The 56204-nt window shown below is 65.7% G+C and carries 49 protein-coding genes and 1 pseudogene (1 of these 50 running past the window's edge); 26 read left to right on the top strand and 24 right to left on the bottom strand.

Annotation, left to right across the window (positions count from 1 at the left end; genetic code table 11):
* The 5 genes from A9513_RS28240 to A9513_RS28220 all read right to left on the bottom strand — a co-directional run.
* Positions 1-372 carry the 5' portion of an organic hydroperoxide resistance protein gene (locus A9513_RS28240; RefSeq protein ID WP_065086161.1) on the bottom strand. It extends 51 nt beyond the left edge of the window, so the window shows 372 of its 423 coding nt (coding positions 1-372); the start codon lies at positions 370-372; its stop codon lies beyond the left edge, outside the window.
* Positions 369-1157: a DUF2063 domain-containing protein gene (locus A9513_RS28235; protein ID WP_024767558.1), complete on the bottom strand. Its 789-nt coding sequence runs from the start codon at positions 1155-1157 to the stop codon at positions 369-371. The genes A9513_RS28240 and A9513_RS28235 overlap by 4 nt, the downstream gene beginning before the upstream one ends.
* Entirely contained in the window at positions 1150-1989 is an 840-nt protein-coding gene (locus tag A9513_RS28230; RefSeq protein WP_065086160.1) for a DUF692 domain-containing protein, read from the bottom strand. Before A9513_RS28230 ends, A9513_RS28235 begins: the two co-directional genes overlap by 8 nt.
* 60 nt (positions 1990-2049) lie before the next feature.
* On the bottom strand, positions 2050-2565 hold the full coding sequence (locus A9513_RS28225; RefSeq protein ID WP_024767556.1) for a hypothetical protein: 516 nt from the start codon (positions 2563-2565) through the stop codon (positions 2050-2052).
* A 389-nt stretch (positions 2566-2954) separates the two neighbouring features.
* Complete coding sequence (locus A9513_RS28220; protein ID WP_065086159.1) at positions 2955-3332, bottom strand: RidA family protein; 378 nt, start codon at positions 3330-3332, stop codon at positions 2955-2957.
* 450 nt (positions 3333-3782) lie between these two features.
* Here A9513_RS28220 and A9513_RS28215 point away from each other — a divergent pair, with 450 nt between their 5' ends.
* The 5 genes from A9513_RS28215 (at position 3783) to A9513_RS28195 (ending at position 9939) form a co-directional block, all read left to right on the top strand.
* Positions 3783-5114, top strand: a complete 1332-nt coding sequence (locus A9513_RS28215) for an OprD family porin (RefSeq protein WP_065086158.1) — start codon at positions 3783-3785, stop codon at positions 5112-5114.
* 379 nt (positions 5115-5493) lie between these two features.
* Entirely contained in the window at positions 5494-5838 is a 345-nt protein-coding gene (locus tag A9513_RS28210) for a hypothetical protein (RefSeq protein WP_037008260.1), read from the top strand.
* Between the two features lie 182 nt (positions 5839-6020).
* Positions 6021-7691 carry a sensor domain-containing diguanylate cyclase gene (locus tag A9513_RS28205; RefSeq protein ID WP_065086157.1) on the top strand — a complete coding sequence of 557 codons (1671 nt, stop codon included), beginning with the start codon at positions 6021-6023 and terminating at the stop codon, positions 7689-7691.
* A gap of 384 nt (positions 7692-8075) precedes the next feature.
* Complete coding sequence (locus A9513_RS28200) at positions 8076-8879, top strand: gamma-glutamyl-gamma-aminobutyrate hydrolase family protein (RefSeq protein ID WP_024767552.1); 804 nt, start codon at positions 8076-8078, stop codon at positions 8877-8879.
* A 286-nt stretch (positions 8880-9165) separates the two neighbouring features.
* Entirely contained in the window at positions 9166-9939 is a 774-nt protein-coding gene (locus A9513_RS28195; RefSeq protein WP_037011110.1) for an SDR family NAD(P)-dependent oxidoreductase, read from the top strand.
* Here A9513_RS28195 and A9513_RS28190 read toward each other — a convergent pair whose 3' ends face one another.
* Positions 9940-11193, bottom strand: a complete 1254-nt coding sequence (locus A9513_RS28190) for an RNA polymerase sigma factor (RefSeq protein WP_065086156.1) — start codon at positions 11191-11193, stop codon at positions 9940-9942.
* Positions 11194-11472: 279 nt separating this feature from the next.
* On the opposite strand from A9513_RS28190, the gene A9513_RS28185 reads away from it, so the two are divergent.
* From A9513_RS28185 to A9513_RS28170, 4 genes are read left to right on the top strand one after another with little or no spacing between them, the layout of a single operon-like run.
* Complete coding sequence (locus tag A9513_RS28185; RefSeq protein ID WP_083196244.1) at positions 11473-12090, top strand: DUF4388 domain-containing protein; 618 nt, start codon at positions 11473-11475, stop codon at positions 12088-12090.
* A gap of 8 nt (positions 12091-12098) precedes the next feature.
* A complete protein-coding gene (locus A9513_RS28180; protein ID WP_024767549.1) occupies positions 12099-12599 on the top strand; it encodes an ATP/GTP-binding protein in 501 nt (166 codons plus the stop codon).
* A gap of 34 nt (positions 12600-12633) precedes the next feature.
* Positions 12634-13002: a roadblock/LC7 domain-containing protein gene (locus A9513_RS28175; protein WP_024767548.1), complete on the top strand. Its 369-nt coding sequence runs from the start codon at positions 12634-12636 to the stop codon at positions 13000-13002.
* Positions 13003-13014: 12 nt separating this feature from the next.
* Complete coding sequence (locus A9513_RS28170) at positions 13015-13551, top strand: protoglobin domain-containing protein (RefSeq protein WP_024767547.1); 537 nt, start codon at positions 13015-13017, stop codon at positions 13549-13551.
* A gap of 191 nt (positions 13552-13742) precedes the next feature.
* Here A9513_RS28170 and A9513_RS28165 read toward each other — a convergent pair whose 3' ends face one another.
* Genes A9513_RS28165 through A9513_RS28150 form a run of 5 tightly spaced genes read right to left on the bottom strand, consistent with a single transcriptional unit; the run spans position 13743 to position 16117 of the window.
* The gene (locus A9513_RS28165) at positions 13743-14183 is read right to left on the bottom strand and encodes a nuclear transport factor 2 family protein (protein ID WP_231387545.1); all 441 of its coding nucleotides are present in this window, start codon (positions 14181-14183) and stop codon (positions 13743-13745) included.
* Positions 14184-14204: 21 nt separating this feature from the next.
* The gene (locus A9513_RS28160) at positions 14205-14987 is read right to left on the bottom strand and encodes a DUF899 domain-containing protein (protein WP_065086154.1); all 783 of its coding nucleotides are present in this window, start codon (positions 14985-14987) and stop codon (positions 14205-14207) included.
* Positions 14984-15148 (bottom strand): hypothetical protein, encoded by a 165-nt coding sequence (locus tag A9513_RS36240; protein WP_169888104.1) that lies wholly within the window; start codon positions 15146-15148, stop codon positions 14984-14986. The genes A9513_RS28160 and A9513_RS36240 overlap by 4 nt, the downstream gene beginning before the upstream one ends.
* 29 nt (positions 15149-15177) lie before the next feature.
* Positions 15178-15708, bottom strand: coding sequence for an SRPBCC family protein (locus A9513_RS28155; protein WP_024767544.1), 531 nt, complete (start codon positions 15706-15708; stop codon positions 15178-15180).
* A gap of 40 nt (positions 15709-15748) precedes the next feature.
* Positions 15749-16117, bottom strand: a complete 369-nt coding sequence (locus tag A9513_RS28150; RefSeq protein WP_037011118.1) for a YciI family protein — start codon at positions 16115-16117, stop codon at positions 15749-15751.
* Between the two features lie 263 nt (positions 16118-16380).
* On the opposite strand from A9513_RS28150, the gene A9513_RS28145 reads away from it, so the two are divergent.
* The 5 genes from A9513_RS28145 (at position 16381) to A9513_RS28125 (ending at position 22423) form a co-directional block, all read left to right on the top strand.
* On the top strand, positions 16381-16926 hold the full coding sequence (locus A9513_RS28145) for a fimbrial protein (RefSeq protein ID WP_065086153.1): 546 nt from the start codon (positions 16381-16383) through the stop codon (positions 16924-16926).
* Between the two features lie 99 nt (positions 16927-17025).
* On the top strand, positions 17026-17769 hold the full coding sequence (locus A9513_RS28140; protein ID WP_037008249.1) for a molecular chaperone: 744 nt from the start codon (positions 17026-17028) through the stop codon (positions 17767-17769).
* A complete protein-coding gene (locus A9513_RS28135) occupies positions 17753-20344 on the top strand; it encodes a fimbria/pilus outer membrane usher protein (RefSeq protein ID WP_065086152.1) in 2592 nt (863 codons plus the stop codon). The genes A9513_RS28140 and A9513_RS28135 overlap by 17 nt, the downstream gene beginning before the upstream one ends.
* Positions 20341-21714: a fimbrial protein gene (locus tag A9513_RS28130; RefSeq protein WP_024767539.1), complete on the top strand. Its 1374-nt coding sequence runs from the start codon at positions 20341-20343 to the stop codon at positions 21712-21714. Before A9513_RS28135 ends, A9513_RS28130 begins: the two co-directional genes overlap by 4 nt.
* Positions 21704-22423: a molecular chaperone gene (locus A9513_RS28125; RefSeq protein ID WP_083196243.1), complete on the top strand. Its 720-nt coding sequence runs from the start codon at positions 21704-21706 to the stop codon at positions 22421-22423. The genes A9513_RS28130 and A9513_RS28125 overlap by 11 nt, the downstream gene beginning before the upstream one ends.
* Positions 22424-22633: 210 nt before the next feature.
* On the opposite strand, the gene A9513_RS28120 is transcribed toward A9513_RS28125, so the two are convergent.
* From A9513_RS28120 to A9513_RS28105, 4 genes are all read right to left on the bottom strand, one after another.
* On the bottom strand, positions 22634-23284 hold the full coding sequence (locus tag A9513_RS28120) for a response regulator (protein WP_024767537.1): 651 nt from the start codon (positions 23282-23284) through the stop codon (positions 22634-22636).
* An 89-nt stretch (positions 23285-23373) separates the two neighbouring features.
* On the bottom strand, positions 23374-26607 hold the full coding sequence (locus A9513_RS28115; RefSeq protein ID WP_065086151.1) for a hybrid sensor histidine kinase/response regulator: 3234 nt from the start codon (positions 26605-26607) through the stop codon (positions 23374-23376).
* A gap of 144 nt (positions 26608-26751) precedes the next feature.
* Complete coding sequence (locus A9513_RS28110; RefSeq protein WP_024767535.1) at positions 26752-27948, bottom strand: EAL domain-containing protein; 1197 nt, start codon at positions 27946-27948, stop codon at positions 26752-26754.
* Entirely contained in the window at positions 27927-30773 is a 2847-nt protein-coding gene (locus A9513_RS28105) for an ATP-binding protein (protein ID WP_065086150.1), read from the bottom strand. The genes A9513_RS28110 and A9513_RS28105 overlap by 22 nt, the downstream gene beginning before the upstream one ends.
* Positions 30774-30930: 157 nt before the next feature.
* Between A9513_RS28105 and vapB the strand changes: the two genes are divergently transcribed.
* Together vapB and A9513_RS28095 are read left to right on the top strand one after the other, a co-directional pair.
* Positions 30931-31179 carry a type II toxin-antitoxin system VapB family antitoxin gene (vapB, locus tag A9513_RS28100; protein ID WP_065086189.1) on the top strand — a complete coding sequence of 83 codons (249 nt, stop codon included), beginning with the start codon at positions 30931-30933 and terminating at the stop codon, positions 31177-31179.
* Positions 31180-31204: 25 nt separating this feature from the next.
* Positions 31205-31619: pseudogene (locus A9513_RS28095) on the top strand (type II toxin-antitoxin system VapC family toxin).
* 37 nt (positions 31620-31656) lie between these two features.
* Here the strand turns inward: A9513_RS28095 and recD are convergent.
* From recD to recC, 3 genes are read right to left on the bottom strand one after another with little or no spacing between them, the layout of a single operon-like run.
* Positions 31657-33699, bottom strand: coding sequence for an exodeoxyribonuclease V subunit alpha (gene recD, locus A9513_RS28090; protein WP_065086149.1), 2043 nt, complete (start codon positions 33697-33699; stop codon positions 31657-31659).
* The gene (gene recB / locus A9513_RS28085) at positions 33696-37370 is read right to left on the bottom strand and encodes an exodeoxyribonuclease V subunit beta (RefSeq protein ID WP_065086148.1); all 3675 of its coding nucleotides are present in this window, start codon (positions 37368-37370) and stop codon (positions 33696-33698) included. The genes recD and recB overlap by 4 nt, the downstream gene beginning before the upstream one ends.
* Positions 37367-40834 carry an exodeoxyribonuclease V subunit gamma gene (gene recC, locus A9513_RS28080; RefSeq protein ID WP_083196242.1) on the bottom strand — a complete coding sequence of 1156 codons (3468 nt, stop codon included), beginning with the start codon at positions 40832-40834 and terminating at the stop codon, positions 37367-37369. Before recC ends, recB begins: the two co-directional genes overlap by 4 nt.
* A gap of 266 nt (positions 40835-41100) precedes the next feature.
* Here recC and ppk2 point away from each other — a divergent pair, with 266 nt between their 5' ends.
* Complete coding sequence (gene ppk2 / locus A9513_RS28075) at positions 41101-41919, top strand: polyphosphate kinase 2 (protein ID WP_024764120.1); 819 nt, start codon at positions 41101-41103, stop codon at positions 41917-41919.
* Between the two features lie 71 nt (positions 41920-41990).
* Here ppk2 and A9513_RS28070 read toward each other — a convergent pair whose 3' ends face one another.
* Positions 41991-42881, bottom strand: coding sequence for a LysR substrate-binding domain-containing protein (locus A9513_RS28070; protein WP_024764119.1), 891 nt, complete (start codon positions 42879-42881; stop codon positions 41991-41993).
* 128 nt (positions 42882-43009) lie between these two features.
* Here A9513_RS28070 and A9513_RS28065 point away from each other — a divergent pair, with 128 nt between their 5' ends.
* Positions 43010-43627, top strand: coding sequence for a glutathione S-transferase family protein (locus A9513_RS28065; protein WP_037006967.1), 618 nt, complete (start codon positions 43010-43012; stop codon positions 43625-43627).
* A 116-nt stretch (positions 43628-43743) separates the two neighbouring features.
* Here the strand turns inward: A9513_RS28065 and A9513_RS28060 are convergent, their stop codons facing one another.
* On the bottom strand, positions 43744-44946 hold the full coding sequence (locus A9513_RS28060; protein ID WP_038803246.1) for an MFS transporter: 1203 nt from the start codon (positions 44944-44946) through the stop codon (positions 43744-43746).
* A 169-nt stretch (positions 44947-45115) separates the two neighbouring features.
* On the opposite strand from A9513_RS28060, the gene A9513_RS28055 reads away from it, so the two are divergent.
* A complete protein-coding gene (locus A9513_RS28055) occupies positions 45116-45346 on the top strand; it encodes a DUF2789 domain-containing protein (RefSeq protein WP_024764117.1) in 231 nt (76 codons plus the stop codon).
* Positions 45347-45358: 12 nt separating this feature from the next.
* Here A9513_RS28055 and A9513_RS28050 read toward each other — a convergent pair whose 3' ends face one another.
* On the bottom strand, positions 45359-45634 hold the full coding sequence (locus A9513_RS28050) for a metal/formaldehyde-sensitive transcriptional repressor (protein ID WP_024764116.1): 276 nt from the start codon (positions 45632-45634) through the stop codon (positions 45359-45361).
* Positions 45635-45695: 61 nt separating this feature from the next.
* Between A9513_RS28050 and dmeF the strand changes: the two genes are divergently transcribed.
* The 3 genes from dmeF (at position 45696) to A9513_RS36660 (ending at position 47880) form a co-directional block, all read left to right on the top strand.
* Complete coding sequence (gene dmeF, locus A9513_RS28045; RefSeq protein ID WP_065086147.1) at positions 45696-46652, top strand: CDF family Co(II)/Ni(II) efflux transporter DmeF; 957 nt, start codon at positions 45696-45698, stop codon at positions 46650-46652.
* Positions 46653-46737: 85 nt separating this feature from the next.
* Positions 46738-47667, top strand: coding sequence for a pseudouridine synthase (locus A9513_RS28040; RefSeq protein WP_065086146.1), 930 nt, complete (start codon positions 46738-46740; stop codon positions 47665-47667).
* A 78-nt stretch (positions 47668-47745) separates the two neighbouring features.
* Positions 47746-47880, top strand: a complete 135-nt coding sequence (locus tag A9513_RS36660; protein WP_255302904.1) for a hypothetical protein — start codon at positions 47746-47748, stop codon at positions 47878-47880.
* A gap of 228 nt (positions 47881-48108) precedes the next feature.
* On the opposite strand, the gene A9513_RS28035 is transcribed toward A9513_RS36660, so the two are convergent.
* Positions 48109-48414 (bottom strand): PsiF family protein, encoded by a 306-nt coding sequence (locus A9513_RS28035; RefSeq protein ID WP_024764113.1) that lies wholly within the window; start codon positions 48412-48414, stop codon positions 48109-48111.
* Between the two features lie 223 nt (positions 48415-48637).
* Between A9513_RS28035 and A9513_RS28030 the strand changes: the two genes are divergently transcribed.
* The 3 genes from A9513_RS28030 (at position 48638) to A9513_RS28020 (ending at position 51910) form a co-directional block, all read left to right on the top strand.
* A complete protein-coding gene (locus tag A9513_RS28030; protein ID WP_024764112.1) occupies positions 48638-49714 on the top strand; it encodes a sigma-54-dependent Fis family transcriptional regulator in 1077 nt (358 codons plus the stop codon).
* A 221-nt stretch (positions 49715-49935) separates the two neighbouring features.
* Entirely contained in the window at positions 49936-50151 is a 216-nt protein-coding gene (locus A9513_RS28025) for a hypothetical protein (RefSeq protein ID WP_024764111.1), read from the top strand.
* Positions 50152-50437: 286 nt separating this feature from the next.
* Entirely contained in the window at positions 50438-51910 is a 1473-nt protein-coding gene (locus A9513_RS28020) for an inorganic phosphate transporter (RefSeq protein ID WP_037009147.1), read from the top strand.
* Between the two features lie 61 nt (positions 51911-51971).
* Here the strand turns inward: A9513_RS28020 and A9513_RS28015 are convergent, their stop codons facing one another.
* Together A9513_RS28015 and A9513_RS28010 are read right to left on the bottom strand one after the other, a co-directional pair.
* Positions 51972-54752, bottom strand: coding sequence for a PAS domain-containing sensor histidine kinase (locus A9513_RS28015; RefSeq protein WP_081753991.1), 2781 nt, complete (start codon positions 54750-54752; stop codon positions 51972-51974).
* An 8-nt stretch (positions 54753-54760) separates the two neighbouring features.
* Entirely contained in the window at positions 54761-55231 is a 471-nt protein-coding gene (locus A9513_RS28010) for a TadE/TadG family type IV pilus assembly protein (protein WP_024764108.1), read from the bottom strand.
* Positions 55232-55505: 274 nt separating this feature from the next.
* On the opposite strand from A9513_RS28010, the gene A9513_RS28005 reads away from it, so the two are divergent.
* A complete protein-coding gene (locus tag A9513_RS28005; RefSeq protein ID WP_083196241.1) occupies positions 55506-55985 on the top strand; it encodes a prepilin peptidase in 480 nt (159 codons plus the stop codon).
* Positions 55986-56204 lie beyond the last annotated feature (219 nt).

Raw genomic sequence — 56204 nt, 5'->3', positions numbered from 1 at the left:
TGGGCAGATCTGGTGAGCCTCATCGACCAGCTTCGCCTTGTCCTCGGCCTGCAGCCCCGGCAGGTGCACGGTGAGCTGGGCAGCCAGGGCGAAACCGCCGTCGGCGGTGTTGCCCAGGGAGACTTCGGCGTCCACCGCCACATCGGCTGGCAGGCGCACGTTCAGTTTCTGCCCGGCGCGGCGCAGGGCACCGATGAAGCAGGCGGACCAGCCAATGGCGAACAGCTGCTCGGGGTTGGTGCCGGGGCGGCCGGAACCAGGCGGGCTCAGGGGCAGATCCAGGTCAGCGTCGACAGTCTGGCCGCGACCGTCGCGACCTCCGGTAGTGTGGGTGTGGGCGGTGTAGATCACGCTTGCCAGGGTATCGGTCATGACGCTTCTCCTTCAGGGCGGGCCAAGTGGGGACGACGCGGTGTGGTGCAGTTAGGGCGGGTGCCGATCACCACGCCTTGCTCTTTCAGGCTGCGCAGCAGGGCGATGCCCTGCTCTTCGATGGCGGCCAGTTCGATGCCGGCGATTTCCGCCAGCGCCTTCAGGTGTTCGCGACCGGTCAGTTGCCATTGCTGCAGCGACACCAGCAGCGCATGGGCCAGCGGGGCCAGGCGCGAGAAGTGCACCTTCAGGTCCGCGCCGCGGCGTGCCAGCAGCAGTGTCGGCTCGGTCGGGGCTTGCAGCGGGATATGCTCCGGGCCGATATGGCTGACCGGCCAGACGTAGGCCAGCGGCAGCGCGAGGCTGGAGAGCTGCGGTACGCCATCGAGCAGGTCGCCGTCCGGATCGTGGGCCGGTTCGGCCTTGTCGCTGAGCAGCAGCGCGGTCTCGATCCATTCGTAGTGAGCCAGCTCGGCCACCCAGCCGGGCTGCTCGCCGCGGCTTTCGAGGTAGTCGACGAACTCGCCGGCAACCTCCGTGAAGAGCGGCGTCTGGCAACGGAAGCCGGCGTAGAAATCCTCGGTCAGCGCTTGCCAATGCTCGTGCGCGAGGCTGGCCTGCAGCACCGGGAAATTGCCGGCCAGCAGCGATTGCAGGTTGCCGAAGAACAGTTGCCGGTACACCGCCAGGCGCCGCGCCTCGATGCCGGGCGGCGGTTCATTGGCCTGCGGGTCGCGGATGAAGCGGGTCATGCGCAACTGCTGTTCGCGCAGGGACTCAGCCATGGCGCACCTCCGGCTGGCGAACGGTGCTTTGCAGGCGGCGGATGTAGTCCACCTCGCCGAGCAATCCGGCGAGCGGCGGCAGGTTGAAGTCTCGTTCCAGCAGGGTCGGGACGGTGCCCAGATACTGGTAGGCGCTGGCCAGCAAGTTCCAGACATCGTCCTTCACCGCTGCGCCGTGGGTGTCGACCTTAAGGTCCGGCGCCTCGTCGTAATGCCCGGCGACGTGTAGGCAGACGACACGATCCGCCGGCACGCGGGCCAGGAAGCTGGCGGCGTCGTAGCCGTGGTTGTGGGCATTGACGTAGAGGTTGTTGACGTCCAGCAGCAGGTCGCAGTCGGCCTCGCTCAGCACGGCGCGCAGGAAGTCGATTTCGCTCAGCGCCTGGTAGGGCGCGGCGTAGTAGGAGATGTTTTCCACGGCGATGCGACGGCCAAGGATGTCCTGCACTTCACGGATGCGCCCGGCGATGTGCTGCACCGCTTCGTCGGTGAAGGGCATCGGAATCAGGTCGTAGAGGTGGCCGTCGTCGGAGCAGTAGCTCAGGTGTTCGCTGAACAGCGGCACATGGTGCTGGTCGAGGAACTCGCGGACACGGCGCAGGAACACGTGGTCCAGAGGCTCCGGGCCGCCGAGAGACAGCGACAGGCCGTGGCAGGACAGCGGGAAGCGTTCGGCCAGGCGCGCCAGGCCTTCGCCATAGGTGCCGCCGACACCGATCCAGTTGTCCGGGGCGACTTCGAGGAAATCCACGGCGCGGTCGTCCATTGTCAGCAGGTCGGGCAGCAGGGCGCGGCGCAGGCCTAGGCCGGCTCCATTGAGAGAAGTGGTCATGGCGGTCTCCTGGGCGAAGTGCCCTCCCCGGCCTGGGGCGCGGGGAGGTCTGCGGGAATGTCAGTTCCTGGCCTGGCTCAGCTTGCTGTAAAGGTCGGCCGGGAACGGCTTGCCGTTGGAGTCGAACTGGTTCTTGCGGAACTGGTAGACCTCGGCTTCGGAGAGGTAGCCGTCGTGGTTGGCATCGATGGCATCGAACTCGGCGTTGGCCTTGGGCGCCACGGCCAGCAATTCGGCGCGGGAGACGCGGCCGTCGTGGTCGGCATCGGTACGGGCGAACGAGGCGTCACCACACTTGCCCTCACCGCACTTGCCCTCGGCGCCAGTAGCCTTGGCCTGGGCGCCGTCGGCACCGCATTTGCCTTCGCCGCACTTGCCTTCAGTCTGGCTGGCCTTGGTTTGCTTGGCGGCGCCGCACTTGCCCTCGCCACACTTGCCCTCCCCGGCCTTGGCGGCGGAGGCCAGCTGGTAGCCCTGCGGCAGGGCTTCGACGGCGAAGGCGGAGGACGCCATGTTCAGGCCGCCGGCCAGGGCAACGGCGATCAGGCCAAGCTGGGATTTCGAGAGTCGAGTCATGGTGCTTCTCCAGATGCAATGGCGCGCTGGGCGCCGGGTCATGCCGCAAGGGCGAATCCCTGGAACGATGCTCTGGAGGGTTTTCCCTGCCGTCGCGGTGTGTCGTTCGGGTAGGGCTATTTCGCCGCAACGATGTATCGCGGGCGTATCGGCGACTGGAGGCTTTTGTATGCGTGTGTCCGCTCAGCGAGCGGCAGATACAAAGCAATACAAGCGGCGGGCATCTGGAGCGGGGAGGTTCGCGAGCAAGCTCGCTACTGCAGGCAATCGGTCAGCCTGCAAGGCTCTTTGCAGGAGCGAGCCTGCTCGCGAACCAGCATGGCCACGTCGTAGAGGCGGCAGAAAAAGAAAGGGCCGCAGAGCGGCCCGATCCTACAAAGGCAGGAAGATCAGCCCGCGCGCTTGGCGGCGATGGCGGTGACTTCCACCTTCATGCCTTCGACCGCCAGCTCGGAAATGCCGACGGCGGCGCGCACCGGATAGGGCTTGGCGAAGAAGCTGCAATACACCTCGTTGAACGCGGCGCGGTCGGCCATGCTGGTGAGGTAGATGGTCAGGTGCAGGACGTAGTCCAGGCCGCTGCCGGCCTTTTCCAGGGCGAGTTGCAGGCTGCGCAGGGTGGCTTCGCTCTGGGCCTTGATGTCGCCCAGTTCCAGGCTGCCGTCCTCAAGGGTGGGGATCTGCGTGGAAACCAGCAGGCCGCCGAAGCCGGCGACGTCGGAGGAGATGGATTCGGGGTCCGCGTCGGGGATGAAGGTAGGCGTCATGGGACAAATCTCTGCTGTCGATGAATGGGGCACGTCGCCGCACCAGGTGTGGCGGCCGGGTCGCGCAGCTTAGCCGTATCGCCCCGCCACGCGCCATGTCACCGTGCCCGCAGCCCCCGGAAACAGTGACATGCCCAGTCCCGATAAAACTTGCGAAGCTGTTGTGTCAACTCGACAAAAGTTTTGATTATTACAATTCAGGATATAGACCTTCTCATAATCCGTGATTTAAACGGCGAACTCTTTCGGCATTATGACGTCGGCTCTTCCGCGTCTGGAGCAATTCGCGGGGGAATTAAAAGCCAGTTAACTGCAACAATGCCAACGCAACTTCCTGCGATTTTCCGCCGTGGTCCATCCATGTTCGGATTCATTGTGCCTGCCTATAAAAACGTCCGGCTCTCACGCTATTAATCGAACCGGTCCTCCAAGACTCTAGGGGCAATATCCATGAAGCACCTCAAACGCAGCGCCATCGTGCTCGCTGTTTCCGCCGCCGCCAGCCAGTTCGCCAGCGCCGAATCCTTCGTCACCGATCAGGCCGATGCCAAGGGCTTCGTCGAGGACGCCAAGTTCGACGTCCTGCTGCGCAACCAGTACTACGACCACGACGGCAAGAACGGTGGGGCCGACAACCGCGACTGGACTCAGGGCTTCCTGGCCAACTTCTCCTCCGGCTACACCCAGGGTACCGTCGGCTTCGGCGTGGATGCCTTCGGCTACCTGGGCATCAAGCTCGACGCCGGCCGCGGCCGCGCGGGCACCGGCAACCTGCCGGTAGGCAACGACGGCAAGCCGGACGACGACTACGGCAAGGCCGGCGGCGCGCTGAAGGTGCGCATCTCCAAGACCGAGCTGAAATTCGGTGACATGCAGCCGACCGCTCCGGTGTTCGCCGCCGGCGGCACCCGCCTGATCCCGCAGACCGCTTCGGGCTTCAACCTGCTGAGCAGCGAGATCGAAGGCCTGGACCTGGAAGCCGGCCACTTCACTTCCGGCACCAGCCCGGTCACCACGGCTCGCGATGGTGGCATCTACGCCACTTACGCCGACGTCGAGGCCAACAGCGCCGACTTCATCGGCGGCAAGTACGCCATTACCGACAACCTGAGCGTGTCGCTGTATGGCTCGGAACTCGAAGACGTCTGGCGCCAGTACTACGGCAACGCCAACTGGCTGCTGCCGGTAGCCGATGACCAGTCGCTGGGCTTCGACTTCAACATCTACCGCACCAACGACTATGGCCAGGCCAAGGCCGGTGAAATCAGCAACACCACCTGGTCGCTGGCTGCCGCTTACTCCTTCCTGCAGGCGCACACCGTCACCCTGGCCTACCAGAAGGTCCACGGTGATACTCCGTTCGACTATGTCGGCTTCGGCGACAACGGCGCAGGCGCTGGCGGCGACTCGATCTTCCTCGCCAACTCCGTGCAGTACTCCGACTTCAACGGTCCGGGCGAGCGCTCCTGGCAGGTCCGCTACGATCTGGCGATGGACACCTTCGGCGTGCCAGGCCTGAGCTTCATGGCCCGCTACATCAACGGCACCGGCATCGACGGCAGCCACATGGACTCCGACAGCCAGTATCTGGGCTACGGCTACGGCGACGATGGCAGCCACCACGAGACCGACCTGGAAGCCAAGTATGTGGTGCAATCCGGCCCGGCCAAGGACCTGTCCTTCCGCCTGCGCCAGGCCTTCCACCGCTCCAACGGCGACCAGGCCGAGGACGACAACAACGAGATGCGCCTGATCGTCGAATATCCGCTGTCGATCCTGTAATCGCCCCGGATATTTGCCACGATAATTGCGCGGGGCAACTTTCGGATTCGTCTGAATGTTCGCCCCGTGTTCGGGTGAGATTATTACGCCCGAACAGAAAGTCTCTTCCCGGAATGACGGTTTATCCCGCGGCTACAACTTTCTAGAATGACCCCATCTTCCTGCTTCCGCACTTTCCCTGCGGAAGACAACTCCTGACGTTGATATTGTGATTGCTCCTTCGACGTCCTTCGAGCCGCTCCTCTGGAGCGGCTTTTTTTATGCCCGTTAATATCGCTCGGCAAACCGCCTGAACAAAAAGTGATCGAATCCAACGGCGCGGCGGTCCAACTCTCCGACAGCGTGGTAATCCTCACGCGAACCCCGGAGGCACCTCACCATGAGCGCAATGACCCTCGAAGGCTGGTGCAAGACCACCGCCGAGCAGAAACCCACGCCGCTGGAAGACATCCGCTTCTACCTGACCGACCAGGACCGCCTGCACCTCGAACAGGCCGAGGTCTACCTGCAGGAGAACGGCCAGCGGGAAATGATGGTCGATGCCGACCTCGACACCCTCGATCTGCACATGCCCGAAGGCTATGGGCCACTGGCGGACTGCATGTTCCGCGTGTACCTGGGCGGGGTGGAACACCGTGGGCAATTCCACCTGGTGGGCCACCGGGCCAGTGATGGCAGCCTGATCTACACCAACGCCGTGCTGATCGACCAGTTGATCAACTGACACCGCCCCTCGCCCGCCGCAGGCCCGGCGGGCGAGCGCGTTCGTCGCTCTTGTCGCCAGCGGACATTGTGGCCGCTCAACTGCCGTGATTTCATAAAGCCACCTGCGTCCGCGTGCCGCATGTCCGGCACGCGACTCAATCCAGAACCACGCCCATCCTCCGTTGAAGAAGCTGCTATCGGATGCGAACTTCCAGTAAACCTGGGGTAAAGGAGCACGGGCGATACGACGGTCTGCTACGTCTCGCCCGCCACGCGGGTGGCGATTGCGCCGTCCTGCTCATCGACATGCACGGCCAGTTGCTCGGCCACCTCGGCATCGAGAGCGCCGTTGCCCTCTCCCTGACCACCCTACTTTCCCTCGATGCCGTCGCTACTCCCCTGCACCAGCACGGCCGCGAGCTGCACCTGCTCTCCAGCGAAACACTGCGCGACGAGGAAGGCTTTCCACGGGCCCGACTGCTGCTGCTTGGCAATGGCGACAGAGCGCTCAGCCAGGACCAGCAAGCCCTGCTGGCGGACGTGCTGGAACTGGGCGAAGCCCTGCTCGGACGTGCCGGCGCGCCGCAGCGGGAAAGCGAGCGGCGCATGGCCCTGGCGATTGACGGCAGCGGCACCGGGATCTGGGACCGCCACGTAACCACCGGCCAGATACATTACTCCAGCGCCTGGAAATCACTGCTGGGCTACGCCGACGACGAAATCGGCAGTTGCATAGAGGATGCCTATACCCGCATCCACCCGGACGACCTCGACTATGTACAAAGCGCCATGCGCGACCACTTCGAGGGCCGTACCGAATCCTATGAAGTGGAACACCGGCTGCAGCACAAGGACGGCCACTACCTCTGGGTCTGCAGCCGCGGCAAGGTGGTGGAGCGCGATGCCGCCGGCAATGCCCTGCGCATGCTCGGCACCACCACCGACATCACCGCCCTGCGCGAGGTCGCCGAACAACTGCGCGAAAGCGTGCAATTGCTCACCGACCTGACCAACGAAATCCCCGGCATGGTCTTCCAGTTCCGTCGTTTGCCTGACGGCACCGGCACCTTCCCCTACGTCAGCGCCGGCGTGCTGGACATCTATGGTGTATTGCCCGAAGAGGTTCGCAGTGACTCCAGCTTCCTGCGCCAGGTGATCCACCCGGAAGACCTGGACGCCTGCCTGGCATCCCTGGAGACCTCCGCCCTCCAGATGCAGCCCTGGCGCCACGAGTACCGCGTGATGATTCCCGAACGCGGAGTGTTCTGGCGGCAAGGCAATGCACACCCCAAGCGGATAGAGGATGGCAGCCTGATCTGGCACGGCTTCATCACCGACATCACCGAACGCAAGCGCATCGAAGCCGAGCTGCAACTGCTGGCGACGACCGACTACCTCACCCAGTTGCCCAACCGTGGCCACTTCATGCACCTGATCGAGGCCGAACTGGGCCGCGTGCAGCGAAGCGTGGAACGCAGCGCGGCGATCCTGATGTGCGACATCGACCACTTCAAGGCGATCAACGACCGTTGGGGCCATGCCGTGGGTGATGAAGCGCTGCGCCACTTCGCCGGCATCCTGGCCCGGGCCATCCGTCGCGTCGACTTCGCCGGCCGCATGGGCGGGGAAGAATTCGCCGTGGTGCTGGGCGACGCCGACCTCGGCAGTGCCGAGGTGTTCGCCCAGCGCCTGCAGCAGCAACTCGCCGACCAGCCGCTGATGCACGCAGGCCAGCGCATACCGCTGACCATCAGCATCGGCGTCGCCGTCCTGGAATCCGGCGACAGTTCCGCCGAGGTCGCCCTCTCCCGCAGTGACAGCGCCTTGTACCGGGCCAAGCAAAACGGCCGTAACCGCGTCGAATGCCACTGACGGCAAACCCGCGAGGCAGAGCGCGCCGCCCGGCGCGCCTGTGGATGATCCCGCACAGCGCCATGAAAAAATGTGCAGAATTTTTCACCATTAGCGCCGAACGTTTTAAATAATGGACTTTTCAGCACGCACAGCTATTTGAAAATATCCTTCAAATACAATCACTTAAAATAATTGTCAGACAAGATATCGGCCATTATTTTTGACGCCCTCCGTCGAATTCGTTTGACATATTTAACGGCTCTGGCAGGCTGGTAGGCAGGTTTCGACCGGGAAACTTCGCCTTCTGTGCGCTCCCGGCAGTGCTCGAGGCCTCAGGTAGCGCGCCTTTCCGCTGCGCGCCTGCACAAAAACGATGGGCTGCAGCCCGTCCAAAGGTGACATATGTCCAACAGCAACATTGGCAACAAGAAACAGACCCTCCGAAAACCCGTCGTCCTGATGTCCATGGGCAGCCAAGAGCGCAAAGGCCACGACTATCAGGTAATGACCCACAAATACATCGTGCCCCTGGTCGAACAGTCCGATTGCGTGCCGGTACTGGTACCGACCTGCTGCGGCATCGAAGACCTCGAGCAATACCTGGACATGGCTGACGGCGTGTACCTGACCGGTGCCGGCAGCAACATCGATCCGACCCTGTATGGCCAGGAGAACGAGACTCCCGGCAAGGGCCAGGACAAGGACCGCGACAACTTCGACATCCCCCTGATCAAGGCCGCCATCGCGCGTGGCCTGCCGATCTTCGGCATCTGCCGCGGCATGCAGGAAATCAACGTGGCCCTGGGCGGCGACATCTACCAGAAGGTCTACGCAGAACCCGGCTTCAATGACCATCGCGAGAATCCCGAAGATCCGGTCGACGTGCAGTACAGCCCGGCCCACGGCGTTCGCCCGAAAGCGGGCAGCTGGTTGCAGCAGCTGCTGGGTGACGAGATCCGCGTCAACTCGCTGCATGGCCAGGGCCTGAAGAACCTCGGCAAGGGCATCGAAGCCATCGCCCACGCCGAAGACGGCCTGGTCGAGGCGATCCATGCGCCGACCCTTTCCTCCTTCCTCTTCGCGGTGCAGTGGCACCCGGAATGGCAGGCGGCGAAGAACCCCGACTCGGTGAAGATCTTCCAGGCTTTCGGCGATGCTTGCCGTCAGCAGGTGAAGAAGAAGCAGGCGCGCCAGCTGGCTGCCTGATTCGCTTTCCGCGTCATGAAAAAGCCCGGCCTTGTGCCGGGCTTTTTCTTTGGCAATCCCAACTGCGGCATACCCGCTCATCGATGGGTATCGCGTCGCTCCACACCATCCTGCGTCCGGTTCCACCGGCCATGATGGAGCGAGGTCGCAGGATGGGTGGAGCCTGGGCGATACCCATGCGGAAAACGTCATTAGCCGCGCGAATGGCGCACCCTGCACGCCCTTGAGGGCGCATCGGGCTAACCTTGGCGGTCAGCGATTACGCTTGACCGACCAAGGAACTGCCATGAGCAACGATCTTTTCTCCCTCGCCGGCAAGACCGTGCTGGTCACCGGCGCCTCCAGCGGTATCGGCGCCCATCTGGCCCGCGTGGCTGCGCAGGCTGGCGCCCGCGTAGTGCTCGCGGCGCGGCGCACCGAGCGGTTGGCGCAGCTTGCACAAGCCATTCAAGCCGAGGGCGGCGAGGCACACGCCGTGGTACTGGACGTGACCGATCGTGCCAGTGTCGAGGCAGCGTTCGACAGCGCCGAGGCGCAGTTCGGCGTGGTCGACGTGGTGCTGAACAATGCCGGCATCGGCAACGGCCAGCGCGCTCTGGAAGTCAGCGAGGAAGACTGGCGCGCCATGCTCTCCACCAACCTCGACGGCGTCTGGCGCGTCGCCCAGTGCGCAGCGCAACGCCTGGCCAAGGCCGGGCGCGGCGGCAGCATCGTCAACATCGCCTCGATCCTCGGCCTGCGCGTGGGCGGCGGCTACAGCCACTACTGTGCGGCCAAGGCCGGCGTGGTGCAGCTGAGCAAATCCCTGGCGCTGGAACTGGCGCGCTTCAACGTGCGGGTCAACGCCATCGCACCAGGTTACTTCAAGACCGAGATGAACGACGCCTACTTCGACAGCGACAAGGGCCAGGCGTATATCCGCGACACCGTCCCGATGCGCCGCCTCGGCCAGCTCAAGGAACTGGAAGGCCCCTTCCTGCTGCTGGCCAGCGAGGCCGGCGCCTTCATGACCGGTGCCGTGCTGGCGGTGGACGGCGGGCACCTGGTGAGCAGCCTCTAGCTACTCGCCCAACTCGAGAATCCGCTGTTCGAGGAAGCGCCGTTCCGGCTCCAGCCTGGCCAGCGTCAGTGCGCGCTGATAGGCCTCGCGCGCCTCGGCGCGCCGCTCGAGCCGGCGACAGAAGTCAGCGCGGGCGGCGTAGGCCAGGTGGTAATCCTGCAAATCGCCACGGGCGAGGATCGCATCCACCTGCGCCAGCCCGGCTGCCGGCCCGTCACGCATGGAAAGCGCCACAGCGCGGTTGAGCTCGATCACCGGCGAGGGTTGCATCGCCAACAGGATGTCATAGAGGCCGACGATTTCCGCCCAGTCGGTACTGGCCATGTCCGGCGCGGCGGCATGTACCGCCGAGATCGCCGCCTGCAAGGTGTAAGGGCCGGCGCGCCGGGTCGCCAACGCCGAGCTGATGAGCTGCTGGCCCTCGGCAATCAGCGCACGGTTCCACCCCGTGCGGTCCTGGTTTTCCAGGAGCACCAGCTCACCCTCATCGCCCGTGCGCGTTTCGCGTCGCGATTCATGCAGCAGCATCAGCGCCAGCAAGCCCATCACTTCGGCTTCGGGTAGCAGTTCGAGCAGTTGCCGGCCAAGACGTATGGCTTCAGCCGACAAGTCGGTACGGGTCAACGAGTCGCCGGCGGAGGCCGAGTAACCCTCGTTGAACACCAGGTAAATGACCCGAAGCACGCTGGCAAGACGCTCGGGCAGCTCCGCCGCTTCCGGAACCTGATAAGGAATCTGCGCATCGCGAATCTTCGCCTTGGCGCGCACGATGCGCTGGGCGATGGTCGAAGGCGTCGCGAGGTACGCGCGGGCGATCTCTTCGGTCTTCAGGTCGCAGACCTCGCGCAGGGTCAACGGCACCTGGGCGTCTGCCGGCAAGGCCGGGTGGCAGCAGGTGAAGATCAGGCGCAGACGATCATCCTGAACGCTCTCGTCCGCCAGCTCCTCCACCGATTGAGCGTCGACTTCCAACTGCTCGGCGATCTGCACCAGGGAGGCATCGAAACGCGAGCGCCGACGCAAGCCGTCGATGGCCTTGAAACGCCCAGCGGAGACCAGCCAGGCGCGCGGGTTGGCCGGCACGCCGTCGCGCCGCCACTGGTCCACGGCGGCGACGAAGGCTTCATGCAGGGCTTCCTCGGCCAGGTCGAAATCCCCCAGCAGACGGATCAGCGTCGCTAGCACGCGGCGGGATTCGCGGCGGTAGATATCGTCGACGACATCGCGCAAGGCCTGAGGGGCGTATTCATGCATGGGAAGCGTCGGTCCGTGGGCAGCAAAGGTACGCCTATCCTGCACGGATTTTCGGCCAATCAGGAACAGTTCGGACAGAGAGCTCGTTGCATGGCGTTGGGTCGGACATTGTGCGTTTCACCTTCCCAGGTTCCATTCACCACACCGCGAGGAGAACGCGACGTAGCGTGGCGAATGGCGAGTTTCAGAAACGTCTTAACGCGTGTACCGACAGACGGCGGCTCTAATAACCGAAAGCTCCAGTTCGAGAGCTTTTCAAGATCCAGCGAGTAACGTGCCTTGGCCATCTTTGGAAAACTAGCAGACTTCTCTGTCAGGGAAATCCTCTCCGTCATCGGTGGGCGGTCCGGCAATCTCTTGATCGAAAACGACGGGGGCCATCGCCTGCGCGTGCACCTGTCCGGTGGACGCATCACCCATGTCAGCTTTGAGCGCACGCTCGAGTCTTCCCACGAAATCTCACTGCTGCTCAAGCGCCTGGGCGAAGCACAGGGCTCCTTCCACTTCGACAACCATCCGGACGATTCCGCCCCCTGCGGTTCGCTGTCACTTAACTGGGAAGAACTGCTGCTGCCCGCGGAAAGCGAGCGGCCGACCGACGAGCTGCCGCATCCGCAGACCCGCTTCATGCTGATCAAGGGGCGAAACGTGAAACTGCCCCACGCCCTCAACGAGTTCCTCGTGCGCAGCAGTCACTTGCTGGAGCGCGGCACCAGCGCCGAGCATCTGAGCGGCAAGCTGGGCATGCCGCTGGAAACCGTGCAGCTGCACCTCAAGCAGTTGCGCGAGGTGAAGAAGATCTGGCCCGTCCGCGCTTACTCGGAACACCAGCATGCCCCTCAAACCCAAGAAAAAAACTCCCTCGCCAAACGCCTGCTGGGACGCTTTCTGAAATGAAATCGATCGTGAAAATCCTGGTTTCGGGCCCGGTTGGCGCCGGGAAAACCACCCTGATCCGCACCCTCTCGACCATCCCTGTGGTCAATACCGACGAGCTCAGCAGCGAGCAGATCGGCAAGAGCCAGACGACCGTGGCCCTGGACTTCGGCCAGATGGACCTGGGCGACATCAGCCTGCACCTGTTCGGCACGCCCGGCCAAAGCCGCTTCGACTTCATGTGGGAAGTCCTCAGCGAAGGCGCATTCGGCATGCTCCTGCTGGTCGCCTGCAACCGCCCGGGAGACTTCCCCAACGCCCGGCGCATTCTCGAATTCGTCACCAGCCGCCACCCCATTCCCTTCCTCATTGCCCTGACACACGGCGATGTCGCCACCGACGCATGGATGCCGGAAGACATCGCCGCCTACTTCGGCATACCCGCCGGGCAGGTCGTCTCGATCAATCCCGAAGTCCGGGAGAGTGCCGAACTTGCCCTCATTCAGCTGGTACGCCAGCTGTGCATCTAACGACAGAAAACGCTTCTCGGGAGGAGGTTTCACCATGAGTAAACAATCGGAGTTACTGGCGGCGCTCGATCGCCTGAACAAAGCGATTCCCTCGATCAAGGGCAGCCTGCTGAGCACGCTGGATGGCATTTCCATCGTTCAGGTCATCAATGATCAGGCAGTCGACCCCGCTCGCGTCGCCGCCATGTCCGCCACCGCCATCGGCGTCGGCAAGCGCATCAGCGAATCGCTGAAAGTCGGCAGCACCCGGGAGATCAGCCTGCAGGCCAGCGAAGGCCGAGTGTTCATCTACCTGGTGGGCAACAAGGCCTGCCTGTCGCTGGTCACGCTGCCCGACAGCAATACCGGCCTCATTCAGCTCGAAGTGTCCGACACCATCGAGCAGCTGAACGCAATTCTTTAAAAAGAGCAGACCATGAGCGAAGACCGCAAGAGCTGGGAGACCAAGAACGAGTTCATCGTCAAGGAGCTTCTGCAACTGATCGATATCTCACCGGAAGAGTGCGCCGTGCTGGCCAGCCTGCAGCCGCAGGCGAAAGCAGCTGCCGAGCAGTTGGTGGTGGATTTCTATGACCGCCTGCTCAAGCACGAGGCGACCCGCGAGTTCATCACCGACAGCAAACGACTGGGCACGACGCTGGCGGCCTGGTTCACCGAACTGTTCGGCGGCCAGTACGACGACGCCTACGCACTCAAGCGCCTGAACATCGGCATGGTCCATGTCCGGATCGGCCTGCCGGTGCGCTACCCGCTGGCGATGCTCGACGTCATCGCGCTGCATGGCGAAAAGGTTGCCGCCAGCAAGGGGCCGGGGGCCATCGCCGCCTTCCGCAAGATCCTTGCACTGGACGTGGCCACCTTCAACCAGTCCTACGAAAGCAACCAGCTCAGCCACCTGGCGGAACTGACCGGCAGCGAGCGCCTGGCCCGCCGCCTGCTCGCCGGCATGTAACGAGCCGAGCCGGCCAGCATCGCCGGCGAGGCGGTCGAAGCGATGGATCGCTTCACCCGCAGGAAGAGGAGACCGGGCCAGCACCGCCTCAACCGGCTTGCTCCAAGCCCTCCCCGGGAAGGAGAGGGCTACGGAGAAGGCGCGTTTTTGCAGGAACGCGCCGGCTCCTGCCGATACCGGTTCGGCCAACCTCAAGGCTTGGCATCGAACAACAGTTTCCCCGTCGCTGGGTCGAACGGAATGGAGAAGTGCTCGTGGGCGATCTTCCACTGCCCCGCCTCGCGCCGCAGGCCCACCGTCACCCGCGCCCAGGAGGCGTTGTGCTGGCCCTTGTCGTCGGTGCCGCCACAGTAGGCGAGGTAATGCCCGAAGGCCGTCTCGCTACCCCTCTCGAAGCTCAGCTGGTGAATCTCGAAGGTGGTTTCCTTGCACATCTGCGTGCAGTCGCGCCAGTGGCTGGCATAGGCCTCGACGCCCTGGAATTGCAGTTGCTTCACCGCATCGAAGGCGAGGATGTCTCGGGTGTAGTGGCGGGTGATGCCTTCCACGTCGCAGGCGCGCACGGCCTGCAGCCAGCTCTCCAGCAGCGCGTGAAGCTCGGCGTGGCCAGCGTTCATTTCAGCGGCAGTCATGGGATCTCTCCTGCTCAGGCTTCAGGAACCGCAGCAGTTGGGCGACTGCGGGGCTTCGTCGTATTCGTCATGGAAGCGCGTCCAGTTCATGCCCTTGCCCTGGTAGTCGGGCATGCCGCCCCAGCCTTCGCCACGCCCCAGCGGGGTGAGGTCGAGCAGGTGGTAGGTGAGCAGCGGCGCTTCCAGCCCGCGACCGTAGGTCGAGTAGCTGTGGAAAACCTGGTCGCCGTCGCGCAGGAACACGCTCATGCCTGGCTGCTCGCCGCGCACATGGTAATCCTGGCCCAGGCTCTCCAGCTCCGCCTTGTCGCGATAGTTGTATTCGACCGGCGCGACGGACTCGTCGACGCTGACGTGGAAGTCATAGTTGAAGTCGCTGCCAAAGGACGAATACCAGGGGAACTGCCAACCCATGCGGGCACGGAATGGCGCTATCTCTTCCAGCGGTGCGCGGGACACCATGGCGAAGGTGGTGCCACGGGCGTGCAGGTGCTCCAGGCGGCCAAGATTGTCGATCAGGTAGGAGCAGCCCTCGCAGCCCAGTCCCGTGTCGCGATGGAACATGAAGTGATAGACGATCAGCTGCGGCCTGCCCTCGAACAGGTCGAGCAGGCGCAGCGGGCCGTGTGCGCCTTCGAAGCGGTAGTCCCTGTCGATACGCACCACCGGCAGCTCGCGGCGCTGAGCGTTGAGCGCGTCGCGGGCCTGAGTGGCGGCCTTTTCCTGTTCCAGCAGGCGAACCCGCGCCTGGCGCCAGGCAGCCTGGGAAACAACGCGGGGAAAATCTTGATTGGCCAGTTTCATGTTGCACGCTCCTGGGGACGCTCCTGAGAAAGCCCCCGTTGCTCGTTGGGCCGGGCGCGGCGCTTGCCGCGCAGACGGGTGACGGCGAAGGCACTGACGCCGCCGGCGGAAAGGACACTGGTCACGGCCAGCGTCAGGGTCGATACGCACAGAGGGCACATGGCTCGCCTCCTTCAGGTTGCCGCTTGCATCAGCCCTTCTCGGCCAGCACCTTGAGGTTGGCCAGGCCCGCCTCGAAGTCCTTGCCGACCATGCGGTCCACATCGATGAACAGGTGCATGATCTTCGCCACGAAGGGCACCGGGCCGAACATCGCCCAGGTCACCTCGGTGCCGCCCTCGCGCGCTACCAGGGTGAACTCGGCGGTGTTGCTGGCCTTGAATGGTTTGAGGAAATCCAGGGCGATGGTGGTGCGGCGGCCAGGGTCGTTCTCGACGATCTCCATCCGCCCTGAGCCGGCCTTGCCGTTGCCGTCCCAGGCATAGACCGCGCCGCGGCCTTTCTCGGCGCCGGAAAGGGTGCGCTGCATACCCGGATCGAGTGCTTCGTAGGGCGACCATTGCCGCCACCGGTGGAAGTCCTCGATATAACCCTGGACCTTTTCCGGCGGCGCCTGGATGCGCAGGCTGCGCTCCACGCGGAAGGTGTCCGGGCGATTCGCCGCCAGCACCAGGACCGCCGACACGGCCAGTACCACCACCAACGCCATCCACTTGAGCATTCCATTCTCCCGCTGTTGCTTTCATAGGAAACGCCGGGCCTCAGCGCCCGGCGAAGTGACGGTCCCAGTCGCGCACCGGGCGGATTTCCACGGCGCCGAGGCGGCCGCTGGGAATCCTCTGCGCGACCTGCAACGCCTCGTTGAGGTCGCGGGCATCGATCAGCACGAAGCCACCGAGGTACTCGCGGGTCTCGGCGAACGGTCCGTCGGTGATCGACAGCCCCTGATCCCCGTGGCGCAACGTGGTCGCGCGCGCCACCGTCTCCAGCGCCTCGGAGGCGAGCACCCGGCCGGCACGACGCTGGTATTCGTCATTGGCGAAACACTCGTCCATCAACCGCCGGTATTCGGGGCCGGACAGGCTGGAGAGGCGCTGGTCGTCCACGTAGATCAGGCAGAGGTACTTCATGGTCGTCTCCCCACGCAGTGCGCTGGCTGTTACCCCATAGTCGAAGCGCGCAGGCGGGAATCGACAAGCGGGAAAAAGTTTTTTCGTGCGACAGGTGACCATGCTCCGCTGAACCGCACCCAAGCGCTCTGCCTCGGGCTTGAGCACCGCTCGTCAGGCAACGGACCCGCGCCTGCTTGCGCTTTCAGATTCGTCTCAGAGCGTTTCTGACACCGCACAGGGAAGATTGACGCGGGAAAAACCTGACCATGGAGCTCAAGAGAATGAAACTTCACGCAACCGCCCTGGCAATCGCAGCGACCCTCGCTGTGCCGGGACTTGCCTTCGCCGCCAACACCATCAACTTCAGTGGTGAAGTGACCGACCAGACCTGCTCGGCCGTCGTCGATGGCAACACCGATCCCACCGTCATCCTCGACAGCGTGCCGGTCAGCGCCCTGAACGGTGCCGTCGGCCAGACCACCGGCGAGACCAGCTTCACCCTGCAACTGACCGATTGCGCCGCCCCCAGCGGCGCCGACGAGCACTTCACCACCCTGTTCCAGGCCACCAACGCCACCGCCTCGGGCAACCTGACCAACACCGCTTCCAGCGGTGCGACCGGTGTAGCCCTGCAACTGCTCGACGGCCCGGCCGGCACTCCGGTGAACCTGGCGGGCGGCGCTGCCGTGGCGGCCGGTGACATCGTCCTGGCCGACGGTGAAACCAGCGCCAGCTACGACTATGCGGTGCAGTACATCTCCGAAGCGACCACTGTGACCCCTGGTCCGGTACTCGGCTCGGTGACCTACACCCTGCGCTACGAGTGATACCCCGCGGCACCGCCCCCCGGTGCCGCTTCCCCCCATTGCGCCGCGTCGTTCAGGGGTGACCGCCCGCGGAACGATCCGGCAAGACAGGTGAACCGGATGAACGCCCTCCCACTTCGCGCGGCGACGCTCGCCCTCGCCCTGCTGGCATCCTTCACCGCCACGCTCGCCCAGGCCAGCGTGGTGATCACCGGCACCCGTGTCATCTACCCCGGCGACGCTCGGGAAAAGACCGTGCAGATGACCAACAAGGATGGTTTCCCCAACGTCATCCAGGCCTGGATCGACGTCAACGATCCCGCCTCCACGCCGGACACTGCCAAGGCGCCATTCGTGGTGAACCCCTCGGTGTCGCGCCTGGCGCCCGGCAGCGGCCAGTCCCTGCGCATCCTCTACACCGGCTCCGGTCTGCCCCAGGACCGCGAATCGCTGTTCCACCTCAACGTGCTGCAGATTCCGCCGCGCAACGCCGCCAAGGCCGACCAGAACCAGATGCTGCTGATGCTGCGCAACCGCCTGAAACTGTTCTATCGCCCGGCGGGTATCGCCGGCAGCCCGGAGCAGTTGCCCGAGAAGCTGCGATTTTCGCTGGTGCAGAACGCTGGCAACTGGAGCGTGAAGGTCGAGAACCCCACCGGCTACCACGCCTCCTTCGGCGGCGCGACGCTCAGCGTCGGCGAGCGCCAATGGCAGCTGCAACCGAGCATGATCGCTCCCATGGGCCAGGCCCAATGGCAGGCGCAGAAGCCCTCGGCATTGCCCGCCGGCCCTGCGCGACTGTCCGCCCTGCTGATCAACGATTACGGCGCAAGAGTGGAACTTCGCCATGATCTGCCGCGTTGACCTCGGCCTTGGACCGCGGCTGCCCTTCGCCCTCGGATCACTCGCCATGGTGGCCGCTGGCCTGGCCCAGGGCGATGCGGACTACCGCTTCGACGACAACCTGCTGATGGGCTCGGGCCTCGCCGGCGGCAGCCTCGAGCGCTTCAACCGCGCCGACCAGGTGGACCCCGGCACCTATCACGTCGATCTCTACCTCAATGGCCAGTACGCCACCCGTGCCGAAGTGGAAATGCGCCAGCGCGGCGAGCGGACCGAGCCCTGCTTCAGCGAACGCTTCCTGCGCCAGAGCCTGGGTACGCGTCCCGACCCGAAGGCCGGCAAGGACGACCAGGGCATCTGCCTCTGGCTCACCGAGCGCCTGCCCGACTCGACCTGGAACCTCGACACCGCGCGCCTGCGCCTGGACCTCTCGGTGCCCCAGGCGCTGCTCGACATCAAGCCGCGCGGCTACGTCAGCCCGGACGAGTGGGACGCCGGCAGCACCATGGGCTTCGTCAACTACGACGCCAACCTCTACCGTTCGAGCTTCGAAGGCTCCAGCAGCGGCGGCGATTCGGACTACGGCTACCTCGGCCTGAACGGCGGTGTGAACCTCGGCCTGTGGCGCCTGCGCCACCAGTCCAACTACACCTACTCCAGCTACGCGGGGAATACCCGCAGCGACTGGAACAGCATTCGCACCTACGCTCAGCGCGCGCTCCCCGGCCTGCGCAGCGAACTGACCCTGGGCGACAGCTACACCGAGGGCAATCTGTTTGGCAGCCTGGGCTACCGCGGCGTACGCGTGGCCACCGACGACCGCATGCTGCCCGACTCACAGCGCCAGTACGCGCCCCAGGTGCGCGGCACCGCGAACAGCAATGCGCGGGTGGTCATCAGCCAGAACGGCCGGAAGATCCACGAAACCACCGTGGCGCCGGGCCCCTTCGTCATCGACGACCTCTACGGCACCGCCTACGACGGTGATCTGGACGTCCAGGTGATCGAGGCCGACGGCAGCGTCTCGCGCTTCTCCGTGCCCTTCTCCGCCGTGCCAGAATCCATGCGCCCCGGCCTCTCGCGCTACAGCGCCACGGTCGGGCAGGCGCGCCAGTATGGCGACGGCAACGACCTGTTCGGCGACCTGACCTACCAGCGCGGCCTGACCAACGCCCTCACCGCCAACCTCGGCGCGCGCGTCGCCGAGGACTACCTGGCGCTGCTCGGCGGCGGCGTGCTGGCGACGCCCTACGGCGCCTTCGGCATGAACACCACCTTCTCCAGCGCCACCGTGGAGAACAACCAGCGCAAGCAGGGCTGGCGCGTCGGCCTGAACTACAGCCGGACCTTCCAGCCGACCCAGACCACCCTGACCCTGGCCGGCTACCGCTACTCCACCGAAGGCTACCGCGACCTCGGCGATGCCCTCTCGGCACGCGATGCCAGCGACCATGGCGACACCTGGGACTCGAGCAGCTACAAGCAACGCAACCAGTTCACCCTGCTGGTCAACCAGGGCCTGGGGCAGTACGGCAACCTCTACCTGTCCGGCTCCACCGCCGACTACTACGACGGCAAGAGCCGCGACAGCCAGCTGCAGGTCGGCTACTCCAACACCTGGCGCCAGCTCAGCTACAACCTCGCCTACTCGCGCCAGCAGACCACCTGGTACCGCGACGTGAATGACGACTACGACCCGTCGCAGCCGCCGCAGTACAACCTGCAGCACGGCAGCAACCGCAACAACACCCTGACCCTGAGCGTATCGATGCCGCTGGGCTCCACCAGCCGTGCGCCGAACTTCAGCGCCATGGCCTCGCGGCGCTCCGGCGACACCAGCGGCAGCACCTACCAGACCGGCCTCAACGGCACCCTGGGCGAAGACCGTACGCTGAGCTATTCGCTCTCCGCCGGGCGCGACAGCGAAGGCCAGGGCACCGACTTCAACGGCAGCCTGCAGCAGCAGACCTCAGTCGCCACGCTCAACGCCGGCTATGCCGAAAGCGCCAGCTACCGCCAGGTCAACGGCGGTATGCGCGGCGCGGCGGTGCTGCACAGCGGCGGCCTGACCCTGGGCCCTTACGTTGGCGATACCTTCGCCCTGGTGGAAGCCAAGGGCGCCAGCGGTGCCGGTGTGCGCGGCGGCCAGGGCGCACGGGTCGACAGCAATGGCTACGCCGTGGTGCCGTCGCTTTCGCCCTACCGCTACAACCCCATCGGCCTCGACCCGCAAGGTATCGACGAGAACGCCGAGCTGGTGGAGACCGAACGCAAGATCGCGCCCTACGCCGGCGCTGCCGTGCGCGTCGAGTTCAAGACCCTCACCGGCCACCCGCTGCTGATCCAGGCCAAGCTGCCCGATGGCCAGCCGCTGCCGCTGGGCGCCGATGTGCTCGACGGCAACGGCGTGAACATCGGCATGGTCGGCCAGGGCGGGCAGGTCTATGCCCGCGCCGAAGGTGAGCAAGGCCGCCTGCGCGTGCAATGGGGCGAGCGGGCCGAAGACAGCTGCCTGCTCCCGTATGACCTGAAAGGCGCCGACCTCGACCAGGTGCTGGTGCGCCTGCAGGCAACCTGCCTACCGGAGGCTTCATGAACCCCATCCTGCGCAGCCTGCCGCTGCTCGCCCTGCTGCTTGCGCCAACGGCCTGGGCCACCTGCTACAAGGTCACCAGCGTGGGCACAGCCACTACCACGCTGACCTACCAGATCCGCCCAGGCGAAGGCGTCGCCGGTGCCTGGCCGGGCGACGGCGCCTGCGATACCTGCAATGGCTCCCTCGGCCTGCCCAGCGTGATCAACGTCAGCGATGCCAGCTTCCAGCCCGACGGCACCCTGATCGCCAGCGCCGTGTCACCCATCACCCAGTACGGCAACTCCGCCGGCTACGACGCCGAGCGCGTGTTTTTCCGCTGCGCACCGGGAGACGCGGTCTACGAGATGTTCTCCACCAATGCCGACGACCTCTACAGCGGTTGGTACCAGGGCGGCGACAGCGTGGGCAACTCCATCGGCCTGCAATCCGCCTACCGCACCGCGTGGCCCAATGTGCTGCTGCGCCTGACCCACGTGGAAACCGGCCAGTACTTCACCGATGTCTGGCGCGAGCGTCAGCTCAGCGGGCTGGACATCGACTCGCGCGGTTTCCAGCTGGTCAAGGCGAAGAACCTCAGTGCAGTGCGCGCCGAACTCTTCAGGGCGCCGCTGGAGACCACCCAGGGTTATTCGCCGAATACGAAATCGCAGCTGTATGGCCGCACCCAGCCCGCCGGCTACATCGCCATCAAGGGGCCGGGTCTGAACTACCCCAACGTCGGCCAGACCCACTACGCCAACTACAGCGGCTGGCATTACAACTGGCCGGGGGCCATCGGCCTGTACGGTGACGTGACACTCAAGCGCTACCCGACCTGCGCCGTCACCAATGTCACGCCGCACGTGGTGTTTCCATCGATCTCCATCGGCGAGATCAACGCCGGAGCCAACCGCGAAATGCCCTTCCAGGTCGACTTCAAATGCCAGAGCGGCGTGCTCAGCAGCACCACCCCCAGCACCAGCCAATCGGGCACCAGTGGCACCGCGCTGGGCATCAAGGTCTCCGCCGGCGCGCTGGCCGCCTCCTCCGGGCTCGGGTTGGTCAATGCCAGCGGCGGACTGTCCTATCTGGTTTCCGACCGCTACGGCGAACCGGGCATGGCCCAGGGCGTCGGCATCCGCCTGCTGCGCAACGGCAGCGCGATGAACCTGCTGGCCAGCGAGGATTCCGCCAACGGCAGCAACGCCGAAGCGCGTGGCTGGTACCCGGTAATCGGCAACGCCTCGAACAAGACCGGCGAAGTGGGCGGCATCTCCCAGTACAGCGAAACGTTCCGCGCCCGCCTGGAAAAGCTCAGCCTCGGCAGCAAGCCCACCGTCACCCCTGGCCGCGTGGAGGCCACCGCGCAGGTGGTGATCCGTGTCCAGTAGCTGGCTGCGCGCCGCCCTGCTCGGCCTGGCGATAGTGGCAGGGACCAGTGCCCATGCCGGCGTCACCGCCGAACGCACGCGGGTCATCTTCGAGCAAGGCAAGCGCGAGACCTCGCTGGCACTGGTGAACCAGAACAGCTACCCGGTCATCGTGCAGACCTGGATCGACGACGGCGACCTCGACAGTGCACCGCAGACCGCCCAGGCGCCGATCATGCCGCTGCCGCCGGTGTTCCGCCTGAACCCCGGCCAGCAGCGCAGCCTGCGCCTGCTCCATACCGGGGAAAAACTGCCCACTGACCGCGAATCGCTGTACTGGCTCAACCTCTACGAGATTCCACCGCAATCCAACGAGCCCCTGGCCGAAGGGCAGTCGCGCCTCACCGTCACGCTGCGCACCCAGATGAAGGTCATCTCCCGGCCGCACTCGCTGGCGAAAGACGCTGAAGAGGCTCCGCGCCAGCTGGTTTTCCGGCGGGCCGGCAATTCCGTGCAGGTGGAAAATCCCACCGCCTACTTCATCACCCTCGCCGGCGCCGAAGTGCGCCAGGGCAACACAGGTTCACTGCTGCCGGCCGAACTGCTCCCGCCATTTTCGCAGCGCATGTTGACGCCCGCGCAGGGCTTGCCGGCGAACGCTGGAGAGGTGCGTTACCTGTGGATCGACGATGGCGGGAACAGCCAGCAGGGCGAGGCCGAGCTGCGCTGAGAGAGAGGCACCCGTCCGTGCCAGCTGACGCCATCGTTTGTTTCTGCACCGAACAGTCCCCTCTCCCGCTTGCGGGAGAGGGTTAGGGTGAGGGGCTCTTGATCTGGCAGGTGCGGAGCCTCAGGAAGAGGACAGTTGGCCTACCATGGACTTCAGCATCGGGGCAGTTCGCGAGCAAGCTCGCTCCTACAGGCGCATCCTGGGCCCGGCTTACTGGAACAGATTGGCCATCACGCAGAACGTCAGCAGTGCCTGGTCGGTGTCCACGTCCAGCTTGCGCATGGCGGAGATCTTCTGCGCGCTCACGGTTTTCACGCTGCGGTTGAGGAGCAGGGCGATATCGCGCACGCTCATCCCCGATACGAAATGGCGCAGCACCTCGTACTCCTTCACCGACAGGCTGGCGATGCGTCCCTCCACGTCGTCCCCGCTGGCCATCACGCTGTTCGAGGACTGCATGCCCGGCCCACGATAGATGCGGTCCTGGGTTAACGCCTTGAGCGCCACCAGGATCTCGTTGAGGTCACCGTTCTTCAGGATCACCCCCGAGACCCCCAGGTCGTAGAGGCTGGAAAGGATCAGCGGGTTGGACAGCATGGTGAGAATCAGGATGCGCGTGTCGGGGAAGTTGCGCAGCAGGTACTCGATCAGCTTGATCCCGTCGCCATAGGTCTGGTCGCCCGGCATGTTGTAGTCGGTGATGACGATGGCCGGGCGCTGCTCGCGGTACAGGGCCACCAGCTCGCTGGAGTTGTGCGCCTCGCCGATCACCTCGAAGCGATCGTCCCTCTCGATCACCTCGCGAACGCCCATCAGGACGATGGGATGGTCGTCCGCTAGTGCCACTCTGACTTTTTCCATGAGTTTCTTGAGTCCCAACGTTTGCGATCGTCGGTCGGCCACAGGGCACGACCACTATTCCAGAGTAGCCCCGGTTTCCGGACAGGCTCTCAGAGGCTGGCCAGGGCCGCCTCGATTCGTCCCAACAGTATGGTCACCGCCGCGGACAGTTCCGGCCCGGCGGGCTGCGCAATCAGCGCCTCCTCCACCGCACCGCAGGCATCACTGAGACCATGGGCCTGGACCACAGCCAGCGCGCCGCGCAGGCGGTGCACCTGCTGACGGACGGTGGCCAGGTCACCGGCCTGCAAGGCATCGGTTACGCCCTGCATATCCTGGCGCATGGTACGCAGGAACAGGTCGTGCATCTTTGCCGAGACCTGAATGCGGTCCTGTGCCGGCGCCACGGGCGTCTCTTGGCTTTCCGGCGGTTCGACCGCAGCATGGCCGCAAACCTTGAGCAGCCCGTCATGCAGCGTACGCAGGCTCATCGGCTTGACCAGCCAGGCATTCATGCCCACCGCCATGCAGCGCTCGCCCTCCTCGCGCAGGGCGTTGGCAGTGACGCCGATGATCGGCAGCCAGCTATCTTGCCGGCGCAGTTCCCCCACCAGTTCATAGCCATTCATCACCGGCATGTTCACATCGGTCAGCAGCGCATCAAAGGCGCCCGGCGCCCAGCGCTGCAAGGCCTCGCGGCCGTTGCTGGTGAGCGTGACGCGGCACCCCAGCTCTTCCAGCTGTTCCTTGAGCAGCGCCTGGTTGATCGGGTTGTCCTCGGCCACCAGTACCCGCAGGCCCAGCTTGCCCAGCCGGGCAACGCGCGGCGTCTGTCGGACCTCGCCGTCCCCTCCCTGTTGCGCCAGGCGCAAGGCCTGGGCAATGCCGGCGAGGTGATAGAGACTGACCTCCCAGCCCTGCGCCGAGGCCTGTGGCTGCGCACCGGCCTCGGTCAGTGCGCAGACCCGCGCCCCGTTCCATAGTGGCTCATCTTCGGCACTCAGCAGGTCCAGCAGCACCGCGCCGGGCGGAACGGCCGGCGGCAGTTCGTCCTGAACCAGCGCCGAGCCTCCCCAGCACTCGATCCACGCCGCCAGACTCTGTGCCAGCTCCTTCACCGGTGCCCGCACGTAGATCGGTTGCGGCAACAGGGATGAGCCATCGACCAGCGGTTGCACGCGCTCCAGAGTCGGCAGTGCGAGGGTGAAGGTGAAGCTGCTGCCCAGCCCGGTTTCGCTCACCACACGCAGTTGGCCGCCCATCAACTGGCTGAGCCGCGCGCAGATCGACAGCCCCAGGCCGGTGCCGCTGACAGTGTGCTCATGGCCATGGGCCTGGTAGAAGGGCTCGAACAGACGCTGCTGCTGGGCGTCGGACATGCCGATGCCGGTATCCGTCACCTGCCACTGCAGGCTTGTTTCGCCAGCCTCACCGATGACGGTACGCAAGCGCAGCACCACACGGCCGATGTCGGTGAACTTCAGCGCATTGCTCAGCAGGTTGGCGAGAATCTGCCGGATGCGCACCGCATCGCCGCGCACCAGCCCCGGGACGTTCGCATCGATGCAGGCGTAGAGCTGCAACTGCTTGCCCTCGGCCACTCCAGCGTACCCGGCGACCACTTCCTCGGCCAGCTCCAGCGGGTTGAACTCCACTGCCTCCAGCGCCATCTGTCCGGCCTCGATCTTGGACACGTCGAGGATGTCGCTGATCAACTGCAAGAGGGTCGAGGACGAGCGCTGGATGGTGGCAAGGTAGTCGCGCTGCTGGTGAGTCAACTCGGTCAGCCCGAGCAGTTCCAGCGTGCCCAGCACGCCGTACAGCGGCGTGCGGATTTCATGGCTCATGGTGGCGAGGAACACCGATTTCGCCTCGCTGGCGGCATCCGCCGAGAGCTTGGCATCGGCCAGCATCTGCTGTGCCTGCTTGTGCGCGCTGATGTCGTTGAACGCGCAGAGCACCACGTTCTCGCCGCGATAGCGGGTCGGTGCGAAACTGGCATGCAATGCGCGCCCTTCCACCTCGAAGACCACTTCGCCGCTCATCTCGCCGCTGCGATCATCCAGGTCCCACTCCCGGCTGACGCGGGTAATGGCCTCGGCATCGCCCAGCCAGAGCTTGGCCAGCCGGTTCTGCATCACCACCTCGTGGCTGCCGTGGCGCAGCACGCACAGCGCCACCGGCGCGGTCTGGATCACCGCGCGGCTGAAAGCGTCGCTCTCGACGATTTCCAGGTGCGCGCGGCGCGCCGGCCTGATCACCCGTCGCGAATACCAGCGGATGGCAAACCAGCCGCCGGCCAGGCTGCCGAGAACCAGCAGCAGGCCGCCAAGGAACTGCCACTTGGCGTAGCGGAAGAAACTGGCGTAGCTCAGGCGATAGAGTGCGGTCCAGCCGCCGTCTGCACCGCTGTGCACCTTGAACACCATGCCCCCGGCACTCAGGTTCAAGCCCTCGTCGTAATCCCCCGCCGAGCCCACAGAGTCGATCAATACCCGCCCATTGGGCGAAATCAGCTCCAGTTGGTCGAACACCGGGCGGTCGAGAATCTGCTCGAAGTCGTTGATCCGCTCCAGGTCGAGCAGGGACACCGCCACCACCTGGCGATCCAGGTCCGAATCCCACCAGAGCTTGTCCGGCAGATCGACGCTGACGAACCCGAGCAGCTCACGCCCTGGCCCGCCGGTGTAGGACTCCGCCTGGGCCCAGTGCACTTGCGTGTCGCCGCGCTCCGGCTGGCGGATTTCCAGGCGATGGCGTACCTGGTCGACCACCGTCAGGTAGCTGCGCCGGGTCAGCGGGCGCTGGCCGCGGAAGTTGCCGATGGACGGCACCGCCAGGCTGGTCGGTCCGCGCAGATCGATCACCAGCACCTGCGGAGACGGGAATACCGACGTGCTCCAGTAGCTGCTGTAGAAGTTCGCCAGCATCACACCGAAGGAGAACGGTCCCGGCTTTTCCTGCGGGCCGATGTGGCGCACCTGCTGCGCCAGGGTGAAGGGCATGGCGAAAGAGAATTCGCGTCCCTCATGGATTTCCATGCCCTTCTCTCGGACCAGCATGCGGCGCTGCAGAGGGATGACGTTCAGGTCTTCGCGCTGGGTCGACTCATCGCTCTGCTGGGCGATGCGCGCCAGGAAAGCCTCGTGTTCATGGATATCACCCACCAGGCGGGTGAAATGGAAGTGCACCTTGTCACGCTCTTCCTGCACGACCCGGCCAAGCGCCCAGTAACAGGCGCCCACCAGCATCAGGGCGAGGGAAACGGCACAAAGCAGCACGACATTCAGGCGCAGCGAGGAGCTGGCCAGTTTACGAATCGAGCCGTGGTCATGTTCCTTCATGCAAAGCGTCCGGTATCGCGGAAAGTGGCGGCGGAGGGCCCGCCGGATACCAGCAGACTGTAGATGTGAGTACGGGATAAGGCGACCCGACAGCGCTCGGAAGGCCGACGATCGTTCTTGCATCTGCGATGTATCTGCCGTGGATCAATGAGCCATGGCGGAGCGCTCCTGGAGCAACTGACGGGTGAATACCGCCGGCGGCACTGCTTCGGAGAACAGGAAGCCCTGGGCGCAATCACAGCGCAGCCGGCGCAGCAGCGCCAGCTCGTCGGGGTGTTCGACGCCCTCTGCGATCACCTCCAGCCCCAACTGCCGCCCGAGCTTGACGATGCTTTCCAGCGCCGCTGCCAGTCCGTCGTCATCCAGGCAACCATGGACCAGCGCGCGGTCGATCTTCAGCTCCGTGAACGGCGTCGAGACCAGATTGTACAGCGAGCTGTAGCCCTGGCCGAAATCATCCTGCGCCAGGCCGAAACCCTTCATGCGCAAGCGGCAGGTGCCGGCGTAGTAGTTGGCCGGGGTCGCCGTGCTGCTGCACTCGAGCAGCTCGAAGACGATGTGTGCCGGTACCCCGCCACGGGCGGCAACGAAGGCGGCGAGGCGATCGGGCAGCTCGGGATCGTCCAGCAGATGAGTGGGCAGATTCACCGCCACCGAGAGGTGAAAACCCTGCCGGCCCCAGTCGGCCTGCGCCTGCAACGCCTGTTCGAGCACCGTCCAGAGTAACGGCTCGTCGAGCCCCGCTGCGGTCAGTGCAGCCATGAAGCTGCCCGGCTGCAACACGCCATGGAGCGGATGCTCCCAGCGCACCAGCGCTTCCGCCGCGACGATGCGGCCATCGATCAACGACGCCTTGGGCTGGAACCAGGCGCAGAACTGCCGTTGTGCCAGGGCCTGCTCCAGCTCGCCGCGGGTCGGCGCAGCGATCACCGGCGCACGGTGCTGCTCCGCGCGCACCTGCCGCGAGACGAGCTTCTCCAGCAGCCGGCGAATCACCGGCGCGCGGGCCGGCTTGGCGATCTGCTCGAGCACGGTGATGCCGTGGGCGCGGGCGACCATGCAGGCACTGCCCATCAGCGAGCGCGACGCCGAGCTCATGATCGCCAGTAGCGGGGGATGTCTCAGCGCAGCGAGCCGCTGGATCAGTTGCACGCCATCAAGACCGGGCATCATCAGGTCGCTGACCACCAGATCGAAGCCCTCCTGCTCCAGCCAGCGCAGCGCCTCGGCGCCATCCTCGGCAGCGCGCAGCTCCACGACGCCCTGCTCGCGGAACAGGTTGAGCAGGTACTCGCGCTGGAAGGGTTGGTCTTCGACGATCAGGATTCGCTGATGTCGCATGGCGGCACCTCCGCGGGCAGGCTGGTGAGGCATTGGCGCAAGGTGCGCAGGTCCACCGGCTTGAGCAGGCAGAGGTTCATGCCAGCGGCGAGGCAACGTTCGTTCTCCTCGTGCATGGCGTTGGCAGTGGCGCCGATGATCGGCCCGCGATAGCCGCGCTGACGCAGCGCCCGGGCCAGCTCGTAACCATTGAGATGGGGCATGTTGACGTCGGTGAGCACCACATCGAAGGCATCCGGCTGCCAGCGCGTGAGCGCCTGCCGGCCGTCGACGGCGAGTTCCACCGTACAGCCGAGGGTTTCCAACTGATCACGCAGGATCAGTTGGTTGATCGGGTTGTCCTCCACCAGTAGCACGCGCAGGCCCAGGCCGATATCCGGCAGGGCTTCAGCCAGGCGCGCGGCCTCGCCGCCCAGGCAGCCCTGCGCCACCGCCAGGGCCCGGCGCAGCCCTTCGAAGTTGTAGCGGCCGACATGCCAGTCGCAGCCTTCCTGGCGCGGCTGCTCGCCGCCCAGGTCGGTCACCAGCACCCGGCAGCCCCGCCAGGTGGGCAGCGGCTTGCGGTCATGGGGATTGAAGCGCAGGTCCACCAGTACGCTGGAGGCTTCTTCCTCGACCGGCTGGTCGCAGGCCACCACCTGGGCCCGCGCGCCCCAGCGGGCAATCCAGCCGCAGAGGCTTTCGGCCAGCTCGCGGGTCGGCGCATGCACCCACACCATCGAGTTGTGCAGCCGGGGTTCGCTGAAAAGCTGCCGGTCAACGCATTGCAGGGGCAGGCTGAGGGAAAAGCTGCTGCCCAGCCCGACGTCGCTGACGACCCGCAATTGCCCACCCATCAATTCGGTAAGCCGCTTGCAGATCGACAGGCCCAGGCCGGTACCACCGGCCACGCGGGCGTTGCCGGACACCTGGTAGAAGGCGTCGAAGAGGTGCGTCTGCTGGTCCTCCGGGATACCGATGCCGGTATCGGCCACTTGCCAGTGCAGCGTGTCATGCCACCCCTCGCCCGGCTCCGAACGCACACGCAGGACGATGCGCCCGCTGTCGGTGAACTTCACCGCGTTGCTCAGCAGGTTGTTGAGGATCTGGCGGATGCGCGTTGCGTCGCCCAGCATTCTTTCGGGCATCTGCGGGTCGCAGCAGGCATAGATCTGCAGGCCCTTGGCGCGGGCGGCGGCGGCGTAGGACTGGACGCTGTCGAGGGTTAGCTCCAGCGGCGAGAACTCCACCGGTTCCAGGCCCAGCTGGCCGACTTCGATCTTCGAGACATCGAGCACATCGCTGATCAGTTGCAGCAAGGTCGAAGACGAGCGCTGGATGGCACGCAGGTAGCCGGACTGCTGGTGGTCCAGCGCCGTACGGCCGAGCAGTTCCAGGGTGCCGAGCACGCCGTAGAGCGGTGTGCGGATTTCGTGGCTCATGGTCGCCAGGAACAGCGTCTTGGCTTCGTTGGCAGTGTCGGACAGGTGCTTGGCTTCGGCCAGCGCAGCTTCGGTCTGCTTGCGCGCACTGATGTCGCTGAAGGCACAGCACAGCACCTCCTCGCCTTTGTAGCGAGTCGGCGTATAGCTCAGGTAAAGATGCCGTCCGGTGTGGGTTTCCACCTCCTCCGAACCGCCTTCCTCGCCACTGTTGAACCCCCGTTCCAGCCAGCCGTGACTCCAGTAACGGCGCTCATCCCCAGTGCCCAGCCACTGCTGGGCGAGGCGATTCTCCAGCACGACCTCGGCATCGTTGCGGCGCAGCACGCAGAGCGCGACAGGGGCGGTCTGGATCATCGCGCGGGAGAAGCTTTCGTTCTCCACCAGGGCATTGAGACGGTGCTGCGCCGGGCCGATCAGGCGACGGTTGATGCGCCGGCACATGGCCCAGATCAGCACCGAGCAGCCCAGCAGGAAAGCCAGCGAGCCGAACAGGCGCGGCCAGAGCGGCACCAGCAGGTCGGACAGGTTGAAGTAGTAGATCAGCGACCAGTCGGAACTGCCCAGGTGCTTGAGCAGCGCCAGATGGCTGGGAATCAGCCCGGGCCCGCTGAAGGCGAAGTTGTCTCCGACCCAGAGGTCGCTGAACTGCAGGCCGAGCTGCGGCGCCACGGCGCTACCGAGGATCGCCCGGTGATCGCGGTCCAGCAGCAGGAAGCGTCCGGCCTCGGGAACACCGAGCGCGGCGGCGAGATCGGCACCGAACAGTTCCAGCCCCAGCCAGCCGTTGTCGCTTTCGCTGGTCACGCGGGTGAACAGGTACTGCCGGGACTGCGGGTCGGTCGGATCGGCGAGCCAACGCACCTGCTGCTCCTCCTTCGGAGTACCGGGCTGGCCCAGCGCTTCCAGCACCGAAGGCGGCACCACGGCATTGAGCGCAGGCGCGCCGTACAGGCGCGTGACGGCCCGCTCCGGGCCTGGCGAGACATAGATCAGGTTCAGCCGCTTGGCTTCCATCTCCGACAGATCGCGGCCGGACAGTGCCAGGCTCCAGTCAGAGCGCGGTTCGCCCAGAGTAACGAACACCTGCTCGTGAGGTGCCACCGGCACGTTCAGCTGGCGCCACTGGACCACGGGCTCGCGAGCCTTCCAGGTCACGCCCCGGCTGATGTGCTCCAGCAGCGACTCGCGCTGACCGAGGTAGTCCTGGGCCTCGTACATGGCTGCATTCATCTGTCGGCGCAGCTGCGAGACCTCGGTATTGAAGCTCGCCGCGAGGAACAGGCTGAGGGTGAAGAACAGGCAGGCGATCACTACCCAGGCCAGCAGACGAAGGAGCTTTCGGGCCGCCTTCGGGGTGGAAAAGGACGAATCCTGAGGACGAAGGAACTGCTTGAGTTTCATGGCCGCCAGCCTGGCGAAAAGCGGGCCACACGGACATCAGACAAATCTAAAAAGTGTGGAAACGCGGCTTGGCACCCAACCTTTCGGATTCAGGCATATGCCTGACATATGCCAAGCCATGAGCAACCGTTCAATGCTCTCTGATCTGGAGGCGCCCATGCCCACGACGACCGTTTCCTTGTTCCGCAACGGCAAGAATCAGGCAGTCCGAATCCCTCGGGATATGGAATTCAAGGGAGTGACGGAACTGGTGATGACTCGCGAAGGCGATACGCTCATCCAGCGTCCGTCGCGGCCCACCTGGAGCAGCCTCGCCGAGCTGGAACCTGTCGATGCCGATTTTCTGGGAGATCGGCCCGACGTGATTGCCCCCGGCCGGTTGGGCTTCGGCGATGACGAGGGTTGAGCCGGTGGCCACGCCCGTCACCTATATGCTGGATACCAACATCTGCTCCGTCATCCATGCGCCAGAACCCACCCCAGGTTTTGCAGCGTCTGCAAAAGGCCGCGGAGGCCGGCAACAGGCTGGTGATTTCGGCTATCACTCATGCGGAGCTTCGTTACGGCGCAGCGTCACCGAAAGCCCCGAAGGCGGTGGCAGCATGGATCGACGCATTGGTGCAACGCCTGGACGATGTGCTGCCCTGGGATATCGACGCGGTGGATAGCTCCGCGAAGCTCATGAGGCTCCTGCTCGACTCAGGAACGCCCATTGGGCCGAACGATACGGGCATTGCCGGCCATGCCTTGGCAACCGATTGCGTCATCGTGACCAACAACACCCGCGAATTTCGGCGAGTACCGGGGCTTGTCGTCGAAGACTGGTGCAACAGCGAACCGGCCTGACGGTACACCAGCCCAGTCCCCGGCACGCTTCATCCGGTCAAATGCCACTCAGTAACCCACTCGCCCGCTGTACTCGCCGCTCCGTGGCCGCCTCCAGCACCTGCCAGCCGCGCCCGGCGCTGGCCAGGGTGAACCATTGGCGCGCGCGGGTAATGCCGGTGTAGACCAGCTCGCGGGTGAGGATGGGGTTGAGGCTGTCGGGCAGCAGCAGCGCGGCGTGGGTGAACTCCGAGCCCTGGGACTTGTGCACGGTCATGGCAAACACCGTTTCCACCGCCTGCAGGCGGCTCGGCAGGATCCAGCGGATGGCGTCGGTGCCGTCGCCCGCCGGGAAAGCCACGCGCGCGACCCAGCGCACCGAACCATCGTCAGCCGTCTGCGGCAGCGCCAGGGTGATGCCGATATCGCCGTTCATCAGCCCCAGGCCGTAGTCGTTGCGGGTGACCAGCACCGGCCGGCCGGCGAACCAGCCGTTCGCCGAAGGAATCAGCCCTTCGCGCTGCAGCAGCTCGCCGATCAGCGTGTTCAATCCTTCCACGCCCCAGGGTCCGCGACGCAAGGCGCAGAGCAACTGGAACTGGCCGTGGGCTCCGAGCACCTGCCTTGCCCAGGCATCCAGTGCGTCCTGAGTGGCGTTGTCCGCCGGGCGCGAGCCGCTGACCACGCGCAGGTAGTGGGCGTAGCCGACCGGGCCGAAAAGGTCACCGCCTCGCCCGCCGTCGATCACCAGATCGCGCAGGCTGCGAGTTTCCTGGGCATCCACGGCGATACGGGCGAGGTCTTCGTGCTGCGCTTTCCACACCTGGCGCAACGCCGGGATATCGCCGGCATTGACCGCTTCGGCCAACTGGCCGATGCCACTGTCGGCGCTGAAGCGATGACTGTGACGGAGCATGGCCACGGCCTGGTCGAGGTCGCTGCCGGCGCTGTCGATCAGCACGTCGTCGATGGCGTCGCCGGTCACGGCTTGCAGCCAGTCGCGGGTGGCCGGGCGGTAATGGCCCTCACGGGCGCGGCTGCACAACTCGCCCAGCACCGCGCCGGCTTCCACCGAGGCCAACTGGTCCTTGTCGCCCAGCAGGATCAATCGCGCGCGCGGCGGCAGAGCGGCAAGCAGCGAGGCCATCATTTCCAGGTCGACCATCGACGCTTCGTCCACCACCAGCAGCTCCAGCGCCAGCGGGTTGCCGGCGTGGTGGCGGAACTGGCGGCTGTCCGGGCGGCTGCCGAGCAGGCGATGCAGCGTGGTGACTTCGGTGGGGATCGCCTCACGCGCCGCTTCACCATTGGCCAGGCCGGAGAGGTCGAGGCGCTGCACGGCGCCAGCGATGGATTCGTTCAGGCGCGCAGCGGCCTTGCCGGTGGGCGCGGCGAGGCGAATGCGCAGCGCTCTTCCGCCCTCCCCCAGCGCCAGGCTTTGCAGCAGGGCGAGCAGCTTCACCACGGTGGTCGTCTTGCCGGTGCCGGGGCCGCCGGTGACGATACCGAAGGCGTTGCCGGCGACCAGTGCGCAGGCGAGCTTCTGCCAGTCCGCCCCCTGGCTCGTCTGAACATTGCCGGGCTTCTTCGGGAACAATGCATCGAGCGCCCGGCGCAGCTGGGCGGCGGGCAAGGCGGCCCGCAGCGCCTCACCCTGCTTCAGGCGCTGGTCGATGCCGGCGCGCACTTCCCGTTCGTACTGCCAGTAGCGGCGCAGATACAAGCGGCGCCCGGACAACACCAGCGGCGTCTCGCCCGGTCCGTCACCGACCAGGCGCGGATCGTTCAGCACGGCACGCCAGGCGTCGAGATCGAAACCATCGAGCAGCACACCGGGCAGCTCCGGCGCGTCCTTGGCGGAGTCGCCCTCGGGCGGCAGCGACAGGGCGAAGCGGCTGTCGGCCAGGGTCGCATCCAGGTCGAGGCAGACGTGCCCACGGCCGAGCTGGTGGCTGGCCAGGGCGGCGGCGAGAATCAGCAGCGGGTGGGCATCCGGCGCGCGCTCGACGAGGAAGGTCGCGAAGGCACGGTCCAGCTCGCGCAGCCAGCCGCGCTCGGCCCAGCGGCCGATCAGTTCGAGCATTTCAGTGGTGCTCTTCATACCGGTACCTCCGCGCGGAACAGGCGGTCCAGCTCGTCCATCAGTGCCTTCGGCGGGCGTTCCAGGTACATGCCCTGGGTCGCCGAGGAACTGCCGCGCAGGAACAGGTACATCGCGCCTCCGATGTGGCGGTCATAGTCGTAGTCGGGCAGGCGCGCCTGCAGCAGCCGGTGCAGGGCGAACAGGTAGAGCGCGTACTGCAGGTCGTAACGGTGCTCCAGCAAGGCTTCGCGCAACGCCTCCTGCGTGTAGGCCTCATCGTCGGCGCCCAGCCAGTTGGATTTGTAGTCGGCCACGTAGTAGCGGCCTTCGTGTTCGAACACCAGGTCGATGAAGCCCTTGAGCATGCCGTTGAGCAGGTTCGCCTGCAGCGTCGGCCGCGCCACGCCGCCCAGGGTATGGCGGATCACGGCGGCATCCAGGCGCTGGCTGTCGACGTTGCGGGTGGCGAACCAGAACTCCATTTCCTTCTGGAACGTCACCAGGCCGGCGAGGCTGACCGGCGTCGCATCGGGCACGCGGAAAGCCGTGCGCAGGTATTGCCCGAGCCAGCCGGTGAGCGGTCCGATCCACTCCTCCCAGCCGCGCAGGGCGCAGCGCCGGGCGATCTGGTCACGCAGCTGTTCTTCATCGACGTCGAAGTTTTCGTCGGCGGCCCATTCCAGCAGGCCATGGAGGAAGCTGCCGGGGTTCGCGCCGCGGGGGAAGGCGTGCAGGCTGAAAGGTGCCGGGACGACTTCCACCTCGCGCAGGTCTTCCAGGCTGCTTTCGCGCAACAGGTCTTCACTGGCGCTGATCGGCTCATCGGCAGCCGGCGCGGGGGCGATGTCGCTGTCGTCCTCGCTGGCCAGCGTCGCCAGGGCGGAGTAGCTGGCGATCCACCATTTCTCCGCCACCCGGCGGCGCGGCTCACGGGCAGCGCCCAGCTCACCGGCCTGTGCACCGACGAAGAGCTCGGTGCAGATCTCGGGCGCCGGCTCCAGGGCGATCTCCAGCGCTCCTGCCTGCAACTCGCCCAGGCGCGTGGTCACCTCCTCGACGCTCAGCGCGTTGCCGCCACCGAGCAGGTAGCCCATGGCGCCCTTGTGCAGCTCCGGGCTCTTGCTGTTGCTCATCACCAGCGGCGCCATGCCCAGCCACACGGCGTGGCGTGCGCGGGTCAGTGCCACGTAGAGCAGGCGCATGTCCTCGCTCAGGCGCTCGTCGTTGGCCTGCTGGAAGGCCGCCTTGGCCTGCTCCTTGTCGCGGGACAACTCGACGACCCGCGATTCGCCGGACTGGAAGCTCGGCGGCGTGCCGCTCTTGCCGTCCAGCTCGCGCCAGGTGCAGATGAAGGGCAGCAGCACCAGCGGGTATTCCAGGCCCTTGGACTTGTGGATGGTCACCACCTTGATCAGGTCGGCGTCGCTTTCCAGGCGCAGGATTTCTTCGCTCGTCGGGCTCTCCAGCTGTTCGGCGAGCACCCGCAGCAGCGCATGTTCACCGTCCACTTCCACGGCCTCGCGCTGCAGCCATTCGGCCAGGTGCAGCAGGTTGGTCAGGCTGCGCTCGCCATCGGTCTCGCGCAGCAGTCGCGCCGGCAGGGCGAAGTCGGCGAGCAGGCGGCGCAGCATCGGCAGCACGCCCTGCTGTTGCCAGAGCAGGCGATAGTCACGGAAGCGCAGCACCATGGCTTCCCAGAAGCGCTCGTCCTGGTTCAGCCGCTCCAGGGTCGCCCAGTCCAGCGCCAGGCTGCGGGTGGCCAGGGCGATGCGCAGGGCGCCATCGTCGCCGGGGTCGGCGCAGGCGCGCAGCCAGTGCAGCAGGTCGACGGCCTCGGGGCTGTCGAACACCGAGTCACGGTCGGACAGGTAGACGCTGGCGAGCCGGCGCCTGGCCAGTTCGCCGCGGATGGCCTCGGCCTCGCTGCGGCCGCGCACGAGGATGGCGATGTCCGCCGGGCGCAGCGCGCGCCATTGCCCCTCGGCATCGCGGAAGCCGCTCTGTGCGGAGCTCAGCCAGCGCTGGATGGCGCTGGCGCTGCGCGCGGCCATCTCCTGGCGATACAGCGTGGAGCCACAGACCTGGCCGTCGTTGTCCAACTGCCAGAAGGTCATGGCCGATGCTTCGGCGCCTTCGAGCAACAGCGTCTCGTCACGCCCGCGCGCGCCGACTTCGAGGAAGGGCACGGGGTTCTCCTGCCCTTCCACCGCGAAGCGGAACGCCGCGCGCGGATGACTTTCGGCGAAGAGGAAACAGCGGTTGGCTGCATTGACCATCGCCAACGTGGAGCGATAGTTGGTGCCCAGCGTGTAGTGGCGCCCGGAGGTGGCGGCGCGGGCGCGCAGGTAGGTGTGGATGTCGGCGCCACGGAAGGCATAGATCGCCTGTTTGGGGTCGCCGATCATGAACAGACCGAGGCTCCGAGGGTTCTCGGCGATGCGGTAGACGCGCTCGAAGATGCGGTACTGCAGCGGGTCGGTGTCCTGGAATTCGTCGATCAGCGCCACCGGGAACTGCTCGCGGATACGCTCGGCCAGGCGCTCGCCGCCACTGCCGGCGAGGGCACGGTCGAGGCGAACCAACAGGTCGTCGAAGCCCAGCTCGGCGCGTTTCTGCTTTTCCGCTTCGAGATTCTGCCGTACTTCATTCAGCGCATGCAGCAGCAGTTGCGGGGCGATCTCCGGGCGTTGCTCGGCGCGCTCGACCCAGGCGTCGATGGCCAGCAACGCAGGGTGTTCCGGCACCAAGGCCTTGGCCTTCACCTTGATCCGCGTCTGGCCGAACTTGGCCAGATTGTCCGGCGCATCGGCGCCCTCGCTCCAGGCATCGAGCGCTTCGATCCAGCCGGCAAAGACGCTGTCGTCATCCTTGCCGCGATAACTGTTGCCGTTGAGGTCGCCACGCAGGTTGCGCAGCAGCTCTGCGACGCCGGCGCGGTCCGCCGCCCAGGCTTCGCGGGCGCGTGTCTCGGCGGCATCGAGTTCGTCGTAGAACTGACCGGTGGTCTCCAGCAGCTCGCTGAGGGAGGCCGGGGCGGTCAGCGGTTGATCGGCATAGCGGAACCCGGCTTCCTGCGCCGCCAGCAGCGGTTGCAGGGCGCGGGCCAGCGCTTCGGGGCCGGCGTAGCAATGGCGTACGGCGTTGGCCGCCGCCACATCCAGCGGGTAGAACTTGCGCCGCCAGTAGTCACGCACCGCTTCGGCGAGCAGTTCGCTCTGGTCGGCAGCGAGGTCCTGGGTGAACAGGCTGCCGCTGTCGAAGGCGTGCTCGCGCAGCATGCGGTAGCACCAGCTGTGGATGGTCGAGACAGCAGCCTCATCCATCCATTCGGCAGCCAGGCGCAGCAGGCGTGCGCAGCCGGGCCAGCGCTCGGGCGCATAGCTGTCGCGCAGCTTCACCAGCAGGCCGTCGTGCTTCTGCTCGGGCTCGGCGAAGCAGCGCGCGGCCTCGCCCAGGCGCGCGCGGATGCGTTCACGCAATTCCTGGGTCGCGGCTTCGGTGAAGGTCACCACAAGGATTTCCGGTGGGCTCAATGGTCGGCCAAAGGCAGCCTGTTCACCACCATGGTCGAGGACCAGGCGCACGTAGAGCAGCGCAATGGTGAAGGTCTTGCCGGTGCCGGCGCTGGCCTCGATCAGCCGGCTGCCATGCAGCGGGAATTCGAGAGGGTTGAGCTCGACTGCGCTCATGCTTGCGCCTCCTTGCGCTGCAGAATCGCGAACAGCGGCCCGTACAAGGCTTCGGCCCAGGCGGCGAATTCCTCGCTCGCATTGAGCGTGGCGAAATCCGGGTAGACCCGCGCCAGCGCTGCCGACGAAGCAGCCTCGCCACTCAGGTTGAAGCCGCCGTCATAGCGTTTGGCGGCTTCGCGGGCGGCACGTTCCTCATCTTCTCCGGCGGCCAGCCAGGCGAAGGCGGCCTTGCACGCCACCGGCAGCGGGCGACTCATGCCCTGGAACCAGGCGTCCAGCAGCGCGTCCAGCTCGGCGCGCGCTTCCTGCGCCGGCAGCGGCGGGAACTCCAGGGTGCCGGTCAGGCCGACCAGCACGCTGGTCACCGGCTCGCCGCACAGCTGCAGCGCGAGATGGCGCACCCAGGGACGCACCAGCCCGTGCCATTTGTAGCCTTTGCCCTCGTGCAGCTTGCCGCTGACCAGTTGCAGGCTGGCGAGCTGGCCATCGGCGTTGCGGCGCAGGCCACCGAGCCAGTCGGCCAGTTCGATGCCGGCATGCTCGTGGTTGAGTTCGCGCTGTTCCTCTTCCACCTGCGACCAGTGCTCCAACTGTTCGCGGTAGCGGGCCAGCAGGTCATGCAGCGGCGCCACCAGCGCCTGGGCGGAAAAGTCGCCGAAGGCCGCCAGCGGCAGCCGTCCCTCGCGGCGCAGGCGTTCGACCTGGCCGTTAAGTTGCGCGGCCAGTTGATCGGCCTGCCAGTGCTGCTCGACCCACGGGCGCAGGCGCTCGCAGAGTTCGAATTGCAGCTGCCAGACGTCCAGCCCGTTCAGCTCGAAGGGCTCTTCGTCCTGGCCGGTCAGTTGCTCCTCGGCAAAGCGCACCTTGAGGCGCTGCAGGAAGAAGGCGCCGACCGGGTTGGCGAGGAAATCGGCAAGCACACGCAGGCCGATAGGCGCATCCAGCGCGAGCGGCGGCAGCGGCGCTGCATCGGTTTCGCCGTGGTGTTCGCGGTGCACGTCACGCCACTCGCGGGCGTAGGTGTAGAGGCCATCGACACCGTGCGCGGATGGCGCATCGAAATAGGCGCGGCTGAAAGGCTGCAGTGGATGCTCCAGGGTCAGGCCGTGCAGCAGGTCGCCGCCGTCGGCGTTGTGCCAGCCCGCGGCGAGGTGGTCGCGCAACTGGCCGACCAGCACCGACGGCGGCCGTTCGCTGTTGTCACGGATGCTTCGGCCGACCCAGCTGACGTAGAGCTGGCGGCGTGCCGAGAGCAGCGCTTCGAGCAGCAGGTAACGGTCGTCCTCGCGGCGCGAGCGGTCGCCGGGGCGGTAGTCGTTGCGCATCAGGTCGAAATCCAGCGGCGACTGCGGGCGCGGGTAGTCGCCGTCGTTCATGCCGAGCAGGCAGACCAGTTGGAAGGGAATCGCGCGCATCGGCATCAGGGTGCAGAAGCTCACCGCGCCGGCGAGGAAGCGCTGGTTCAGGCCGCCTGCGTCCAGGCCACCGAGCCAGGCCTCGCGCACCACCGAAAGCGGCAGCGGATCGTTGAAGCCGGCGTGGCCGCAGGTTTCCAGCCAGCCCTCCAGCAGTTGCAGGAGTTGCTGGCGCAGCAGCTCATCGTGGTCATCGGTGACCTGGAAGAAGTCTTCCAGCAGGGTGCGCAGGCGCTGTACCCAGATAGTGGGGGCCGCTTCCTCGGCGAGCAGCTCGCAGGCCTTTTCCAGCGCGCCGAGCAACCCGGCCAAGGGACCGAGCGCGGCGGCGTCGAGCCCGCCGATTTCCGCATAGGGCTGGATGCCCTGGAAGGCCTCGCCCTCGCCCACCGCAAAGCCCAGCAGCATGCGCCGCAGGCCGAAGCGCCAGCTGTTGGCCTCGGCGGCGGAGGGCAGGCCAAGGCGTTCGCGCTGCTGGCCGTCGAGGCCCCAGCGCACCCCGGCGCCGTCGATCCAGCGGCGCAGCAGCGGCAGGTCGGCGTCGGCCAGGCCGAAGCGCGCGCGCACGGCGGCGACGTCCAGCAGGTCGAGGATTTCACTCACGGCAAAGCGGCTGTCGGGCAGGCGCAGCAGATGTTCCAACGCCACCAGCAGCGGCTCGCGGCCGCGCTGGCCCTGGTCGGCCAGGGTGTAGGGGATGAAGCGCCTGTCGTCGCGCGGCAACTGGCCGAACACCGCTTCGATGTGCGGTGCGTAGGGGTTGATGTCCGGGACCATGACGATCACGTCGCGCGGGCGCAATGTCGGATCGGCGTCGAAGCGGGCGAGCAGCTGGTCGTGGAGGATTTCCACTTCGCGCTGGGCGCTGTGGGCGACGTGGAAGCGCACCGAGTCGTCGGCCTGCGGGTCGACCGCCGGCCAGTGCTCGCGGGTCTCGTTGATCGGCCGCAGTTCGAGGATGTCGTCCTGCAACTGGCCGAGCAGGTTCGTCGGTTCGACCTCGCTGAACAGGTCGATACGCCCATTGCTCACCGCGCCCAGGCGCGCGCGGTAGGTTTCCGGGTCGTCGTACTGGTCGAGCAGGTTGATGTAGTCGCGCCCCTGCTTGCCCCAGGCGGCCAGCAACGGCTGGGCGTACTGGTGCTGCTGGTCGTCGGAGAGCAGTTCCGGGGTGCCGGCGCGGCGGCGCTGGCGGCGGTATTCGTGGCGCAGCAGGTCCTTGTCGGCGACGATATCGGCCCAGTGGTGGCGGCAGGGGTTGTGCACGCAGAGCAGTACCTGGGCGTGGCGCGCCAGCACGGCAAGCGCCTCGACGGTCTGCGCGGGCATCGCGGAGATACCGAACACCACCACGCGGCGCGGCAATCCCGGCAGCGGGTTCTCGGCGGACTTGAGCTTCTGGATGAAGCGGCCATGCACGCCGGCACGGCTGGTAGCCAGGCCCTCGGCGCCGACGTCGTCGAGCAGCGCGCGCCACAGGGCGGCCTGCCAGCGGTTGTCAGCGTCCAGTTCCTTCACCGTGCCGTTGGCCAGGCGCAACTGGTCGACGCCGCGGCTCCAGTCCTCCAGCCAGTCGGCGCGGTACACCTGGTACTGGTCGAACAGGTCGGCCAGGCGCTCGGCCAACTGGTGGCGCTTGCGCAGGTCGGCATCGTCGGCGAGGAAGCGCTGCAGGGTGGCGAACTCGCCCTGCTCCAGCAGGGTCGGCAGCAGGCGCATCAGGCGCCAGGTCAGCGGGCCCTTGTCGAGTACCGAGACTTCGGGGATTTCGCCGCGGCCCAGCGCACCGCGATAGGCGCGCCAGAGGAACTGCGCCGGCAGTTGCACGTCGAGCGCGGCGGTGACGCCACAACCGCCCTCCTCCACGTCACGCCCCAGCGCCAGCTTCAGCCACTGGGCGATGCCGTTGCTCTGCACCAGGATGACTTCGTTCTCCAACGGCGCCAGCGGATGCAGGCTCATCCACTGCACCAGCAGGTCGCGCAGCGCTTCCGGATGGTTGCCGTGGATCACCATCAGGCCGGGGGTCAGTCGCTGCTCGCTCATCGGATCTCCTGGGTCGGGCGGGCACTTCGCATACGCCGCATGGGATGAGCGGCATTTGACCAAAAAGTCCGGCTGCGAGCAGCCTTTTTCCCATTCCTGCCGGCGGAATCTCCGCCGCATGGAAAGAGCCGACGCGGAACCTGACAAAGGCCTGCAGGCTCTCGGCAACCTCCCACATTTACGAAACTGACTGCATGACAGCCCGTCCGTGCGGCCAGCGGCTATGCTCATCCCACGGCCGTTCCAGGCCCGCCATGGAGGAAAAAATGGGCAAGAAGAGCAAAGCGAAGAACCCGGCTCCCGAACAGGCCGGGAAGATGAAGAACAAGGATTACGAAGAGCACCTGCGCAAGCTGTCGGTGGAGCTGGTCAAGCTGCAGCAATGGGTGGTGCAGAAGGGCCTGAAGGTCTGCATCATCTTCGAGGGCCGCGATGGCGCCGGCAAAGGCGGCACCATCAAGGCGCTCACCGAGCGCGTCAGCCCGCGGGTGTTCCGCGTGGTGGCGCTGCCCACGCCCACCGAAAGGGAGAAATCCCAGCTCTACGCCCAGCGCTACATCCGCCACCTGCCGTCGGCCGGTGAAGTGGTGATCTTCGACCGCAGCTGGTACAACCGCGCCGGCGTCGAGCGGGTGATGGGCTTCTGCACTGAAGAACAGGCGGACAAGTTCCTGGCCGTGACCCCGCTGTTCGAGCGTATGCTCACCGAGTCGGGGATCATCCTGCTGAAGTTCTGGCTGGAGGTCAGCCCCGAGGAGCAGGAGCGCCGCCTCAAGGACCGCATCACCGACGGTCGCAAGATCTGGAAGCTCTCGCCCATGGACGTGAAGTCGTTCACCCGCTGGGACGAATACACCCGCGCTCGCGACCTGATGTTCGCCGCCACCGACTCGCCCTGGGCGCCCTGGATCGTGGCCCCTTCAGAGGACAAGAAGCGCGTGCGCCTGAACGTCATCAGCCACGTCCTCAAGCACGTGCCGTACAAGGAAATCCCGCGTGAGGAAGTGAAGCTGCCCAAGCGCGGCAAGATCGGCAAGTACAAGAGCCCCGACTATCCGATCCACTACATCGAAGAGAAATTCTGAGGCCAACCGGAGTCGGCACACGCCGGCCCTGGATCATCTGTCCACGGAAGCTGCAGTTGCTCGGGAGCGGTTCACGCAATGCTTTGGAGATAGGCCTCCACTTCGCCGGAAAGCCACCCGGCGAATGCCGCCACCTTGGCCCGGGCCGCGTCGCGCTCGGGCCACACCAGCCAGTAGGGAAAGCCGTAGGGCACGCGCAGATCGCTCAGCGCCACCAGTTCGCCACTTTCCAGCGCAGCGGCCACCAGGCTGCGACGCTCGAGGCCGATGCCCTGGCCCATGCGTACCGCCTCGATGCTCAGGTTGGAATCGTTCACCACGAACTCCGCAGGCTGCTGGGGCACTGTCACTCCCGCCGCCTGGCACCAGCCCAGCCAGGACTCGAACCCCGTGACGCGCGGGCAACGAAGAATCGCTTCCGGCGTTGTCGGTAGGTGCCCTCCGTTGAAGTCCGGCGAAGCGACGAGCACCACTTCGTCCTCGAACAGGCGCTGCCGTGCCAGCCCCTCCCAGTGTCCCTGGCCGATGCGAATGGCCACATCGGCCAATCCCTGGCGCAGGTCCATCACTTCCAGACTGGCCAGCAGGCGCAGGCGGTACTGTGGATAAGCCGCACGGAATCCGGGCAAACGTGGCAACAGCCATTTCTGGCCGAAGGACGGCGTGAGCGCCACCACCAGCTCGTCCTCCCCCGGGCGGGCCTTCGCCAGACGAGTGGCCTCGGCGATATCGCGCAGCGCGCCGCGAATCTGCAGGGCATACAGACGGCCCTCCTCGCTCAACCGCAACCCCCGGCCTTCGCGCTGCAGCAGGGTGATGCCCAACAGGCCCTCCAGTTGACGCACCTGCTGGCTGATGGCCGAGTGGGTGACGTGCAGCTCACCGGCGGCGAGGGTCACGCTGCCAAGCCTGGCGACGGCTTCGAAGCTGCGCAGGGCGGAAAGCGGTGGAAATGCGCTCATGTAAGTTTCCCTAACTTAATCGGTCACTAATCGTCGCTATTATCCAGGGGTCAAAGCCGCTAGATTCATGGCAATTACGCGGATTACCGCGTCAGCCACCATGCAATTTCCACTAACAGGATGTACCCATGCAACAGAAGCTTCCGCACCTGATCGGCATGCTCGACTCGCCCTATGTGCGCCGTGTCGCCATTGCCCTGCGCCTGCTCGGCATCGAGTTCAGCCACCAGTCGCTGTCGGTATTCCGCACCTACGAGGAATTCCGCGGCATCAACCCGGTAGTCAAGGCACCGACCCTGGTACTGGGCGATGGCCAGGTACTGATGGACTCGACCCTGATCATCGACTGCCTCGAACACCTGGCCGGCCGCAGCCTGATGCCAGCCGAACCGGCCGCACGGGTGCGCGCCACGCGTCTGCTGGGCCTCGCGCTGGCGGTCATGGAGAAGGCGGTGCAGCGCTACTACGAGCAACAGCGGCCGGATGACAAGCAGCTGGCCAGTTGGCAGGAGCGGGTCGACCAGCAACTGCATGCCGCCCTGGCACAACTGGAGAGCGAACTGCGCGAAATGTCGCTGGACGCCGCCGCGCCGCTGGACCAGGCCGGCCTGAGCATTGCGGTGGCCTGGACTTTCGTGCAGCTGCTGCACTCGGAAGACATCCCGGCGGACAGCTATCCGGCGGTGGGCGACTGGGCGCAGCAGGCCGAGGCGCTGGAAGTGTTCAAGGCCTTCCCGCCGGTGTGATCTTTCACCGAGCGCAGGAGCGCGCTCCGTCCGCAATCGGCTGCCCCCACGCCAGGCCCATTGACGGAGCGACCGGCAAGACATCGCCAACAGAGCCCGCTCCTACCCACTGAGACCTAGTCCTTCGGCAGTTCCTCGTGCTGTTGGCGAGTGAAGCGCAGCAGCACGAAGCAGATGACGAAGCCGCAGAGCGCCAGCCCGGCGGCGACAAGGAAGATCGACGCATAGCCATGACGGGCAGCGACCAGCCCCATCAATGGGCCGGCGACGCCCATCGCCAGGTCGAAGAACAGTGCGTAGGCGCCCAGCCCCGCGCTGCGGCTGCTGGCCGGGATGCGCAGCACCGCCTCCACACCCAGTGACGGATAGACCAGCGACAGGCCACAGCCGGTCAGCGCCGCGCCCAGCAGCGCGAAGCCCGGCCCCGGCGCCTGCCAGAGCAGCAGCAGGCCGAAAACTTCCACACCCAGGCAGACCACCGCGACGGCAAAGCCGCCGAAGCGATTGACCATGCCCGAGAAGACCAGCCGCGCGCCGACGAAGCAGACGCCAAAGGCAGTCAGGCACCAGGCCGGATTGGCCCAGCCCTGGCTGCCGTAATAAAGGGTGATGAAGGTCGCCAGGGTGCCGAAGCCGATGGAGCCAAGCATCACGCACATCCCGTAGGGCAGCACGCGCCCCAGCACCGCGTGGAAGGCCATGCGCGCACCGGAAATGGTCGGCACTTCCGCGCGGTTTCGGGCCGCCAGCCAGCCCAGCGCGGTCAGCACCAGGACACTCACGCCCAGGCTCCACAGCCCCAGCGAGGCCGACATGGTCACCCCCAGCGGAGCACCGATGGCAATGCCGCCGTAGCTGACGATGCCGTTCCAGGAAATCACCTTGGCGGTGTTCTGCGTCCCCACCAGGGCAATGCCCCAGCTTGCCGTGCCGATCCCCAGCAGTCCCTGCGCCAGGCCGAACAGCAGGCGGCTGCCGAGCAGCAGCGTCAGGCTCAGCCAGCTCACCGATTCGAGGCTGGTGGAAGCCAGCACCAGGGCCCCGCCGATGCCCAGCACACCCAGGCCATAGAGCACGGCGCGCTTGGCGCCGTGGGTGTCCGCGATGTGGCCCGCCAACGGCCGGGACACCAGGGTGGCAATGTACTGCAGGCCGATGACCGCGCCGGCGATCACCGTCGAGTAGCCCAGGCCTTCATGGACGAAACCGGGCAACACCGGCAGCAGCAGTCCGATGCTCAGGAACAGGACGAAGGTGAAGACGACGGTCGCGAGGATGCGCAGGGTGACGGAGGCGGTTCGCTGCTCGGACGAGCTCATGGACGGGCCTGACGGTGGGTGGCGGAGCATGTGCGGGAACGATTGAAAGCAGGCTATCTATTTCCGCCCCGATTGCCAATCCGAACCTCGCGCGCCGTTCGATGCTCCTATAGTTGTTCCATTGCCGCGCGCCGCAGCGGTGCGCTCCACCTGCAGCAAGGAGATCGTCATGGATACCAGCCAGCACAGCCTGGGCGCCCTGTTCAAGCAACTGGGCCTGCCCGACGGGCGCAAGGAGATCGACGCCTTCCTCGGCAGCCACCGCCTCGCCGAAGGCCAGAAACTGCCGGACGCGCCGTTCTGGAACGAGGCCCAGTCGCAGTTCCTGCGCGAGGCGCTGCAACAGGACTCGGACTGGACCGAGGAAGCCGACGAACTGGCGGTTCGGCTGTCCAACTGATCCGCCGCTACCTCACTTGAGATAGGAGCGCAGCACGCCCATGACCTGTTCCAGGTCTTCGTGGCGCTGCGCCGCGGTGCGGTCCTCGGCACCCAGATGATCGCGCAGGTGGCCTTCGAGCACCTCGGCCATCAGGCCATTCACCGCGCCGCGGATGGCGGCGATCTGCTGCAGGATCGCCGCGCATTCGCTGCCCGCCTCCAGCGCCCGTTCCAGCGCCTCGCTCTGGCCCTTGATGCGGCGCACCCGGGTCAACAGCTTCTTCTGGTCCTTGATGGTATGTCCCACGTCAAAAGCTCCAAAGGTATACTGGGGTATAGTATCCAGACTGATCCTACGGACCATCATCATGCAGCCTGCCGCCCCCTCGCAAGACGGTCGCCACGACCACCAGTTCCACGAAGGCAATCCCCTGGCCGAGCGCAACACCCTGCGCGCCGCGCTGCTGACCGTCGTGATGATGGTGGTGGAGATCGCCGGCGGCTGGGTGTTCAACTCCATGGCGCTGCTCGCCGACGGCTGGCACATGAGTTCCCACGCCCTGGCGCTGGGCCTGGCGTTCTTCGCCTACGTGGCGGCGCGGCGCTTCAAGGGCGACGCACGCTTCGCCTTCGGCACCTTCAAGATCGAGGTCCTCGCCAGCTACACCAGCGCCATCCTGCTACTGGGCGTGGCGGCGCTGATGATGTTCGAGTCCGTCGCCCGACTGCTCTCCCCTTCGCCGATCCATTATCAGCAAGCCATCGCCATCGCGGTCATCGGCCTGCTGGTGAACCTGGCCTGCGCCTGGTTGCTGCGCGGCGAGCAGCACCACCATGGCCACGATCACCATCACGGTCATGACCATCACCACGACCATGAACATCATGACCATGGGCACGACCTGAACCTGCGCGCCGCCTACCTGCACGTGCTGGCCGACGCCGCCACCTCGGTAGCGGCGATCATCGCGCTGATCGGCGGCCTGATCTGGGGCGCCGCCTGGCTCGACCCGCTGATGGGCATGGTCGGCGCCGTACTGGTGGCCGTCTGGTCGATCGGCCTGCTCAGGCAGAGCGGCCGGGTGCTGCTGGATGCCGAAATGAATGACCCGGTAGTGGAGGAAATCCGCGAGGTGGTCGCCGGCTTGCCGCAACCGGCGCGGATCACCGACCTGCACCTGTGGCGCGTGGGCAAGTCGCGCTATGCCTGCATCCTCAGCCTCGCCAGCAGCGGGAACCTGACGCCGGAGCTGGTGCGCCGACGCCTGCAGGTCCACGAGGAACTGGCGCACATCACGGTGGAGATCAACCCTCTCCCCGCGTGAACGACCGGAAGTCGTGGCGGCTTTGACGACCGCCACGCCGCTACGGCCTAATGCGCAGCCTGTCGAACCCCGGTCGCCCGCCCGCATGTCCAGCTCCCGCTTCTCCACCGCCCAGCAACGCGCCAGCATCCTGCACCTGCCTGCCGGCCCCTGGACGACGGTGCTGGATTGCCTGTGTGCGCGCTTCCCGGCGATCAGCCGCGACACCTGGCTGGACCGCATGGCGCGCGGCAAGGTGCTGGACAACGACGGCCAGCCCATCGGCCCCGAGCATCCCTACCGCGAAGCGCTGCGCATCCACTACTTCCGCGAGGTGCCGCAGGAAACGCCGATCCCCTTCCAGGAAAGCATCCTGTATGCCGACGAACACCTGGTGGTGGCGGACAAGCCGCACTTCCTGCCGGTGACGCCCGCCGGTCAATACGTCGAGGAAACCCTCCTCGCCCGTCTCACCAGGCGCCTGGACAACCCGCTGCTGGTACCGCTGCACCGCATCGACCGGCTAACCGCCGGGCTGGTGCTGTTCTCCGCCAATCCGGACAACCGCGATGCCTACCAGGCGCTGTTCCGCGAGCGGCGCATCCACAAGATGTACGAAGCCATCGCGCCAGCGCTGCCGGAACGGGAGTTTCCCCTTGTGCATCGTTCGCGAATGGTCGAGGGCGATCCCTTCATCCGCATGCAGGAAGTGGACGGCACGCCCAACAGCGAAACCCGCATCGAGGTGCTCGAACAGCGCGGCGCCCTGTGGCGCTATGGATTGCACCCGGTCTCCGGCAAACGTCACCAACTGCGCGTGCACATGTCGGGCCTGGGTGCGGCGCTGTGCTTCGATCCCCTGTACCCGACGCTGCCACCACGCGGCGAACGTCCGCCGGAGGACTTCGACAAGCCGCTGAAGCTGCTGGCCCGGCAACTGGAGTTCATCGACCCGGTCACCGGTGAGGCGCGGCATTTCAGGAGCCAGCTGGAGCTCTCCTGGCCTTCCATCAATTTCATCGATGGTCACCCTTAAGACGATCCATTTCCGTCGATAGTGACCCCGGTGTTTTCATAGCTCCACCCCAAGGAGAGAAAGCATCGGGAGCCGACCATGAGCTACAGCGCCAAGTCCTTTTCCGTCCTCGTCAACGCCCTGCGTGCCGACGGCATCACCCGTCCCGAACAAATGGCCCGCCAGCCCTTCCGCAATGCCCAGGGTTTCTGGTCCGCGGTGGCCAAGAAATGAATCTGGTGCGGCGACTCCCGCCTGCGCTGCGCATGGATGCGGTGATCGTCCTCTACGCACTGGCTGCGGCCTGGCTGGTGTTCTCCGGCCTATAAAGCGGGGCCAATATCGCCCGCCGGCACTCGTTATCGACAGGATGCTCGGGAGCTTGCTCGCGAGCCCTTCACAAACGACAAGGGCAGCCGAAGCTGCCCTTGTCGTCACGCGCGGCCCTGCCGCGCCCCATCCTCACTTCTTCAGACAGGTGCTCATGAACGCCTTGCGTTCGTCGCCCTTGAGTGCCTTGCTGGTGGCGTCGGCATTGCAGGACTTCATCTTCTCCTGCTGCGGGGTCATCTTCTTGGCGTCGCTGCCCGCCTTCAGGCAGGTGCTCATGTACGCCTTGCGCTCGTCGCCCTTGAGCGCCTTGGTGGTGGCATCGGCGTTACAGGTTTTCATCTTCTCCTGCTGCGCGGTCTGCGCGGCGGTGGCCGCGAAGCCTTGCGCCGAGAAAAGCAGAGCCAGGACGAGCAGCGGAATCCGAACGGTGGTCATGGAGTGGTCTCCCAGGATGGAATTGCCACTCTGAGCGTAGCTCGCAGCCCAGCATTCGCGAGGCCTGCGACGCGATCCGGGAGCTTCTGGCGCAATCCGCGTGACGTTTACCACGGCATAAAAAATAAAATGGTTATATATAAATTCTAATTGATAATTTTTTGAAATAACAAAAATGCCGCAGTATGGCGCTGCCACCCATCCGGTACGCCAGGAACCTGCCATGTCGCTGTTGACCCTTCCCAATGCCCGCGAGCAAACCAAGTCGGTCCGCGCCACGGTGCTGGTGTTCAAGGACCCACGCTCGCAGGAGCTGCTCAACCGCATCGAGCGCCTGGCGCCCAGCGAGGCCAACGCGCTGATCATCGGCGAGACCGGCACCGGCAAGGAACTGGTCGCCCGGCATATCCACAAGCTCAGCCGACGCAGCACGGCCCCCTTCGTGGCGGTGAACTGCGGCGCGTTCTCCGAGACGTTGGTGGAAAGCGAGCTGTTCGGCCACGAGAAAGGCGCCTACACCGGCGCCACCAGCAGCAAGGCCGGCTGGTTCGAATCGGCCAACGGCGGCACCCTGTTCCTCGACGAGATCGGCGACCTGCCGCTGAACATGCAGGTGAAACTGCTGCGCGTGCTGCAGGAGCGCGAAGTCGTGCGCCTGGGTTCGCGCACGCCGGTACCGATCAACGTGCGGGTGGTTGCCGCGACCAACGTCAACCTGGCCGACGCCGTGGTAGCCGGGCATTTCCGCGAGGACCTGTTCTACCGCCTGCACGTCGCGACCATTCGCCTGCCGCCACTGCGCGAGCGCCCCGGCGACATCCTGCCGCTGGCCGAGTTCTTCCTCGAGGAACATTGCCAGCGCCTGGGCTACAACCGTGCCTCGCTGAGCCCCGAGGCCGAACGCAAGCTGCTGGGCCACACCTGGCCGGGCAACATCCGCGAGCTGGAGAACGCGATCCACCACGCCCTGCTGGTGTGCCGCAACCAGCAGGTGCAGCCGGGCGATCTGCAACTGGCCGAGCTGCCCTCCGCTCCGCGCCACGACCTGCTGCGCCAGGACCACCTCCCCCACGCCCTCGCCCCGCGAGTCGAGGCGACGCTGGAGCAGGCGCTGCTGGAGTTGTTCGAAAGCAACAAGCCCGACCTCTACGAGCATGTCGAAGAGGTCCTGTTCCGCACCGCCTACCACTTCTGCCACGGCAACCAGCTGCAGACCGGCCGTCTGCTGGGCATCAGCCGCAACATCGTCCGGGCGCGCCTGGAGAAGATCGGCGAGCTGAACCTCAGCCGCACCGGCTGAGGTGGTTTCAGCCCGCGCCGGCGCTGGGCTGAAACCGTCCGTCGGCGCTTCTCGCCCGGTCGCCCCCCGGCAAAGGTTATAATCCGCGCCGTTTTCCGGCCGGCACGCCAGCGCCCCCTGAACGTCTACACTGCCAGGACGACACCCCGGCTCGGTGTGGATTGCCCGTGCGAGGCCCATCTTCAAAGCTTCAAGTCATCAGCTATTCATCAGGAATGATCGTGACCAAAGACGAACTGCGCGCGGAACTGGAGCGCCAGGAGCAACGTTTCAAGGATGAACAAGGCGGCGAAGTGACCCTTTATGCCGCTCAGCCCGAACCCGGCAAGAAACCCTGGCGCAAGCGACCCAGCGTGCAGGACAAGGCCTTCGACCGGGAGCTGGAAAGAATCGAAGAAGAACGACTGAAAAAGGATCTGGAAGCCCCGTCCCTTTAATCGCAGGTACGGCCCCAGGCCAAGAGACTCCCCCCGGAATCCGTTGGGGAAAATCTCGAGGCGATGGGCGAGCAGTGCTCCGTGGGGGAGCCCGCCAGTTGGCCTGCAAACACTCATCCGATGGGCCGGCGGCCCGCGTGGAAGCATTGCAAACTTTTTCCACCCTGCCTGAAAGCGCCGTGCGACGTGGCGTCGCGCAAATTGGAGAAACCGTTTCAGGCTGAATACGGTGCTCCAAGCTTCTGGCATAATCGCCGCCCCGTCTCCGACCGGTCATAGAATTTTCATGTTCGATCTCTTCAGCGGACTCGATGTCTGGGTGGGTATCAGCCTGGTGCTGGCACTCACATTCGTCCTGGCCTTCGAGTTCATCAACGGCTTCCACGACACCGCCAACGCGGTGGCCACGGTCATCTATACCAAGGCCATGTCCCCGTACCGCGCGGTGATCCTCTCCGGCATCTTCAACTTCCTCGGCGTATTGCTCGGCGGCGTTGGCGTCGCCTACGCAATCGTCCACCTGCTGCCGGTGGAACTGCTGATCAACGTGAATACCGGCCACGGCCTGGCCATGGTGTTCTCATTGCTTGCCGCGGCCATCACTTGGAACCTGGGCACCTGGTACTTCGGCATCCCGGCCTCCAGCTCGCACACCCTGATCGGCTCGATCCTCGGCGTGGGCCTGGCGAATGCTCTGATCACCGGCGTGCCGGTGGCCGACGGGATCAACTGGGGCAAGGCCATCGACATCGGCCTGTCGCTGATCTTCTCGCCACTGGCCGGCTTCCTGGTCGCCGGCGCCCTGCTGATCGGCCTGAAGTGGCTGTATCCGCTGTCGAAGATGCACAAGACGCCGGAAACCCGCCGCGACGTCGACGAGAAGAAGCACCCGCCGTTCTGGAACCGCCTGGTACTGGTGATCTCGGCCATGACCGTGAGCTTCGTGCATGGCTCCAACGACGGCCAGAAAGGCATCGGCCTGATCATGCTGGTGCTGATCGGCATCGTCCCGGCGAAGTTCGTCCTCGACCTGAACAGCACCACCTACCAGATCGAGCGCACCCGCGACGCCGCCATCCACCTGCAGCAGTTCTACAACCGCCATTCCGACACCCTCGGCGAGATGCTCGCCCTGGGCAAGGCCAGCGAAGCGGACCTGCCCGATCTGTACCGCTGCGAGCCGAAGCAGACCGAGGCGACCCTCAAGGGTCTGCTGAGCGACCTGCACGGCGTTTCCAGCTACACCGACCTGAACGACGATGAGCGCGTGCAGGTGCGCCGCTATCTGCTGTGCCTGGACGACACCGCGAAGAAGGTCGGCAAGCTGTCCGAGCTGCCATCCCGCGAAAAGGCGGACCTGGAGAAGCTGCGCAAGGACCTGACCAGCACCACCGAGTACGCACCTTTCTGGGTGATCATCGCCGTGGCCCTGGCCCTGGGCATCGGCACCATGGTCGGCTGGAAGCGCGTGGTGCTCACCGTCGGCGAGAAGATCGGCAAGCAGGGCATGACCTATGCCCAGGGCATCGCCGCCCAGCTCACCGCGACCGCCGCCATCGGCATGGCCAACATCTACAGCCTGCCGGTCTCCACGACGCACGTGCTGTCCTCGGGCGTGGCGGGCACCATGGTGGCCAACCGCAGCGGCCTGCAAGGTAGCACGATCCGCAACATCCTCATGGCCTGGGTACTGACCCTGCCCGTGTCGATCGCGCTGGCTGCGGGCCTGTTCTGGCTGTCCTCGCGCTTCATCGGCTGACTCCGCGACACGCCCCCCCGAAAAACGCCTGCATCCGCAGGCGTTTTTCATTTCCGATCCCTCACAGACTCACGACCTGCCGCGGCAGGCGGATGATGAAGCGAGCACCGCCCTTGTAGTTATCCACAGACAGGCTGCCGCCCATGTTGCGAATCAGGTCGTGGCTCACCGACAAGCCCAGGCCGGTGCCCTTGCCGATAGGCTTGGTGGTGAAGAAGGCCTCGAAGATGCGCTCCATCACCGCCGGGTCGATACCGCCAGCGTTGTCGCGCACGTGCAATTCCACCCAATCGGTGTCGGTGCACGGCTCCTGCGCCACGCCGACCCAGCGGGCGCCCTCCTCGCCCCGCCCGAGCAGCGCGTCGCGCGCGTTGGCCAGCAGGTTGATCAGCACCTGCTCGAGCTGGTCGGAGTAGCCGCGCACCACCACCCGCTGGGCCGGCGGCCGGCACTCCAGACTGATGCCCTGCTGGGTCAGGCTTTCGCCCAGCAGCGCAATGGCGCCTTCGCAGGCGTCGTAGGGATCGAACGGCGCGGCTTCCAGCTCCGATTTACGGCTGAACACGCCCATATGGCTGATCACCCGTGACAGGCGGTCTATCTGTGCGTCGGCACGTTCCAGTTTTTCCTTCAGGTATTCCGGTTCGCCCAGCTTCTGCCGGGCGTTGTAGAGGGACATGCGCAAGACGTGCAGCGGCTGCTTCATCTCGTGGGCCATGCCGCTGACCATCTCGCCCAGGCTGGCCATCTTCGCGCCCTGGGCCAACTGTTGCTGTGCATGGCGCACGGCCGTGTTATCGCGGCCTACGGCCTGGACTTCCACCAGCCGGCCCTCGGCATCCAGCAGCGGCCGGTCCGACCAGATCAGCCAGAGATTGCGCTGGCCGGGCAGGCAGAAACGCAGCTCCCAGGAATCGTCGGCCGCGCCCTGGCCACCGCCCACCAGGCGCGCTCGCAAGGCGCTGCAATCCTGTTGCGACAGCCACTCGTCCAGCCGCCGACCGAGCAATGCTTCCACCGGCTCGCCCAGCACCTGGGCGAAGGTGCGGTTGATGAAGGTCAGCCTCAGGTCCGGGTCGTAGCGGCAGATCAGCGCCGGCGAATCCTCCACCAATACGCGGTAGCGCTCCTCGCTTTCGGCGATCTGCATGGCCGCAAGACGCTGTTCGGTGACATCCAGCCAGAGGCCGACAGCCTCCTGCGGAATGCCCTGGATATCCCGCAGCAGCTTGGCCTCGTCATACAGCCAGTGCCATTCGCCGCTACTGTCGCACAGGCGATACTCGGTGCGGACGCGGCCTTCGCGCAGCAGTTCGCGGCCACGGTCGAGGAAGGCCTCCAGATCGTCGGGATGCACCCGTTCAGCCAGCGCCTGCCAGCTCTGCCCCTGCAGGTCCAGGCCGAGAATGTTGCCCGCGCTCTCGCTGTAGAACTCGGGGATCAGGTGCCCCTCCTCCACTCGCTGCACATAGATCACCACCGGCGCGCTGTCGATCAGGTTGCGTAGCCGGGCATGGGCCGCCAGCGCCTGTTCTTCCTGCAACTTGCCCTCGCTGATGTCCAACAGCACGCCGTCCATCAGCTGGTCCCCGACGCGGGCCTGTCGTCGTCCCTGCAGGCGCAGCCATCGACGCGTCTGGGTCGACGCTGCACTGCGCAGGCGCAGATCCTGGACCAGCCGCCCGCCCGGTTGCAGGTTGCGAAGGCGCAGGCTGAGTTCGTCGGCATCGGCCGGGTGCAGCAGGGCCAACAGGTCGGCCAGTGCCAGCTGCAATTGCCCTTCCGCCAGGCCGAGGCTCGCTGCGACGGCCGGCGACAGTTCGAACAGGCTTTCGTCGACCCGTAACCGCCACCAGCCACCACCGACCATGTCCTGCAACAGGCTCAGGCGTCGGCTGCTATCGCGCAGACTGTGCAGTTCGGTGCGCTCGTGAACGAGGTTGGTGAGGATTTCCGCCAGGTACTGCCAGTCGCTCGGGGCCAGCCCTGGCCAGGTGCCGCCGTGCTCCATGGGTTCGGCCAGCAGGCCGGCGAGGCGCCCGCCCCGTACGGGCGCCGGAATCAGGTAGAGCTGGGCGCAGCACAGGGTACGCAGCAGCTCCGATGGCCTGTCATCCGCCCCCAGCAGGCAGGCACCGCTGGCCGCGCGCAGCTCGTCGCCTGGCAGCGCAAGGTTTTCCCGCAGCAGGCTGTCGAATCCGGGCTGCACATAGCAGGCGAAGACCCTCAGGCTCTGGTCCGGAGCTTCCAGCAAGAGTGCCATGCTGCGCATGTGGAAGTTGCTGCAGAAGGCCTCCAGTACCTCACCGACCGCCTCGCTGAGGCGACGCTGCGAGCTATGACGCAGGCGCGCCAGCAGGAGCTTGCTGAGGCTCAGGCACTGCAACTTGTGCTGCTGGTTGTCGGATTGCCAGTTCAGGTCGGAGATGTCCGTACCCAGCAACAGGCAATGCTCGTTGGCCTGCAGGACGGCGCGGAAGCGGCAGACCAGCGGCAGGTCGCCGGTGCTGCGCAGCACCAGGTCGAGGCGCTCGCCGCCGCGCAGGCTGGATACCTGCATGCCGCCGGGAATTCGGCGGTCCAGGTAATCGCCGAGGCCTGGCAGATCCCCATTGCCCGGCACCGGCGGCAGCAACCTGTGCGCCTGGCTGCCGCCACGGGCGATGACGCGGTCACGACTGTCCAGCTCCAGCCAAAGGTCGCAGTGGCCGGTCACCACGGGCTCCGCCAGCTCTTCCGCCGGCAGAGCCGGGCGCCGCCGTGCGGCCAGGGGCCGGCTTGGCAGCGGGTTTTCGTTCATCTCATGCTGGCCACGGGGCCTGGAGCGCCAGAAATCGAACATCCAGCGCCTCAGAGCAGGACGCTGGCCGTGCCGCTGAGCACGTCCGGCAAGCGCGGCACGGTGCCGATCCCTGGCAGGGTCAGCAGGGGCACGATGGGCGAGGTGGCATAGGGATAGCTGATGCAAACCTGCACACGGGTGTACTGGCGGCCCGACACCGTTTGCGTCACCGGGGTATCCATGAACTGCCCGCCGTAACAGCCATTGCGCCAGCTCGTCGGCATCCAGCTCAGGCGTTGGGTCACGGCGCTGTCCACGGCAGCCTTGAGCGCGGCGTTATAACCGCCCGCCGCCTGTGGATTCACCGAAACGGCCACCCGCGCGCCGGCCGCCGCCGCATCGTTGAAGGACTGCAGCATCAGCAGCGGTACGCAATAACCCAGCAGCCCGTAAAGAACCGCGAAGAACAGAACGAACACCGCGGCGAACTCGATAGCTACCGCGCCCCGCTGCGTGCTGCGACCGCCGACTCCGTTCATGCGCAATACTCCCGGACCAACATGCAACTTGAATGATCGTTCAACTTATCGGCACGGCTAAACTTTGCTGAAGATACGCGCCGTCGGATAATTACCGCTACCCAGCAATACTAGGCGGTCTTCCGGGATTCGCCGGATGTCCTGTCGGAATAACGTTGCGAGCCAAATTCGAATTTATCTGGCTTGAATTGCAATATAGCGCTGCAATAGCGAATACCTTAAGACTCCTCGTATCTGCTTCGACATCGCCGCCTCCGGGATGAGGATATTCTCGATGCTGTTCAAACTCTGCCTTCTGGCCTGGTTCGCGGTCTGTGCCTACCAGGATCTCACCCGGCTGCGGGTCAGCAACTGGCTGACCCTTGGCGGCGCCCTGCTCGCCCTGCTGTTCCTGCTGGCCACCGGTCACACGCTGACCGGACACACCCCACAGACCGCGGCACTGGCGGCGTTGCTGGCGGCAGCGCCCACCGTACCGGGCTACTGGCTGGGGAAGCTGGGCGCGGCCGACGTGAAGCTGCTGGTCGCTCTGGGCCTGGCCAGCGACCCGCTGACGGTGCTCTATACCCTGGCCCTGGCCAGCCTGTTCTGCGTACTGCTGATGCTCGCCAGCAAACTTTTGATTGATTCGGACAGCGTGGCGATTAATTGCAAAAAGAAATTAGCCAGACTGCAACCGTCAAAGTTCAAGTCATTCCCTTTCATATTCACGCTATTCGTCGGTCTTCTGACGGCCTTTTCCTTGCCTTACTGATGCCTCGCCTTTTATTGGCGCGATGCAAACTTAACGACTATATGCTAAGGGTTAATACCACCCATCGCCTGATGGAACGATCCGGCTGCGGTTATCGAACAACCGGACGATAAAAATAATGGATATGTATGGCGGCCGCAAAAACTGAGTGCAACACCCGACCATTTCGGTAAGGTGTTGCCCCATGTCCTATCACGAACTCAGCGCCACAGAGCGCGT

It is taken from the genome of Pseudomonas sp. AU12215, assembly GCF_001675465.2.
Classification (GTDB): Bacteria; Pseudomonadota; Gammaproteobacteria; order Pseudomonadales; family Pseudomonadaceae; genus Pseudomonas; species Pseudomonas nitroreducens.
This window is presented reverse-complemented; position numbering and strand designations above follow the sequence as displayed.

Excerpts from the sequence above, each read along its gene's own strand:
- A9513_RS28210 (WP_037008260.1), top strand. The coding sequence starts at position 5,494 with ATGAGCGCAATGACCCTCGAAGGCTGGTGCAAGACCACCGCCGAGCAG.
- A9513_RS28070 (WP_024764119.1), bottom strand. The coding sequence starts at position 42,881 with ATGAGCGCATTTCCACCGCTTTCCGCCCTGCGCAGCTTCGAAGCCGTC.
- recC (WP_083196242.1), bottom strand. The coding sequence starts at position 40,834 with ATGAGCGAGCAGCGACTGACCCCCGGCCTGATGGTGATCCACGGCAAC.
- A9513_RS28010 (WP_024764108.1), bottom strand. The coding sequence starts at position 55,231 with ATGAACGGAGTCGGCGGTCGCAGCACGCAGCGGGGCGCGGTAGCTATC.
- A9513_RS28040 (WP_065086146.1), top strand. The coding sequence starts at position 46,738 with ATGTCCAGCTCCCGCTTCTCCACCGCCCAGCAACGCGCCAGCATCCTG.
- A9513_RS28035 (WP_024764113.1), bottom strand. The coding sequence starts at position 48,414 with ATGACCACCGTTCGGATTCCGCTGCTCGTCCTGGCTCTGCTTTTCTCG.
- A9513_RS28215 (WP_065086158.1), top strand. The coding sequence starts at position 3,783 with ATGAAGCACCTCAAACGCAGCGCCATCGTGCTCGCTGTTTCCGCCGCC.
- A9513_RS28020 (WP_037009147.1), top strand. The coding sequence starts at position 50,438 with ATGTTCGATCTCTTCAGCGGACTCGATGTCTGGGTGGGTATCAGCCTG.
- A9513_RS28145 (WP_065086153.1), top strand. The coding sequence starts at position 16,381 with ATGAAACTTCACGCAACCGCCCTGGCAATCGCAGCGACCCTCGCTGTG.
- A9513_RS28105 (WP_065086150.1), bottom strand. The coding sequence starts at position 30,773 with ATGAAACTCAAGCAGTTCCTTCGTCCTCAGGATTCGTCCTTTTCCACC.
- A9513_RS28225 (WP_024767556.1), bottom strand. The coding sequence starts at position 2,565 with ATGACTCGACTCTCGAAATCCCAGCTTGGCCTGATCGCCGTTGCCCTG.
- A9513_RS28150 (WP_037011118.1), bottom strand. The coding sequence starts at position 16,117 with ATGAAGTACCTCTGCCTGATCTACGTGGACGACCAGCGCCTCTCCAGC.
- recB (WP_065086148.1), bottom strand. The coding sequence starts at position 37,370 with ATGAGCGCAGTCGAGCTCAACCCTCTCGAATTCCCGCTGCATGGCAGC.
- ppk2 (WP_024764120.1), top strand. The coding sequence starts at position 41,101 with ATGGGCAAGAAGAGCAAAGCGAAGAACCCGGCTCCCGAACAGGCCGGG.
- A9513_RS28120 (WP_024767537.1), bottom strand. The coding sequence starts at position 23,284 with ATGGAAAAAGTCAGAGTGGCACTAGCGGACGACCATCCCATCGTCCTG.
- A9513_RS28055 (WP_024764117.1), top strand. The coding sequence starts at position 45,116 with ATGGATACCAGCCAGCACAGCCTGGGCGCCCTGTTCAAGCAACTGGGC.
- A9513_RS28130 (WP_024767539.1), top strand. The coding sequence starts at position 20,341 with ATGAACCCCATCCTGCGCAGCCTGCCGCTGCTCGCCCTGCTGCTTGCG.
- A9513_RS28195 (WP_037011110.1), top strand. The coding sequence starts at position 9,166 with ATGAGCAACGATCTTTTCTCCCTCGCCGGCAAGACCGTGCTGGTCACC.
- A9513_RS28220 (WP_065086159.1), bottom strand. The coding sequence starts at position 3,332 with ATGACGCCTACCTTCATCCCCGACGCGGACCCCGAATCCATCTCCTCC.
- vapB (WP_065086189.1), top strand. The coding sequence starts at position 30,931 with ATGCCCACGACGACCGTTTCCTTGTTCCGCAACGGCAAGAATCAGGCA.
- A9513_RS28030 (WP_024764112.1), top strand. The coding sequence starts at position 48,638 with ATGTCGCTGTTGACCCTTCCCAATGCCCGCGAGCAAACCAAGTCGGTC.
- A9513_RS28205 (WP_065086157.1), top strand. The coding sequence starts at position 6,021 with ATGCGAACTTCCAGTAAACCTGGGGTAAAGGAGCACGGGCGATACGAC.
- A9513_RS28160 (WP_065086154.1), bottom strand. The coding sequence starts at position 14,987 with ATGAAACTGGCCAATCAAGATTTTCCCCGCGTTGTTTCCCAGGCTGCC.
- A9513_RS28110 (WP_024767535.1), bottom strand. The coding sequence starts at position 27,948 with ATGCGACATCAGCGAATCCTGATCGTCGAAGACCAACCCTTCCAGCGC.
- A9513_RS28165 (WP_231387545.1), bottom strand. The coding sequence starts at position 14,183 with ATGACTGCCGCTGAAATGAACGCTGGCCACGCCGAGCTTCACGCGCTG.
- A9513_RS36240 (WP_169888104.1), bottom strand. The coding sequence starts at position 15,148 with ATGTGCCCTCTGTGCGTATCGACCCTGACGCTGGCCGTGACCAGTGTC.
- dmeF (WP_065086147.1), top strand. The coding sequence starts at position 45,696 with ATGCAGCCTGCCGCCCCCTCGCAAGACGGTCGCCACGACCACCAGTTC.
- A9513_RS28115 (WP_065086151.1), bottom strand. The coding sequence starts at position 26,607 with ATGAAGGAACATGACCACGGCTCGATTCGTAAACTGGCCAGCTCCTCG.
- A9513_RS28175 (WP_024767548.1), top strand. The coding sequence starts at position 12,634 with ATGAGTAAACAATCGGAGTTACTGGCGGCGCTCGATCGCCTGAACAAA.
- A9513_RS28140 (WP_037008249.1), top strand. The coding sequence starts at position 17,026 with ATGAACGCCCTCCCACTTCGCGCGGCGACGCTCGCCCTCGCCCTGCTG.
- A9513_RS28170 (WP_024767547.1), top strand. The coding sequence starts at position 13,015 with ATGAGCGAAGACCGCAAGAGCTGGGAGACCAAGAACGAGTTCATCGTC.
- A9513_RS28235 (WP_024767558.1), bottom strand. The coding sequence starts at position 1,157 with ATGGCTGAGTCCCTGCGCGAACAGCAGTTGCGCATGACCCGCTTCATC.
- A9513_RS28190 (WP_065086156.1), bottom strand. The coding sequence starts at position 11,193 with ATGCATGAATACGCCCCTCAGGCCTTGCGCGATGTCGTCGACGATATC.
- A9513_RS28135 (WP_065086152.1), top strand. The coding sequence starts at position 17,753 with ATGATCTGCCGCGTTGACCTCGGCCTTGGACCGCGGCTGCCCTTCGCC.
- A9513_RS28065 (WP_037006967.1), top strand. The coding sequence starts at position 43,010 with ATGCAACAGAAGCTTCCGCACCTGATCGGCATGCTCGACTCGCCCTAT.
- A9513_RS28005 (WP_083196241.1), top strand. The coding sequence starts at position 55,506 with ATGCTGTTCAAACTCTGCCTTCTGGCCTGGTTCGCGGTCTGTGCCTAC.
- A9513_RS28230 (WP_065086160.1), bottom strand. The coding sequence starts at position 1,989 with ATGACCACTTCTCTCAATGGAGCCGGCCTAGGCCTGCGCCGCGCCCTG.
- A9513_RS28015 (WP_081753991.1), bottom strand. The coding sequence starts at position 54,752 with ATGTTCGATTTCTGGCGCTCCAGGCCCCGTGGCCAGCATGAGATGAAC.
- recD (WP_065086149.1), bottom strand. The coding sequence starts at position 33,699 with ATGAAGAGCACCACTGAAATGCTCGAACTGATCGGCCGCTGGGCCGAG.
- A9513_RS28155 (WP_024767544.1), bottom strand. The coding sequence starts at position 15,708 with ATGCTCAAGTGGATGGCGTTGGTGGTGGTACTGGCCGTGTCGGCGGTC.
- A9513_RS28060 (WP_038803246.1), bottom strand. The coding sequence starts at position 44,946 with ATGAGCTCGTCCGAGCAGCGAACCGCCTCCGTCACCCTGCGCATCCTC.
- A9513_RS36660 (WP_255302904.1), top strand. The coding sequence starts at position 47,746 with ATGAGCTACAGCGCCAAGTCCTTTTCCGTCCTCGTCAACGCCCTGCGT.
- A9513_RS28200 (WP_024767552.1), top strand. The coding sequence starts at position 8,076 with ATGTCCAACAGCAACATTGGCAACAAGAAACAGACCCTCCGAAAACCC.